Below are 56,356 nucleotides of genomic sequence, written 5' to 3' on the forward strand. Positions count from 1 at the left end.
GGTGAGCTCCCGGCCGTGCACGTCCGTGGCGGTCACCTCGGCGGTGTGCTCACCGACGGCGAGGTCGGCGGGCAGCTCCAGGCGCCACAGGTGCGAGGTCCGCTCCACGAGCCCGCCGCCGTGGGGCAGCGTCTCGAGGTTGGCCGCCGGGTCGGACCACTCGGCGCCGATCCGCACGCCCTCGCCCTGCAGCTGCTGGGTGCGCCCGGCCTCGACGGACCCGCCGCCGTCGATCCGGACCTGCACCGTCGACCCGGTGGAACCCATCCAGAAGTTGGTGGTGAGCCAGGTACCGGCAAGCTCGTCCCTGGACACGGAGAGCGGCTCGGCCAGCTCCGGCGCGGACCCGACCTTGCTCCTGTTCGCGGCGAACCAGTCGCGGTACCGGGGAGTGTTGAGCCCGAGCGCCAGCTGCTGGGAGCCGTCGTCGCCGCGGACGGTGTACCGCTCGGTGATCCTCGTGTTCTTGATGTCCAGCGTCAGCACCCCGGGAGGTGTCCCGTCCCGCTGGACGGCGGTGGGGTAGCCGGCATCGAGCTGCCGGCCCGCGTACCAGTGACCCGAGACCGCCCCGACGGTCAGATGGGTGAACGGGAGCCCGTCCTCGCCCACCAGGTCCTTCCACCCCGCCATCAGGTCACCCTCGCGCAGGTTCTCCGACATGTGGGTGTGCCCACCCAGGGAGATGACCTCACGGCCCTCGAGGATGTCGTAGATCTCCCGCAGCTGCTTGGTGCGGTGCGAGTCGCTGTACCAGAACTCCAGCAGCGGGCTGTGCCCGGCCAGCACGATGGCGCGGTCCTCGGGCACGGCTGCGATGTCGTTGCGCAGCCACTCCAGCTGACGCTCGCCGAGGCCGTAGGTGTACTGGCTCGTGGTGCCGGGGTACTCGATGGTGCTCAGCGCCACGACGTGGGCCTTGCCGGCGTCGAAGGAGAAGTACTCCGGGCCGAGCTGGGCGCGGAACGTGTCGAAGTTGTGGTCCCGTGCGGGGGAGTCGAAGTCGAGGTCATGGTTGCCGGGGAGGAACCGGGCCGGACCGTTGAGGGTCCGCGTCAGGTCCCTCGTCTCGTCGAACATCGACAGGTCGTCGCCCACCACGTCGCCGAGGAACAGGACGCCGCAGCCGGTGTAGTCGCTCCGCTCGGCCAGGTCCGCGAAGGCGCCCGCCCTGGCGTACTCGGCCTCCTTCGCGTTGTAGGTCTGCACGTCGGCGCCGATCGCGCAGTGCTGCTCGGGCGAGCGCGTCTCCGTGCTCGCGGTGAGCGGAAAGTTCAGCTCGTCCGGCACCGGGCCGGTGGGCTCCAGGCCGCCGTAGCGCAGCTCGGGGGAGCCGGTGGGCAGGTGGTGGTAGTGGAACTGGGCGACGTTGTCGTCGTCGACCGGCACCTGGTAGCCGCGGGGCTGCGTGACGAAGACCGTCATGTTGTCCTCGACCGGCAGCTCGTAACGGCCCTTGCTGTCGGTGGTGGTCACCACGCGGCCGTTGGACACCGAGACGCCGGCCAGCCCGCGCTCGTTCCGGTCCTGCGCCGAGTTACGGTTCCGGTCCACGAAGACGGTGCCCGTGACGGTCTCGCGGTCCACGCCGGATCCCTCGACGACGTCGACGCCGCCGCGGTAGGCCGTCTCGTTCCAGTCGGCGGCGGCCGACGTCGCTCCGTGAGCCGTGCCGTCTGCGGGTGCGGCGCTGCTGGCCATCGGTGCCAACAGAGCGCCGGAGAGAGTGACGACGAGTGCGCCGACGCCCCACCGCGCCGAACGTGGGGTACGGGTGCGTGATCCAGACACCGGATTCAAAAGGATCTCCTCGATGTAGCGTCGCCGACCTGTATGGCCGACAGGTCGCAACTCTGGCGATCACGCGTGAACCGGACCCGGCTTTCTGTTGATCGCTGGGTGAATTTGGCCGGTCCCGGTGGCGGCGGTTCGCGCTACCTGTCCGGCTGTCAGGCGAGTAGCGTCTCGATGAACGGCCCTGGGTGGAGCAACTGCCACAGGTAGAACATCGCGGCTCCCACAGCGCAGCCGGCGAGCCAGAACCAGTCGGACGGCGTCGTGCCTTGGCGGGTGTGGTCCTGGCAACGTTCCATCGGGCCCTTCCGACCGCGGATGCACCGGGTGCCGTTCCTGTTCTTCGCACCGCACGGAGAGGTTGCGGCGAAGCCCGCGACGACCGGAGTCACGACCAGAAGCAGGAACAGTGCGAGCGGGGACACGGTCAGGATCTTGACCACGTGGGACGGCGGCCGCCAATCACCCACGGGATTCCCTGCGAAGCTCGGGTCGACGGCCGACTCCTCACCGGTTCATCGAGCCTGGGGAACGCCCAGTGCTTGCCACGGCTCCGTCTGGGCTGCCAGCTCGGCGAGCCTGAGATGATCTTCCGTGTCGGCATCGATGAGAAACGGCGGCACGATCTCCGCCGTTCGCGTGGAGCCGATCTTGCTGCGAGCGGCCCGGATCACGTTCCCCTCTTCGCCTGGAACCGCGCCGAGGCCGTTTGCGCTGCGGGTTGGAGCGCCAGACTGCCCGCTCGGTCGACGGCGTCCTGCCACGTGACTTCTGCCGGGGCTCGGCAGCGAGTCGGGCAACAACTCGGTCAGATCGGCAAGGAGCGCTTGGTCGCCGGCAACGACATATCCGCCCCGCTGTCTCTCTGGTCACTCGATCACATACGGTTGGGCGTCCGACAGCATCACGGTCCCGCTGGATCGTGAACCAGTTCTGCCGCACCGCCGACCTTGTATGTGCCGCTATCGAAAATCTCAATCACGACAGTACATCCGGAATATCCAGATGCCTCAAGGCTCGGGAGATCTGCGGTTACCTCGGTGGTGTGAGCCGTTGCTACGAGGTCGTGAATATCTGCCGCTTCTCTCATGAGCTGCACCAGCTCTTCCCAGGTGAGTCGGAAGCCGTGAAGGGAGTCATCAACCTGATCCTCAAGGTCAGGGACAGATAGGCCCCGCAGTCCGTTACCTATGATCTCGAGGTCTCGGAGGTACCAGAAAAGTCTGCTGGCCCGATCCTGATCGATCACCTTGAACAGCTGCTCGACGTAGTTTCCCTGCAGGTCCAGATCGTTCCATTCCAAGGACATCATTCCTCCAAGGGCTCCGCCGGGCCGCGCTTTTTGTCTCCGCCGGTCGGGTTATCGGTATAGCGGTGCTGGTGAGGGTTGGTGTGTTGCGCCGCTCGACCGTGATCGGTCCAATGGATATCACGGATCACCTCGCCATCGTTGCCGAACTCACGCGCGGCGGGGTAGGTGCCCTTCCTGCCTTGTCCGAGCTGAGTATGCGGAAACTCCGAATCAGGGATGTTCCTACCGTGACTATCTCGTGGCAACGACCGCTTCGGGAACCACGAGCCGTCGCCGTGGTTGGCGTTGTGGACGAGGACGCATGTGTCGCCCGCATAGACGTAGTAGTTGTGATGGGTCTCGACGTGGAAGTTGTAGACCGTCTCCGCGTCCTCAGCCCGCTGCTCGGTCTCGATCGCCTCGACCCGGACCGTGGCGCCCTCGGGGGTGACCAGCAGGTCGCCAACCTTGAGGAAAGCGGCGTCCAACCAGCCCCGGCCGTGGACCATGAACGGGTGCTCCGCCGTGGTCGAGACCACGACACCTGCGATGGTGAGGTGGAAGAGCTCGGTCGTGGTGCGGACGAATGTCTGCTGCACGACTTGCAGCTCGTCCAGGCCGGTCTCGAGGTTACGCGCCCAGACCTTGTCCCCGACCCGGATCTCCTCGATCGGCCGCGGTCCGTCCGGGGTATGGATCAGGGTGCCGGCCACGAAGCACTTGCCGAACCCGAACTTGCACGACTTGCCCGACCGCAGAGCACCCTTGCTGATGCCCTTGGCCAGCCCGGTCGCGGCCTTCGCCGCAGCACCCAGACCAATGAGGGAGAGCGCGGCACCAGCGATCGCGAGACCTGCTTCGGCCCAGGAGCGTTCACCGGTCGCGGCGAGCGTGATGTTCGCGACCGCACTCACTATGGCCGCCACCGCGGCGATCACTATGAGGACTCCGGCCAACGCGGTGCCGACAACCGGGATGAAAGCGACGATGATCGCGAGGATGCCCGCGATGGTGGAGATCATGTCGGCGATGTCCGCGATCGCGGCGACGAGCTTGGAACCCCAGTTGTCCCACCACCCATCATTCAGATCATCGGAAGAAGTGATCTCCTCGATGCGGTCGATCGCATGCTCCGCGGCGCGGTTCCGGTCGGAGACGGCGGAGTCGATGGTCGACTTCGCCGAGCTGATGATCCCGGCGGCCTGGTCTGCCTCACCATCAGCCTGGCGGGCTTTCTGCTCGTACTCCGCCTTCTCCGTCTCATCCTTCGCGCTGTCGGCCAGGTCCTGCCACCGGTCCTTCGACCCTGATGCGGCCTGGACCTGGTCCTGCGCGTCCCGGGCCTGGTCCAACGCGGTGAGCGTCTCGGACTGCACCCGCTCCAGGGAGGAGGCGTACCCGACCAGTGCCTCTCCGGCGGCGAGGTAGCGGCCGTGGGCCTTGCGGATCTCGCCGATGGTGTCTTCCTTGCGCTCCATCAACGCATCCACCGCCTGCGAGACCGTCCCGTCCACATCCAACCGCGACATCGCTGAAGCGGCGTTGTCGATCGAGGACGCGACCTCCAGATACTCCTGCCCACCGGAGAGCACCAACACCGGATCCCCAGGAGTCGGATCCGAGTCCAACCCCACCGGCGACCAATCAGACGGCCTCATGCGTACCCCACCCCTGAGCAGCAACGACAACGACGCTGCGAGAGCACTCACCCGGTACGAATGCGACCACAAAAGTTCTTCGGCAGGACCGAAATACTGTGCAACAGACTCCACCAAGAAAGGGTCGTGACGGCGATGCGTACCCCCGCTATCGTGCCGGGATGACAGGTGCATCGCGCCCGATCCTGTTCCTCGACGTCGACGGAACGCTCCTGCCGTTCGGCGGTTCCGGCATGCCGGCGGTCCCGGGCTCGCCGGAGGTGTGGACGGCGTCGACGAACCCCTATCTGGGCTGGGTCGACAGGACGCTCGGCCCGCTGCTGGCGGGGCTGGACTGCCACCTGGTGTGGGCGACGGCATGGATGGACGACGCCAACGAGGTGATCGGGCCGCTGCTCGGTCTGCCGCGACTGCCGGTGGCCGACCTGCCTGTCTACGCCGGCGACATCGGCAATGACCACCTGCAGTGGAAGACGAAAACCCTCGTGCGCATCGCGGACGGGCGGCCGTTCGTGTGGATCGACGACGTGATCGGGCAGGCGGACCGGGCGTGGGTCGAGGCCGAGCACCCGGGGGCGGCGCTGCTGCACAAGGTGGACTCGGCGGTCGGGGTCACCGCCGCGGACCTGGCCGTGATCGCTGCGTGGGTACGGGACGTGGGGCGCTGAAGAGAGCCCACGCAGGCCGCTCACGTGGCACGATGCCGCGTATGGCCCGCATCGTGCACATCTTCACGTTCCGTGCTTTTCCGAGTGTTCCCGACGGTGTGCCGCTGACCGAGGCCTATGACTTCGGGCGGTTCACTCCGCACCTGGTGAACCGCCCCGGCGACACCTTGCGGGTCACGAACCTCGGCCGGCACGCCGACGTGCGGGTCACCACCGACCAGTCCACCTTGGCGCCGCTCGACGTCACGGCACGCCTGTGGTCGGACGAGGCGTCCCTCGCACAGCTGCACCTGTCGTACGAGTTCAACGACTCGTCCCCGCACGAGGTTGCGAACCATCTGGCGGTCTTCTGCCACGAACGTACGTCGCTGGCATTCGACGGCGTGCCGCTGGTCGACTGGCTCGTCGGCAAGGCCGGCCTGGACCGGGTACCCCGGCTGGATCAGGACGTGCTGCAGTTCGTCGAGCTCGACGACGCCACGGGTCTGGTCACCGACAAGGGAGATCCCAGCAACGACGCCGTCGCCATGATCTACCGCACCGCCGAACGGCTGCCTGACGCCGGCGTCCCGGCCCACATGCCGGCGGCGCTCAACTCCCTCGTGGGTGCGTTCGCCGCTCACGGTCGCGGTGTCGTCGTCCTCGGCGGGCAGAGTGCGGCGACGGCGGCGACAGTGCGGCTCACTGCTTGCGAGCTGCTGTTCGCCGTCGGGCGGGCACGGCATGCGCGAGCCAAGATCGAGAACCTGCTCCAGGGATCACGCACCCGAGACGAGGCCGCCGGAATCTGGGACGACGCGGAACGGCTGAGCGAGGTCGCCCGGGAGGTCCGGAGGCAGCGCACCGTCATGGCGCTCGACGTACAGGGTTATGCCGACGGGCTGTTCATGCCTGAGCTGGTGATCGACAGCTTCCGCACCAGTTTCGCCGAGGCGCTCCGGCTCAGGGAGCTCACCGACTCGACGGTCGGTCTCATGGACGCGCTCAGCGACGTGATCGGTTCCAGCCTCGCTGATATCCAGCTGCGTGCGGCCAAGCTCGCCGACACCCGGGAGCGCAGGTGGCAGCTCGGGGTCGGTATGGCGTCAGGGATCGCGATCCCGGTAGCGCTGCTGTTGTCGTACTTCGGCGTGTCCAGCGAGGCCACGATTCCCGCTGAGCGGTCGATCTACGACCTCACCGTCTACGGTCTGGTGTGGGCGCTGGCGGTCGCCTCCGCGGTGGCTATCGCCGCGATGACGCTCAGGCAGTACTTCCGCACGAGAAACGGGGACAGCACGACATGGCGATGATCAGTGCGCATCGGTGCGGGGCCGGGAGCGACCTGGAGCTGGAGAACACCAAGGCCGCGCTCGACAGGGCGCTCACCCTCGACGTCGACTACGTCGAGTTCGACGTTCAGCGGCTCGGCGATGGCACCTTCGTGCTGTTCCACGACGACTTCGTGGAGCTCGACGGCCGGTCCATCCCGATGGCCGAGCTCACGTTCGAGCAGTTCTCTGGCATGGCGGACCACTTCATGCGGTACGACGACGTGCTCGCCGCGCTCAAGGGCGTGAAGCACGCGCACATCGACCTCAAGTTCGTCTCGCCCGCGTCCGCCTACGCCGACCCCGAGAGCACGTACGAGGTGGCCGCGACCAAGCAGGCACTGGAGATTCTCGGGGAGGGCGAGTTCATCATCACGACCCTCGAGGACCAGTCGGTGCGAGCGGTGCGCGACTGGGCCGACGGCGTCGGGCTCGACCTGCTCGTCGGGCTGTCCCTCGGGCGGGACACGGCGGAGATGTCGGTGGTGGAGGCCGTGCGGACGCGGTTCTCGGAGTTCTTCCCCGGCGCGCGCATCGGAGGCTCGCGCGCGAACCTCGTCGTCTGCCACCAGAGGATCGCCCGGTATACGGTGGCGCGCTTTGCCCGACGGCGAAAGCTGCCGCTGCTGGTGTGGACCGTGGACGAGCCGGACGCGCTCGCGTACTGGCTGGCGCCGGGTGCTGCATGGCTGGTGACGACGAATTATCCGGAGCGGGCGATCGGGCTGGTCAGAACTAGGTAGTTTGCGACGCGCTTGGTCACGGCTCTCTGACGAACCCATAGTCGTCATGGCCGTGGCTGAAGTTGAGGAAGAACCAGTTCGAGCTGTCGGGAACGATCAGCTGAAGTCTTCCCACGATCTCGATCTCGTACTCAGCGCACAGCGGTGCCAGGCGTTCGCCCACGAGCGACCGCAGGGTGGCCAGTGCCGCGGTGAACCCGAAGTGGTTCACTCCATGGCGCTGCGCGTCACCGCTCTGCATCGCATCCACGAAGGCTGTGAACACCGCCCGGAGATCCTTCAACGCCAGCTCCAGGCCGTCGCTGATTCCACGTGTGTTCATCGCATCAGTCAGGATGTGACGGACCTGGACCGCCGACGCTATGCAGCGGTCGGGTGACTCGGCGCCGTACTGCGCGAAGAGTATGCGTCGATCCTCGAGCGCGTTCAGCACTCGGCGCACTACTTCGTGGTCGCCATCATGCTGCTCCCATTGCACCCCGACTACGGGCGTCGAGAATCCAGTCAAGCGCCAGGGCAGCCGCCATCGTGCCATGCGGTCATGTTAACGATGATCTGTCTCTCGCCCGCAGCACCACCACGCCCGGACCTTCCACCGTCACGGTCGTCGCACCTGGCCCGCCCTCCATCTCCGCCGGGCCGCCCCCGAGCACCACGCCGGAGTCGAGCACCAGCCGTGGTGCCTCATCCTCGTGCGAGACGGCCACGGATACCGGCCCCTCGTCCAGCGCCAACACGACGTCGATGCGGCCACCGCCGTCGACGGCGCCGCGTGTCAGCACTACAGCCCCGTCCTCGACCCGCACCGTCGTGGACCGCCGGTCCCCGGACGCGATCGCCGGCTCGGTGCGCCGGAGCCGGATCAGTGCCCGGTACAGGTCGAGCATCCGGCGTCCGCCGTCGGAGCGGGCCTCCGCCCAGTCCAGCCGAGAGCTCTCGAAGGTCGAGCGTGCCTGGGGGTCAGGTACCTCGACGTCGGCCCCGTACAGCTCGGCCCAGCCATGGCCGCCGAACTCCGCCGCCCGGCCGCGCGAGACCGCCTCGGCGAGCTCCGGCTCCTCGTGGTCCGAGAAGTACAGGAACGGCGTGGTCGCGCCCCACTCCTCGCCCATGAACAGCAGGGGAGTGAATGGCCCGAGCAGCACGACCGCGGCGCTGACCGCGAGCCCGCCGGGCGACAGCACGCGGGACGGCCGGTCGCCGAGCGCCCGGTTGCCCACCTGGTCGTGGTTCTGGGAGCAGACGACGAAGCGGCGTCCGTCCAGGTCGGGCGGCACCGGGGCGCCCCAGCGCTTGTCGCGGAAGGTGGACCAGCCGCCGTCGTGCACGAAGACCTCGGTGAGGGCCTTGGCGAGCGTCTCGGGCGCGCCGAAGTCGACGTAGTAGCCGTGCCGTTCTCCGGTGAGGAGGGCGTGCAGGGCATGGTGGACGTCGTCGGCCCACTGGGCGGTCATGCCGTATCCGGCACGGCCTTGGAAGTCCTCATCGGTGGGCGTGACGGTGCGGGAGTCGTTGGCGTCGGACTCGGCCACCAGCGAGAGCGGCCGCCCGACCTCTGCGGCGAGCGCCGCGACGGCGTCGGACAGCTCGGCGAGCAGGTGCCGGGGTGAGTCGTCGGCGAGCGCGTGGACGGCGTCGAGGCGCAGGGCGTCGATGTGGAAGTCGCGGAACCAGCGCAGCGCCTTCTCGATGACGAAGGCGCGTACCTCGGCCGCGCCGTCGCCGTCGAGGTTGACGGCCGCGCCCCAGGGCGTGTGGTGCCGGTCGGTGAAGTAGGGGCCGAACTCGGCGAGGTAGTTTCCCGACGGGCCGAGGTGGTTGTCGACGACGTCCAGGCAGAGCGCGAGCCCGTGCGTGTGCGCGGCGTCGACGAAGCGCTGCAGTGCGGCCGGGCCGCCGTACGGCTCGTGGACCGCCCAGAGGGCGACGCCGTCGTAACCCCAGCCGTGGTGCCCGCCGAACCCGGCCGGCGGCATGAGCTCGACGACGTCGACGCCGAGGTCGACGAGGTGGTCGAGGCGTCCGACGGCGGCGTCGAGCGTGCCCTCGGGCGTGAACGTGCCGACGTGGAGCTCGTAGGTGACGGCGCCGAGCATGTCGCGGCCGGGCCAGGCGGCGTCGGTCCACGGGTGCGCTCCGGCGTCGAACGTGCGCGACGGGCCGTGCACGCCGGCGGGCTGCCAGGGGCTGCGCGGGTCGGGGCGCGGCGGGCCGCCGTCGAGCGAGAACGCGTAGTCGGTGCTGGGCGGGAGGGGGCGTTCGGCGCGCCACCAGCCGCCGGCGTCGGCGGTCATGGGTGTGGTCAGGGGCTCTGTGGAGCCGGTCGCCGGGAGCACGAGGTCGACGCGGGACGCATGCGGCGCCCAGACGCGCAGGGGAGCGGTCATGCGGTCGCCCCGTCCGTCGGTCCGGTGGGTGTTGCGGTTTCAGCGGGACTGGCAGGCTCCGCCACGAGCAGGGCGACGGGCCAGGCGCCCAGCACGTCGCTGAGGCGGGCGGCGCCGGCGTGGGCGGGCGAGCCCGTGAGTACCGACCGCCACGCCTCGTCCGGGAGCGGTTCGGGTAGGACGACGGATGCGTCCGCCAGACCCGGCGCGTCACCGAGCCGTGTCGCGACGACGGCGACGCGCGGCCCTGCGGCGTCGCGCCGGACAAAGCCCACGGCGCGGCCCGTGGTCACGGGCAACGGCTCGTAGCCCGCGTCCTCGCCGACGAACGCACCGGGGTGCTCTCGCCGGACGCGCAGCGCCGCGGCGGTCACCGCCAGCTTCTCCTCGGCGAGACCGGACGGTGTCCGGCCGGCGTCGAGCGCGGCGAGTGTGGAGGCGAGCGCCTCCAGGTCGACGGGTCGCCGGTTGTCGGGGTCGACCAGCGAGGTCCCCGTGACCTCGGTGTCCTGGTAGACGTCGGCGACGCCGGGCACGGTGAGCTGGAGCAGCTTGGTCGCGAGCACCGAGCGCCGCACGGTGAGGGCTGCCTGCTCGACCCAGCCGCTGAACCCGGCGACGACCTCGGGGTGCTCGAGCAGGTCGGTCGCGTAGCGCACCAGGCCCTCCTCACGGGTCTTGTCGGGTGCGGTCCAGGTGGTCCACGCCTTCTGCTCGCGCGACGCCTTGACCAGGTAGGCGGCAAGCCGCTCGGGCTCGATCGGTCCGGCCTCGGTCCAGGTGCCGGCGAGCGTCTGCCACAGCAGGTTCTCGGTGCGGCCGTCGAGATCGGCGGGGCGCAGGCCGGCCGTGGCCTCGCGCAGGTGCCGCACGAGCGCTGACCACTCGTCGGGGTGCGCGGCGATGGCACCGATGCGCGAACGCACGTCCTCGCCGCGCTTGGTGTCGTGCGTCGAGCCCGCGGTCATGGTCGCGGGCCACGACTCGGCGGTGCGTCGCGCGTGCTCGTGGAGCTCGTCGGGCCCGACGCCGAAGCGGTCGGGCGACCCGCCCACCTCGCACAGGCTCACCAGGTGGGTCCAGCGGTAGTACGCGGTGTCCTCGACGCCCTTGGCCATGACGGCGCCGCACACCTGCTGGAACCGGACGACGAACTCGGCTCGCCGCTCCTCGCCCTGGCGGCCCGCGGAGCCGGCCTCCCGTCCGAGCACCAGGTCGACGACGAGGTCCAGGGTGTCGTGCCGGTCAGGGTCGAGGCGGGAGCGAGCGACGTCGGCCGCCTCGTGCACGACGCGTTCGGCCTCGGGCGGCGCAGCCTCCCCGGGCACGACGTAGGCGCGGTACCGGCCGAACGCGACGACGAGCTCGACGACGCAGTCCTGCAGGGAGCGGAAGGTGTGGTCGCGCAGCCGCACGTCGCCGCGGCAGATGTCGGCAAGCATCGTGGTCAGGAGGTGGATCTCCGCGTGCAGCGAGGTCTCGACGATCTGGCGTTTGGCCTGCTCGATCACCTCGTCGAGGGTGGTCTGCTCGCCCGTCACCTCGTGCAGGAGGCCGGCGAGCGGGGCCGCGCCGTCGTCGTCGACCTGCAGGGCGTGCAGCCGCCAGGCCGTGTCGTAGCCGGTGGTCCCCGCGACGGGCCAGTCGTCGGGCAGTGCCTCGTCCACCTCGAGGATCTTCTCGGCCGCCACCCACGCCCCGCCGGTCGCCTCATGGAGCCGGCGCAGGTAGCCGCGGGGGTCGGCCAGCCCGTCGGGGTGGTCGATGCGGAAGGCGTCGATCACTCCGGCATGGAAGAGGTCGAGCAGCAGCGCGTGCGTGGCGTCGAAGACCTCCGCGTCCTCCACGCGGATGCCCGCGAGCGTGCCGACGTCGAAGAAGCGGCGGTAGTTGAGCTCCTCGTCGGCCACACGCCAGTAGGCGAGCCGGTAGTGCTGGCGGCCGACCAGCTCGGCGAGCGGCAGGTCCTCCGTCTCGGGCCGGACGGGGAAGAGGTGGTCGTAGTAGCGCAGGACGGGCTGTTCGGTGCCGGCGTCCGCGCCGCCGTCGCCGGGTACGACGGCGTGGTCCAGGACGAGCTCGCCCGCGGCGAGCACCGTGCCGATCCGCGCGCCCAGCACCGGCATGAGCAGGCCCTCGCCCTCGGTGAGCTCGACGTCGAACCAGTTCGCGTACGGGGTCTCGGGCCCGTGCTTCAGCACGGACCACAGGGCGCGGTTGTGCCAGGCCGGGGTCGGGACGGCCATGTGGTTCGGGACGACGTCGACGACGACGCCCATCCCGCGCGCGTGCGCCGCGGCGGCGAGCCGTTCGAGCCCCTCTCGGCCGCCGATCGTGTCGCTGATGCGGGTGTGGTCGACGACGTCGTACCCGTGCGTGGAACCGGGCGCGGCCTGCAGGACGGGCGAGAGGTAGAGGTCGGTGATCCCCAGGGTGTCGAGATAGGGGAGGACCTTCTCGGCGTCCGCGCACGTCAGGTCGGGGCCGAGCTGGAGGCGGTAGGTGCTGATCGGGGTGCGGCGGGCTGGTCCGGGAAGATGGGAATGCATGTGCCTCCGTCGCTCGGTGGTGGCTCGGGTGCGCCGTGGATCACGCTACCGGCGGAGCCACGATGGCGACGGGTGTTCACCGCTGTGGGTCTGGTGTCTCACCGGGCCTCGAGGACGAAGAAGAGGAAGCACACGAAGGCGGTCCGCTCTCCGCTCGCGATCCGTGGCGGGAGGAGCTCGGCCGGTGTGTCCGGGGACGGCGGAGGTTCGACGATCGACGCGATGTGGAAGTTTGCGGCGGCGAAGGCGTCGGTCATGGCGTGCAGGGGGCGGTGCCAGAACGTCAGCGTCCCGGGCCGGCCCGCGAACTCGTACTCCTCCGAGTACTGGCGGAAAGCGAAGTAGTCCTCCTCCGGGAAGAAGAAGGGGCGCACGAGCGGGTGGTTGACCGAGAGGATGAGGCGGCCGCCGGGCTTGAGGACCCGGTGCAGCTCGGTGAGGGGCGCGTGCCAGTCCTCGAAGTAGTGCAGGACGAGGGAGGAGACGACGTCGTCGAAGGTGTCGTCCGCGTAGGGCAGCGGCTGCGTGAGGTCCGCGACGGTCAGCGGGACGTCGTCGCCGAGCCGGCGGCGAGCAAGCTCGATCATCGCGGGGCTGCCGTCGAACCCGGTCATGTCGGCGCCGCGGTCGCGCAGCTCGGCGGACAGTGGTCCGGAGCCGCAGCCCGCGTCGAGGACCTTGCGGCCGCGTACGTCGCCCGCGAGGCGGACCATGGCCGGTCGTTCGTACCAGGCGTTGAGCAGGCTCCCGGCGTTCTCGGCGTCATAGCTGGCTGCGAACTCGTCGTAGTGGTCGGCCTTCATCGGATCCCCTTTGGCGGACGGTTCATGTCCCGGCTGACGCTATCTGGCGGGGTCGTCGTGACGGGTTCGCGGTCAGGACTCTTTCCCGAAGGTGCCGGGTTTCTCCCCAGTCGTCGACGGTGCCGACGCCGGCAGGGTTGCCGACGCCGGCAGGGGGACGCTCGACTGATCGTTCGACGTCGGCCCGTCGCTCCGCTGCTCGGTTATTTGCCTGCGGGCGCCGCCGGCGGCCTGGTCGTACCCGCCGGCACGGCGTCGCAGACGGTGCCATCGGCGGGCAGCACGCCGTCGATCAGCGCGGCGTCGACCGCCTCGTCGATGCACGGCCCGCTCATGCGGTAGGAGGTGTGGCCGACCCCGGTCCGGGTGAGCAGGACGGCGTCCTCCAGCCGTTCGGTCATGGCCTCGGCCCAGTGGTACGGGGACACGTTGTCCACGCGGCCGCCCACCACCAGGATCGGCGGGGCGCCGGCGCCGGTCAGCTCGTCGGTGAACCGGTCCTTGTTCTCCGCCGGCCAGCGCGCGCAGTTGAGCGCGCTGTACGCGGCCCGGCTGCCCAGGCGCTCGCCGCGTGCGGTGATCTCGCGTGCGGCCGCGTGGTGCTCGCCCAGGTTCCTCAGTGCGGGCCAGTCGACGCAGCGGACGGCGGTGTGCGGCTCCTGGAGGGTGGCGAACGGACCACCGAACGGCGCGACCGTGACGTGCGTGAGCAGGAAGTGGAGGAAGGTCCCGTCGCCCTGCTGGGCGTCGAGCAGGCCCGTGGTGAGGGAGGGCCAGAGCGCGCGGGCACCGGCCGCGGCACGTACCGCCTCCAGTGCCATGGCTCCGTCGAGTACACCGCCGGGGGTGAGTCCTTCGGCCGGCGGGACCTGGAGCGGCTCGGCCTCCAGGTCGGCGATCAGGGTGTCGAACGCGGCCTCGGGGTCGCCGTCCCCGAAGGGACATGCCTCCACGCCCTCCGCGCGGCAGGTCTCGAACCAGAGATCGAGGGTCTCCTCGTTGGAGCGGGCGACCTCGTCGAGCAGCTGGAGCGGGTCGTTCTGCCACAGGTCGGTGTCGACCGGCGCGTCGATCACCATCTGGCGCACCCGTTCCGGGAACAGCGTGGCGTACATGGGACCGACCACCGTGCCGTAGGAGGCACCGTAGAAGGTGATCTGCTCCTCGCCGATCGCGGCACGGACCTGGTCCAGGTCGCGGGCGACGTTGTCGGTGGACAGGCTCGCCAGGAACGCGCGGTCCTGGTGCGTCACACACCCCTGGGTGAACGTCCGGGCGTCCTGGAGCAGACGCCCGAGCGGCTTGCCGCCGGGAATGCTCGGGTCGCGGTTCTCGGCTGCCTGCTCGGCCCGCTGTTCGTCGGTGAGGCACCGGACGGCGTCCGACTCACCGACACCGCGCGGGTCCATGCCGACGACGTCGAAGCGCGCCACGACGTCGGGCGAGAATGTGCTGGTCTCGCTGCCTGGGTCGATGTACTTGATCAGGTCGGACGCGGGCACGCCCGGACCACCGGCGTTGATGAACAGGCTCCCGATGCGCTGTTCGGGATCGGTCGCCCGATGACGCATCACCGCGAGCGAGATCTGTTCACCCTCGGGATTCGTGTACTCCAGCGGGACCTCGACGGTGGCGCAGTCCAGGCCCGGCCCGCACTCGCTCCAGTCGATCGGGTCCGGGGCTGGTGCGTCGGCGGTCGGGGTTGGCGAGGTGGGCGTGACGTCGTTCGCCGAGGCTGTCAGCGCCGCACCGGCCCCGTCGGCGCACCCGGTGACGGCCAAGGAGACGACGGCGAGCACTCCGGCGATCCGTAGAACGGCGTGCGGTGGGCGGGTTCGTCGAGTTGATGGAGGCATGCGATCGACCCTAGGAAGGCCTTCAGACCCGCGCATCGGCCGAAGGGTCCGAACCGGCCGACCGAAGGGTCCGAGCCTGCTGACCGAAGGGTCCGAAACCGGAGACCTGGGGACCCCTGGTCATCACTCCGGTCGGTCGGAGGGGCCGAGCCCCGCCTCCTGTACCAGCAGGGCCACCTGGACCCGGTTGTTCAGACCGAGCTTGGTGAGAACGGCCGACACATGGGTCTTCACCGTGGTCAGGCCCAGGAAGTGGCGCGCAGCGATCTCCGCGTTGGACCGACCGGCCCCGATCTCGACGGCGACCTCGCGCTCCCGCTCCCCGAGCACGCCGAGGCGCTCGCGAGCCGTGGCGCGGCGAGCGTCCTCGTCCGACTCCGCGACCTTGGCGATGAGCCGCCGGGTCACCTCGGGCGAGAGCACCGGACGCCCTTGTGCCGCGTGCCGGATCGCGACGACGAGCTCGTCAGGCGGGGTGTCCTTGAGGAGGAACCCAGCAGCCCCGGCCCGCAGCGCGCGCAGCACGTGGGCGTCGGCGTCGAAGGTGGTCAGCACCAAGACCTGCGGGGCTCTCGGGTCGCTGCGCAGGGTCTCGGTCGCCGTGAGCCCGTCCGTGCCCGGCATCCGGATGTCCATCAGCACGACGTCGGGGTGGTGGTGGCGGGCCAGCTCCACGGCCTCCGCGCCGTCGGCGGCCTCGGCCACCACGCGCAGGTCGGGGGCACCGCTCAGCATCATCCGGAGCCCGAAGCGGACCACCGGGTCGTCGTCGGCGATGAGCACGTCGATGGCCGGTTCCTCGATGGCTGGTTCGTCGCCCGGGGCGGGAGGAGTCACGTCGGCCAGGGTAGGCGGAGCCGGACCTGCCAGCCGCCCGAGTCCGTCGGTCCGTGGTCGAGACGCCCGGCCACGAGCCGGGCGCGTTCCTGCAGTCCGCGGAGGCCGGTCCCGGAGCCGGTTGGTTGCGTTGCTGTCCGGGCTGCCGTCTGGACTGCTGCTCCGGCTGCCGGAGGCGCGTTGGCCACCTCGACGGCGACATGGTCACCGGGCCGACCCGTGATCCGGACGGTGACCGGCGCGCCCGGGGCGTGCTTGCGTGCGTTGGTCAGGGACTCCTGGACCATGCGGGAGAGCGTGCGGCCCTGCAGGTCCGGGAGGACGCGTTCGCCGGTCGTCACCCCAGCGCCGTCGTGCAGCTCGACCGACGTCCCGGCCGCGCGCGCCTCGTCGACCAGCTCCAGCACGTCCTCGGCGTCTGGCAGCGGCAGCTCGCCCACGGGAGCCCGGAGCACCCCGACCACCTCGCGCAGATCCTGGAGCGCGCGGTGCGCGTTCTCCCGGACGACCTCCGCGGCCCGGCCGACGTCGTCGGGCGGCGCAGTGCGTGCATAGGCCAGCGCGCCGGCATGAACACTGAGCAGCGAGAGGCGATGACCCAGCACGTCGTGCATCTCCCGCGCGAGGGCCTGCCGCGCCTCGCGCTCGGAGCGCTCGGCCCGCAGCTGTGCCTCGACCTCCGCCGCTTCCGCGCGGTCGCGCAGCGACGCGACGAGCGCCCGACGGTGCCGCACCGACAGCCCCCACGCCACGGTGGCGGCGTGCCCCAGCCCGATGACGGTGAAGACGGTGACCGGCGGGGCGGTCTGGTCCGGCCACAGGAGCTGGTAGATGCTGAGCGCCGCGAGGCTGACTGCGCACACTCCGACCGTGGCGCGGGTGGAGCGGTGAATCGCGACGGTGAACAGGGCGACGATCGCCGCCCCGGTGACGGTCTCGGAGAAGGCGCTCGCGGCGGCCAGAGCGATACCGATCTGCACCGGGAACTTGCGGCGCCACCAGAGTGCGACGCAGCCGAGGAGGCCCGTGAGGCGGTCTGCGGTGAGGAGCCAGGCGGGTAGCTGCTCGGGTTCGTTGCTCTGGATCTGGAGCGAGATCAGAGCCAGGGCGACGGCTACGGCGATGAGGGAGGAGTCGACCAGGCGGGTTTGGAGGGTTTCCCGGGGTGGTCGCTCTGGGGTGGGCGTCGGGCTGGGCATCGGGTTGAGCCTAGGGCGGGGTGGGGTGGTACACCGACGGCTCCGCCTGGCCCGGCGTGGCAGCCAGGCGGCCCGGCTCAGCAGCACTGCATGACGAATCGGATGTTGGACAGGTCACCGCGGGAGAGGTCTTCTGCGCGGGCAAGCCAGTACAGGGTGCCGACGTCGCCCCACATGACGCTGTCGTAGGAATCCACCTGAAAGAGCAGTACCCACCGGTCCGTCATGTCCGCGACTTCTCCGGTCCTGAGATCGGACGATCCGCTCGATTCATTGCTGAGCGAACGGCGCCGCGCCTCCGCGTGTGCCGCTTCGACCTCGACGGGACCCTGTACCGCTGACGCCCACCCGCCGACCTGGTGCCGCGGGAGGGTGCCGCGCGATGCCTCGAACGCATCGAAGAACTCCGGCGCTCGGACGGGGTGGTCGAGCCAGGCTCGGTAGTCGGCGTCAGCGTCGATACCAAGGGCCGCAGGCAGGGCCCGGTCGAAGGCGTCGGGGGCAGTGACCACCTGCCGGGCCGACAGCGTCTGCTCAGCGTAGGTGTGGGCGCCTACCGGCGGGGGCGTTGTGGTGCCGCCGTCCGGCAGGTGCAGCACGCGGTAGCTGTCCAGGTCGGATCCGTCGGCGAAACCTTGGCCATCGCTGTCGTCCAGCACGAAGAACGCGAGCCGGCCGTCAGAGGGCAGGGGAACTCCCGGGTCGTAGCCGGCTGCGGCCAGGGCTGCAAGATCCAGCTCGCCGACGTACGACAGGGGAGTGATCGCGTCCCATCGCGGCCATGGCGTCCCGGCAGGTAGCCGTGGCTGTCCGCCCAGCCTGGCGACGGCGTCGTCGTCCGGTGTGGCCTCGACCAGTGCCGCGGCCGGGCGTACCAGACGCAGCCAGGCCTCTGCGGTTGCTGCGTCGAGGTGCTGGTTCGCGAGCTTCGTCACGTCACCGAAGATGTCGGGCACGGTGGGCACAGTACCGGGCAATTCCGCGGACGGGAGTCGAGAGTCGTCTGATCAGCATGGGCACCTACCAGGGCCGTTGCATACTCGCTACCATCGCAAAGGGGCACATCGCGAAGACGGGGGTCGGGTTGCGCGAGCAGTTCAGGATCTGGGGCAGGCTCGACAACTCGCATACAACGCAGGACCTGATCGAGCGCCTTGAGGCCTCGAGCCAGTGGCGACTCCGGCCAGGTACCCACGGCAGCGGTTCAGTCCGGTCAACGTTGATGAACACGGACTTCCTGGACGTCGAGCGGGCCGCAGGCCTTCGCCGACACCTCACGGATGTGGCTGTTGTTCGGGGGAGTGGCGCGTCACGGCCACGCATCACGATTCGCGATGGGTCCGCGCTCCATTTCGACCTAGTCGCGGGCATCGAGACGCCGCCGACCGATGTCACTCCGGAACACGTCGAAGAACTCATTCAGGACTTCCGCAGTCAGGTCATCGATCTGGGGCTCGAGCCGGTGGGCGCGGCCGTTCGATATGCGGAGCCGGCTGTCGTCGCGTCGGGGAGTGACTCCAAGCTGCGAGAGCTTGCGAGATGTGGCGAGACTCCGTGCCTCTACCTGTACGACGGGGTCGTGCCGGTCCTGATCAGTGGCGACAACGGATGTTCCGGCGTCGACAACCCGATCGACGAGTTCTACTTGCACTCGGTCGCGTGCATGGGCGCCCAAGATGTCCTGGCCAATGTCCGTGACACCGTCCCAGATGCGGTCTCCGCCCTGGCGGACCTCGGCTCGCTCGATCGCCGCGCGGACGACAAGCTGACCTTCGCTGAAGCGCTCGAAGGGACCCATCGGCTGGCTTCGTTGCGGCGCGACCTGGTGCGAAATGAAGCCCGCAAGCGGATTCTCGTCGACTTTCGACGCACGTCCCTGGGCGGCGCGGGAAGCAGTCCACGCCACGCCGGCCTGTACGCCTACCTAGACCGCCATTTCGACGACTACTACCTCGGACCGTTGGAAACTGCCCTGGGTGCCATGCGCGAGGGAGTTGACGAGATCGGGGAGCACTCGACCACGATTCTTGAGCTCGCGAGTCTGTCGTATGACATCAGGATCCAGGAGAAGCTGAAGACGATGCAGTGGATGTCGCTCGGGCTCGCCATTGCGTCATTGGCCGTCGCGGTCGTCGCGATCATGACAGCGTTGTGAGGGGACGGAACACATGAAAGTTGCTCTGTTGGTAGTTGGAAACGAGATCCTGGACGGTTCGACAACGGACAGCAACAGCGGTTGGGTCTGCCGACAGATCTCGGGCCGAGGGGCGAGCGTGGTCCGAACCGCAGTCGTGCCCGACGACCCGCGTGAGATCGCCCATGGGCTGGAGTTCCTGCTGCAATTGGAGCCTCGTCTCGTCATCACGCTAGGTGGTCTCGGTCCGACGCGTGATGACCTCACCGTTGGGGCCGTCGCGGACTATTTCGGGGCGCAGACGGAGGAGGATGCTGACGGCGTGCGGATTGTCAACGAGCGATATTCCGCTCTGGCCGCGGAAGGGCGAGTCAGGGACACATCGAGCGCGGGGGCGCTCCAGGCACGGGCCAAGATGGCGCTCCTGCCGAAGGGTGCAATTGCCCTCGACAATCAGGTGGGGGCGGCTCCAGGCGTGTGGTTCGACGCCAAGGAGGACCTGTCGATCCTCAACCTTCCGGGCGTGCCGTCGGAGCTGAAGTACATTTTCGGCAATGGGGCTGGGCCGCATCTCCAGCGCGTGCTGGGTACGGGGTATTTTCGTTCCGCGACGATCGTGACGTCCACGAACGATGAGTCCGAACTATCGGCCTCGCTGGCTGCATTTGATGAGAAGTATGGGGACTCGAACGTATATCTCAAGTCTCGGGCGAAACGCTTCGGCAAGGACGTTCGGATGCAGGCGACCATCTCAAGCCGGGGGAGCAACCTGGAAGACGTCACGGACCGACTCACAGACGCAATCGAAGGCTTTCGTTCTGAGCTGGCAGGAGCGTCGATCCAGGTGCAGTCGGTGACCTTCGATGAATGACGCCGCGGGCAGCCTCTTGGACACCCGTTCTCGAGCGAACCGTCGCGTCGAGGTCATACTGGGCGACCTGACCCAGGTCGATGCCGACGCGATCGTCTGCCCGGCGAACAGCTACGGAACGATGGGCGGCGGTGTTGCCGCGGCAATTGCTCGTGGGGGCGGGCGAGAGATCGAGACCGAAGCTGTTCGCAGGTCTCCCATTCCACTGGGGAATGCCATACTCACGACTGCCGGCACCCTGCCCGCAGAGTGGGTCCTCCACGCACCGACGATGCGTAACCCGGTCGCCGAGGCAACGGAGGCGAATGTTCGGCGTGCGATGGAAGCTGCGCTGATTCAGTGCGACGAGCACGGAGTGGTGACCGTGGCGTTTCCAGGGATGGGCACGGGGACCGGCGGTATGCCGTATGTTGATGCCGCCGCAGTCATGGTCGACGCAATCGATGCCCATGCCGATCGGCGTTTCCCTGCGTTGATCAGGCTCGTTGCCTCGAACGAGGAACTCGCGACGGCGTGGGTGGACGCTCTGTCAGGCTGACTGCTCGGGTACTGGTTGCACCAGTGAAGCCAGCACGGCGTCGGCACGCTCCTCGTCAATGGTGCTGGTGACCTCGTCGGTGGCGTCGCGCACAGCCTCGGCAGCGTGGCCCATCGCTACGTCACGGCCGGCTGTCATCCGCAAGTCTCAGATGGCGTATGACGTTCGCGACGGTCGCCGGGTTCTCCTACTCGCCCGTACCGCATTGGACGGACCGTGGAAGCTCGCCCCGTGGTTGCGGGCAGAGGCGTTGCTTCAGGCGGCCAAGGGGCAGGCCATGACGGGCAGCCGGTGCAGCTGGGTGCGGTGACGGATCAGGCGTTACGCGCTGGCCGCGGAACGAGAACGGATGCTGGATCCGCGGGTCGCGACAGCGTGGTTGGAGGCTAGCGAACCCGACCGAGCCGCTGACCTGTATGCGAGCGTCCTGTCCGGCGGAGAGCTGTCCCGCCGGGACGTCGGGTCTTCACGGCTCGCCGGTCCGCGGCACTCGCGCGGGCGGGTCAGCCGGAGCCGTCGGCAGCACAGGCGATCGAGGCGCTCGGCGCAGCCCGGGAGATCGGGTCGGCCAGGACCGGGGTCATCGTGCGTGAGACGCTCACCGCATTGCGGCGCTGGAGCAACAACCCGATCGTGGCGGACCTGGAGGCTGCCGTCAGTTCTCGGCCGTGATCCAGTCGGCGACCTGGTGGATGACGTGTGCCTGCCACACCTGGGACTGCGGGTGAGCGTAGGTCGGGTCGCCGTCGACGGCGAAGCCGTGCTGGTCGCCGTCGATCTGCTCCAGCCGTGAACGGTTGTTGAGCACGTCCATCGCGGCCAGAGAGGTGTCGATCGGGACTAGGGTGTCGGCGGTGCCGTGCACGATGAGCGTGGGTGCCTGGATCTCGTCCAGGATGGTGTGGGGCCGGAGCCAGAACACCTCGTTGTAGATCGCGCGTCCGTGCCGGAAGGTGGGGGAGTGCTGGATGAACCCCTGTTCTCTCAGCACCCTGGCCTTGTCGGATGACAGGCGACCGCCGGCCCAGTACGCGCAGGAGTCAATGGTGCGCTTCTTGTGGTCGAGCTGGGGGCACAGGAGCACGAGGCGTTCGACATCGTCGGGCCGCTTGGCCGCGTAATAGGCGCAGATTCGGCCGCCGAAGCTCTGCCCGACCAGGGATGTGCGAGTGACGCCGGTTCGGGCGCGGAGCTCCTCGAGCGCTACCTGGATGTCGTTCAGGACACCGGCCAGGGTGAGGTCTTCTGCTTGCCGCCTGACTCGCCGTGGCCTCGCAGATCGAATCGGAGAGTTGCCACGCCAGCCGCTGCGAGGCCGGCCGCCTCGCGGTCGAAGAACCCTGCCTCTTGCCGAGTGACGCCGCCGCCGTGGACTTGCACGACGCCGAGATCCGTGGGCGAGCTAGGGATGGTCAGGTCCCCGACCAGGTGCAGGCCGACGAGCGAGATAAACGTGATCGTGGACTCCGACGGCATGTGCTTTCCCAGGTCGACGGGCTGCATCGACATCGTGGCAGGTCTGGGCCGTGACCGTCAGTACGCACCCCGCCACGCAGATCGGCGATGTCAGGCGTCGCGGAGCGTGAACCTCCGGATGATGGTGCCCTTCGCGCCGCGAGGGCCGGCCTGAGCGACGTCGATGTGGGTGACTCGGCAGCCAGCGATCCGCTGGTCTGTTCGGGCCAACAGTTCGTCGACTGCGGTGCCGTGCTCTTCGACGACGGCGACCGTCAGATGGGGCTCGTCGGTCGTGCGCCCCAGCCCGCTCAAGTGGTCGGTGATCCTCGTGTGCAGAGCGCTCCGCCATTGGCGGATCGGTTCCGGTAGGTAGACGTCGGCCAAGACGTACCGGCCGGTGACGGATTCTCGTGCGACGGGGCCGAAGGTCATCAGGAATGGCTCCGCTGTGCGGGTACTCCGCTCTACAAGCGCGATCGCGTGGGCAAGCGCGTTCTGACCCACCTCGCCCAGTGCGACCGTCACATGTGGCCGGCTGTTCCCGTCCTGGCCGAACCTGACTTGGGAACCGAAGGAGCCCGCGATCGTGGTGTTCAGTTGGACGACGTCGTCCGCGGCCGTGCCTTCGACAGCGAAGGACACGCCCATCTTCTGTGACAGCTCAGACAAGGGGGTCGCCTCCTTCCGACTCGCGATCTCCATCATCGGGTGGCGTGAGGCTGAGCGCTCTGTTGGTTGCTCGGCAGGCTGCCGGCCGTTGACCGCAGCAGAGACGCCAGCACCGTCGCGGCGTCATCCTCGTCGATGGTGCCGGTAACCTCCCCGACGGCCTCGCGCACAGCCTCGGCAGCGTGACGTATCGCTACGCCGCGGCCGGCCCAGGCCAAAGCTTCGATGTCGTTGGCCCCGTCGCCGATCGCGACGGTGTGCTCGATAGCGACCCCGAGCTTGGTCCGAAGCCGCTCGAGCGTCGTGGCCTTCGAGACACCAGGGCCGGTCAGTCGAGCCAGTCCGGCCCCGCGGTCGTGACGGTCATTCCCGTCGCGCGCAGCGCTTCCAGGTGCATATCGCGCGTGCAAGCCTCGCTGTGGGAGACAGGGAGGATGCACTGGCTACGCTCGTGCGGGCCGAGGCATCGGCACCTTCCCAGGTACGCCACCGCCGCATCACGAAGGACGTTGTGAACTCTCTCGTCGAGACCGCCGCCAGACGCCCAGGGGTCGAGCTGACCCGGCTCGCATGCGCGGTGAGAGTGGCCGTGTGACCGCCGATCCGGCCTCCCGGTTCGCGACACCTCGGGTAGCGGCCGGGGCGCTGTTCGCGACCGCCGACGGCGTGCTCCTGGTGCACAAGGCCTACAGCAACGGCTGGGACCTTCCGGGCGGTTACGTCGACATCGGGAGTCCCCCGCGGCGGCATGCGAGCGAGAGGTTCGTGAGGAACTCGGCCTGGACCGGACCGTGCGGCGGCTGCTGGCCAGCGACTGGACGCCGAACGATCGCGAAGTGGACAAGATCCTCTACCTGTTCGACTGTGGTCCCCTGGGCGACGACGAGCCGCGGATTCGGCTGGATGGCACGGAGCTCGACGCCTACGAGTGGGTCAGCCTCGCCAAACTGGGGGACTACGTGATCCCACGGCTGGAGCGCCGGGTCCGGCAGGCACACGCGGCGGCACGGTGTACTTGGAGCACGGTGCTCGCCCATAGCCCCCAGCAACTTCTCGCAGCAGCAGGGAGCAGGACGTGACCAACCAAGGGGAAGCGTCAGAGCTCGGTGGCGACGGTTCGGTGTACGCCGGCATCGACTTCAGCGTCGCCGACATCGGCCTCGAACAGGTCCCGGAGATCACGGCGTTCGTCGACATTGAGGCGCCGCCGACCGGCCCTGCGGCCTACTTCGTGTTCGGAACCAATCAGACGCTGCCCGCAGACCTTGTTGCCGACCGCCACCAGCAGGGTCTGGCTCCGCTGATCATCGTGACCGGTGGGATCAACCGGCACAACGGGATCGTCGAAGGGCACGTGCTGCGCGACCTGCTCATCGAGCGCGGTGTCCCCGAGGACGTGATTCGCGTCGAGGCCGAGTCGGCAGACACCTGGCAGAACGTTCAGAACTCAGCCACGTTCCTCGATGAGGCCGTCCAGCTCGGCCTACCCGTCACGGCGGTGTCCAAGTGGTACCACCGTCGCGCGATCCAGATTCTCGCCTCCGTGTGTTCGAAAGCCGAGCCATTGCACGGGCTGAGCTACGAGCCGATCTACTCGGGTGTTCCCATCACGAGGGACATCTGGCCTGAGCATCTCGACGGGCGGCGGCGTGTGATCCGCGAGTGGCAGGAGACTCGGCGACGCATCACTGACGGCAGCTTCGTCTCGCTCCAGCGCGTTAACGGAGCGTTCGTGCCTCGTTGACGCTGGGAGCCCCATGGCCGGCAGCGGCGTCTTCGGAGCTCTTCGCGGTTCTGCACGCGACCATGCGCAGCCCGGGCACAATCAGCCGCATGAACGACGACGCCACGATCGAGTCCTTACGCGACCGGCTCCGAGGCTTCGCCGCCGCGCGGGACTGGGGCCAGTTCCACAAGCCCAAGAACCTCGCGATGGCGCTCGCGGGAGAGGTTGGCGAGCTACTTGCCGAGATGCAGTGGCTCACGGACGAACAGGTCTATGAGAAGTTGGCCGACCCCGACACCCGGAACGAGGTCGAGGAAGAGTTCGCCGACGTCTTCCTCTACCTGATCCAACTTGCCGATGTCTGCGGCGTGGATCTGATTCAGGCGGCACACGCGAAGATCACGAGGAACGACGATCGCTTCCCTCCGTCGCACTCGGTGTCCTGATTGCGCGAATCACTCGCGTGGATGGTCGATACGATCCCAGCATGGTGGGTGCCGGTCACGGTTGGCGCCCTTCGTTACTGCTGAGCTCAGTCGTCTCGTCACCGAAGGCTCTAGTGACGTCGGTAGCCGACGGCGGCCGCTCCAGATCCCACAAGTTCTTGAACGCATCCGCTATCAGCAGCCAGTTGGCCGACGTCGTCTGTCTGTGTGAGCATTCGGGACCTTGATGCGGAATGGCGCCCCTCAGATGATGCGAACGTAGCACTCCGAGACCCAGGGACATCCGACGAGTTCGCACTGGCAGCCCCAGGCCAGTAGCGTGCTACGACGCAGGTCGCGTGCTCGGCGCTCGGACACTGAAGGGGTCAGTTGGCTGCCAAGAGGAATCTCAAGACAGAGGCATGGGTGCTCTTCGATCGGATCGTGGGCGACGCCGCGCCCGAAGGCGTCCACACGAATCCATGGGTGCGGGGTGCTGATGGGCAAGCCACGTATGAGCCTGACTTTGACACGCTTGCGCGGCTGCTCGGTGTGCCGCTACACCTTGGCGCATCGACCCAGTCAGGTGTTCCTGCACTGGCGCTGGACGTCTGGCTGAGTTACGAGCTACGTCGTTCGGGCTTCCGCCGAGATGTGGTCTGGCCCAGGCCCATGGCGCCACGCATCCTGCCGGTAACGATCTCCAATTTGCTCGATTCCGTGCCGGGAAGAATTGCAAAGCCGCTCGAAGAGTGGATCTCGAAGAAGGGCTCCGTCAAGGGCGTAACAGCGGCGAGTGCGAGCATCCTGGGAAAGAACTATCGCAAGCAGGTCGACGTCGTCATGACGGACTGGCACACGGGCCCTGAACTGCTGATTTCTACCAAGCGCATGGATTCCTCATATGGGAATAACGCAGCGAACCGGGTCGAGGAGTCCTATGGTGATGCCAAGAACCTCCGGCTCCGTCACCCGATGGCGGCCTTGGGGTTCGTGTTCGGGCTGCGTTCGGATATTCTCCAGTCCGCGCCCGACGTTGCTGAGTGGCTTATGGATCTGCTTGCCAAACTCGGGCGTGAGGACGACGCTTACCACGCGACATGCTTGGTGTTGATCGAGTATGGCGCCGACGCCGCGGTTCCCGAAGACGACGGCACGGACACTGAGGACCGTCTCGCTGCTGCCGGCATTGATAGCGATGAAGAGGATGAGCCCTCGGAAGAGGAGCTTGAGCTCTCTGCGGTCGAGCAGGAAGAGATCGAGCACGTTCTTGCGAATTTGCCCGCAGTCGCCATTCGGCGCGACGCCACTCCGGAAAACCTCGCGCCAGAACGATTCCTTGCTGCGATGGTCTCGCGGGTTCTTGACGTCACTCCCGTCAATATGCACTCCGAGGCGCGCGCGCGCCGTAAGGATGCGATCGATCTTCCGGCATGAGCAGAAGTTGCGGGGGCGGCTCCACGAGAGAACTCTCGTGCAATTCGTATGCCATCTCCGCTGCGACGGTGGCGGCGTCGCGATCCCGCGAGCGAAAAGCTTCCTTAAGTCGACTGGCGATCTCTGGCTTGATTGATTCCGGAGCTGGCACTCGGATCTTTCGCAGGTACTGCGCTTGAAACCGCAGAGTTCCGCCCCTCATCCGCACGCCGTACGACTCGATAAACGCTTGTGCGATCCTCGACAGCAGGAGTCCACCGAGAACCTCAAGGTCCCAACCGGTCGACGTGACGTAGTAGAGATTGTGATGTGGGTAGTATCCGCCCGGCTCAAGGACCGGCGTGATCTGAGCCTTCATGTCCTGTAGCAGCAGTTTCGGCTTCTGGGCGACGCCGGGGTTGACTTTGTCGATCGTCCGGTGCCAGGCCTTGGGGTTCTTGCGCGCAACGTAGCGGCTTAAGACGGCAGGGTGTGCGAGAAGTGCCTTCTCCATCCGTGGGTAACGCGAGAGTTCAACAAGGTTTCCTTGCGCATCCCAAGGGTTGATCAGAGCCTTCGCAGGGTTCGATAGGCGGCCCGAGCGGACGTCGTCCGACATCACTAGGGGTAGCAGTCGATCTGGCTCAACGTCCGTATCGCCATCGGCATCTACAATATAGGCCGCGTCAGCTCCTGTTGCGAGGCCAATCGCGATCTTCGTGTCACCCCCTGTTTCTTCGAGTGTCGGAAAGCGCTCCGCTAGCTTCTCGAGCAGCCGGATCCTTTCGGGGCCACCTGCGGGCCAGAGCTCTGGCCCTTTGAACCAATTACTAAGCCGCGCACCGCTCCACCCGTCACCCGAATTCTGAGCGTCCTCTGACTGTACGAACTTGATCGCCTCGATGGCGTCCGAACGGTCAAAGGTCGAGTTGGTCTCGAGAACAGTCACGTGGCCTTGTTGCGAGTTCGAAAGGACAGTGATTGCTGGGTATGCACTAACCTCTGCTTCGAACGCGTCGACATCGTGCATCTGCCACAGCGTCTCCACCGCGAAGCGATCTCCAATAAGCGCGCGCAATGCGCTTCCATATTGGTTTCGCATCCAGCGGTCGGCGCAAATGAATCCCAGTCTTCCGCCTGGTCGAAGGATGGTTAGCGAGCGCTCGTAGAACCCCACGAAGATGTCGGCCCGGCCCTTCATCGTCTTCCAGCGATCCCGATATGTTGCTTCTTGGTCGTCGTCTAGGTCTTCAGTTCGGATATATGGCGGATTGCCGACAACGAAGTCCGCCTGAAGTCCCGACTCATCGAGTAGGTAGTCCGCGTGGTGGATCCAAGTCTTGGCGAGCTCATCGGCCACATCTCGACTCGCACCTGCTGACTCAAGCACCGATGCGATTCGTTCTCTGCTGGTCTTCACGTGGTCTGCTTGTAGGTCATATCCGCGCACTGCGCTGGTGAGTGTGGCCAGGGGCACACCGTGCAGTGCAGCACTTGCGACCAGACGCTCAATAATCGGAACAAGAAATGCGCCTGAGCCAACGCTCGGTTCGACCAAAGTCTTACTCGAGACGTCGGCGTCGGCGGTGTATCCGACCAGGTCTAGGATGGTTTCTACGACCCATCGCCTGGTGAAGACCTCGCCGTACTCGACCTCGTCAACCGGTGCCACTGCCATGTCGCTGATCCTGCCATGTGGCGCCCGTCGATCCGAACACGTGTGCGTGGCGCGCCGCTACGCGTCTCGTGTGGACGGCATTCCGCGCTCCACGCATTGGCAGGCGTCGAAGGTTGCTGAGGCAGCTCTGGACTGAGGTAGACCCTCCCAGCGCGCGGGGGCACTCTGCTCCACTGGCTGCGCAGTACCGTAAGGGCCAGGTAGTTGTGCAGGTGAGAGGCAGGAGCGCACGTGGTCAAGGCGACTGAGACGAACCTCGCTGGCGTGCTGGAGGGCAAGAAGCAGTACCAGGTGCCGCTATACCAGCGCACCTACTCGTGGGGCAAGAAGCAACTCGACCAGATGTGGGACGACGTCGTCGAGCTGAGCCAGACGCTTCGCGAGGAACCCGGTGCAACGCACTTCATCGGCTCGCTCGTCCTGGCCACGAGCCCGGACTTTTCCGTCGTCGGCGTATCCAAGCTGCTGGTCGTCGACGGCCAGCAGCGGCTGACCACGCTGACCCTCCTGCTCGCGGCACTGCGCGACCACCTCATCGAGACCGGGGACCCTGAGCGCGCCGAGGGCATCCACGCCCAGTACCTCGTGAACGTGTATGACAAGGGCAAGCCCGCCAAGGTGCTCCCGACGCAGGCCGACCGCCCGGCGTACTTGGCCGTTGTTCGTTCTGCTCCGGATGCCGGCGGTAGTGACACGGTCGGTGAGGCGTACAACCACTTCCGCTCGAAGATCGCCGCGGCCGACGATCCTGACGACCCGCACGACCTCGAAGAGATCGAGAACGCTGTTGTCCGTGGTCTCGCCATCGTCGTCGTGACCGCAGAGCCTGGCGACAATGCGCACCGTATCTTCGAGTCGCTCAACAACACCGGGTTGCAGCTCAACCAGTCCGACCTGCTCAAGAACTACCTGTTCATGCGCCTCGGCGGACGTGCTGACCTCGTCTACGACAGCACGTGGCTGCCGTTGGAGAAGAAGCTCAGCGCCGACAGCCTCGAGCTGCTGTTCTGGCTGGACCTGGTGCAGACCGATGAGCGCGCCAAGCAGTCCGACACCTACGTCGGGCAGCAGAAGCGTCTGGAGAAGCTCACGACGCCCGCGGAGATCGAGGCCGAGGTCGTTCGTATCGCGAAGCTCGGCGACGTGCTCGCAACGATCCTGGATCCGCAGCGCGAACCGGATGACGAGATCCGCCGGCGGCTCACACGGATCAAGGCATGGGGATCGACGACGGCGTATCCGTTGGTGATGCGCATCCTCGACCGGCGCGCCGCCGGGACTGCCACCGCCGAGCAAGCCGCCTCCGCGTTCACGTACCTGGAGTCCTACTTCGTGCGCCGCATCGCGATCGGACGCGCGACAGCCGGTCTTAACAGGACACTGCTGCAGGCGGTCGCAGCGATCACGGACGCCGAACAGGTCGACGTTGCCCTGCGCGACTTCCTGTCGCGCGGACGCAAGTACTTCGCCACCGACAAGCAGGTGCGGGACGCCGCCAGGACCGTCCCGTTCTACTGGCAGGGCCGCGCAGCGCAGAAGAAGCTCATCCTGCAGTGGCTGGAGGAGTCGTACGGCTCGAAGGAAGCAATCGACCCCAAGAACCTGACGATCGAGCACGTCCTGCCGCAGACTCTGACTGAGGCCGTGCGCGAGATATTCGCTGCGGGCCTGCCGGAAGGCGCGGACGTTACCTACGAGCACGAGCGGATCGTGCATACGCTCGGCAACCTGACCCTCAGCGGGTACAACTCCGAGCTGAGCAACAAGGGCTTCGACGAGAAGCGGCCGATGCTCGCGTCCAGCGGCCTGCGGATGAACCAGGAGATCGCCAAGCACGAGGCGTGGGGCGCCGAGCAGATCGCAGCCCGTGGTGCTGTCCTCGCCGACAAGATCATCGCGCTGTGGCCGGGACCGGACGAGAGCGTCGTCGTGCCAGCCAGCGAAGAACCATCGGCGATGCGGATCCTGGTCGCATCCATCGTCGCCGAGGTCCCGGCCGGCCGGTGGACGTCCTACGGCGAGGTCGCGCTGGTCGCCGGCTCGTATCCTCAGCCGATCGCGGCGATCATCACCAGCAACCCGATGCAGGGTGCGTGGCGGGTGCTGCAGACCGGCGGCAAGATCTCGCCCGGTTTCCGCTGGAGCGACCCTGCCAGGACCGAAGACCCTCGTGAGTACCTGGAGTCCGAGGGCCTCGAGTTCGACGGCGATGGCCACGCCCACCCCGATCAGTTCATCGACGCCCAGGAGCTCGCGACGCTGGTCGGCCTGGACGTCAACGAGGACAGTCCTGCCTGGCGGCCAAGCGGATCGAGACCTCTCCTTGCGCAGCGCAGGGAGTTCTTCCAGACCGTCCGGGACCTTGGTGAGGCTGGCTCGACGACGATCGCCTCCTGGCCGAGCGCCTCGACGAAATACGCGCTCGACATCAGCCTGGGACTCCCGGGAGTCTTGATCGCCCTGTCGCTCGCGTCCCGCGAGCCCGCCGCTGTCTTCTGCACCTTCTACATCCGGCACGACAAGGCCCTCTTCGCCCACCTGCTTGCCCACCGTGAGGAGATCGAGGCCGTCGTCGGCGACACACTCGAATGGCGCGACGTACCCGAGAACAAGTCGAGCCAGGTCATCCTTCGTAAAGAGGGAGATTGGCGCGACGACGCTCAGGCACCGCTGCTCGCTCAGTGGCTGGTCAGCACTGCCGACAAGTTCGCGGAAGTCTTCCCGCGGTATCTGTGAGCAGGCAGGGCCCCGGCGGTCATCCTGGGCCCATGTGTGAGCTCATCGACATCCGAGTCCGTCCTGCAGTCCAGGCTCTCAAAGAGGCATGCCCTCAGAGATCCACTCGAACGCCTTTGCCTTGTCGCCACTGCCCTTGCCCGCGATATCTTCGAGAACGCGGTCGTCGAGCGGGTATGTAGTTTCGGACGACCTGATCGCCCACAGGCTCGCGAAGAGTCTTGTGTCGCCCAGCACGTGGCGAAGGGCTCCGGTCACTTCCTCCCACTCCTGACGGGCGACCACTGCGGCCAGGCCCGCTGCTGTCTCCCGCGCGTCGAATCTGCTGTACAGGTCGAACCGTTCGGCCAGGCGTCCCAGGGCGATCTGGTCCAGAGTTGCGGCGATCGTCTCCGGTCCCGTGCCCAAGGCGTCCTTCCAGTCGACGTGCGCGCCGCTCGCGAGATCCGAGAATGCTCGGCCAGCCGCGGCGAGGGTGAGCAGCCGGCAGAGCACCTGGACCTCTTCGACAGGATCGTGGAAGGTGGTCAGACCTTCGGACTCCAGGACGCCCCAGGCGTGCTCGGTCCAGCGAAGCTCCGACCCGTCTGCCCAGTAGGCAGGCATGGTCATGATCAGTGGCCGGACATTGTCGAAGGCAACAACTGATCCGGCGGGCAGGGACATGTCGAACACTCGGGTCGTGGACATCACCCGAGCATATGGACGCCATTGCGGCTCGGGCGCGAATGGAAGCAGGTTTTCCACACGTCTAGGCCGCGGGGTAGTTGGTCAGGAACGTAGTTTCCGCAGGGCATGAGGCCGCTCTACGATCATGCTGCGCACGTCGGCGCGGAGACGGATTCGGACACTCCTGTCAGTGCTCCGGATCGGCCAGCACCACAACCCCAGGAGGCGCCTCCACCAACGGAACCGTCCGCCGAGCAGCATCGCTCACATGGATCCGCGGGTGCGCAGGCGGCTCCGCCACGTAATAGGTCCCGGGCCCGTAGAGCTGCCCGTAACGAACGACGACCCCACCCGCATCCAGCACCGCGCCCTCGTGCCACGCGACGGCGTCGCCCCGCCCGGGCGGCGTCCACGCGATCGACTGCGCCAGCACCCGCGCCCCGCCCGCCGCCGACGCGGCCGCCAGGAGATTGGCCGTCCCCTCGGTCCGCATCCGCGAGTTCGCGGCAGCCCGCGCCGGGATTTCCGCGGCATCGTCAGGGAGATCCGTGAGCTGGTGCATCACCAGGTCGGGCTGCGAGCCGACGACGGCGGTCGTGAGTGCCTCGACGTCATACACGTCCACGACGACCGGGGTGCCGCCGGCCTTCTCGATCACGCCCGCGCGCTCGGGCGAGCGCGTCGTCCCCGTGACGTCATGGCCCGCGGCGACGAGCAGTGGCAGCAGTCGGGACCCGATCACGCCGGTCGCCCCGGCAAGGAAGATGCGCACCGGCTCACCCTATGAATGGGCCACGTCCCGGGGCAAAGCCAATCGCTCAAGCCTGCGTCCCGGGCTGCGCTCCGGGAATGTCAACCGTACGACGTGTAATTCACCTGGCCAGCGGGCCTACGTAGCCTTGAAGCCTGTCCGTACCCGAGGAGGTCGTTGATGGCTGGTCTATGGGGTAAGAAGTCTCGCGCGAAGAGCTTGAAGCGAGGCACATGGGGAAGTGAAACCACAAAGGGCCGCAGCAAGAGCCTGTTCAAGAGGCTGTGGGGCGGCGGTAGCAGCACCAAGCGCCGCAAGGGCGGCGGCCTGTGGTGAACGAATGAAGCGAAGGGCCCGGACCGTCGGGATCGACTGTCCGGGCTCTTATCCGCACCCAGAGCATCACGACTCCAGATACCGCAGAATCGCCTGCACCCGCCGGTTGTACCCGTCCTCGGCCAGCAGCCCCAGCTTGTCGAAGATCGCGTTCGAGTGCTTCTCCACCGCCGACGTAGACACGAACAACGCCGCAGCGATCCCCGCGTTGGTCCGCCCCTCGGCCATCAACGAGAGGACCTCCCGCTCCCGCTCCGTCAGCCCACCCAGCGCATGCGACGTGTCCCGGAACAGCTGCCGCACCACGTCCGGGTCCAGCACCAGCCCGCCGGCGTGCACGCGGTCCAGCGCGTCGAGAAAGTCGTCCACGCCCATCACCCGGTCCTTGAGCAGGTAGCCGACGGCGCGCGCGTCGTCGCCCAGCAGCACCTGCGTGAACTCGCGCTCGACGTACTGGGACAGCACGAGGATCCCGACCTCCGGCCAGCGCTCCCGGATCTGCACCGCCGCCCGCACGCCCTCGTCGGTGTGGGTGGGCGGCATGCGCACGTCCAGCACGACGACGTCGGGCCGCTCGGCCTCGAGCCGCGAGAGCAGCCCTTCCGCGGAGCCGTACGCGGCGACGACGTCGTGGCCCTCGTCGGTCAGGAGGCTGCGGATGCCCTCGCGGAGCAGGGCGGAGTCCTCGGCGAGCATCACGCGCACGGGAGGTTCACCTCGATCCGGGTCGGCCCGCCGGCGGGGCTGTCCACGGCCAGCGTGCCGCCCGCGGCGGCCACACGCCCGGCCAGTCCGGCCAGCCCGTGGCCGGGCGAGAGCACAGCGCCGCCGAGGCCGTTGTCGGTGATGGTGACGTGGGCCTCCGGGGCCGGGAGGTCTCGACGAGCTCGACCAACAGAGACAAGCACCCGCGCCTCATCAGCCCCCGAGTGCTTCGCCACGTTCGTCAGCGCCTCCGCCACCACGTAGTAGATCGTCGTCTCCACCCCGGGCGGCAGCCGCTCGGGTGACTCCCACTCCAGCACCGTGGGCGGCTCGGCCCGCGACACGAGCTCCGCCAGGACCGGCGCCAGCCCGTGCGTGTCCAGCGTCGTCGGCCGCACCCGCCACGCGACGTCCCGCAGGTCCGTGACCAGCAGCTCCGCCTCCCGCGCAGCCTGCTCCAGCAACAACGAACCCGAGGACGACGCGCCGACGGCCCGCCGCGCGCGGTTCACCAGCAGCCCCAGTGCCACGGCCCGCTGCTGCACGCCGTCGTGCAGGTCCCGCTCGATCCGCCCGCGCTCCGCGTCCAGGGCCGCCAGGAGATCAGCCCGGCTCACGGTCAGCGACTCGACCTCCGCCTCCAGCCGCTCGCTCCGGCTCGGCGCCAGCCACCGCGCGGCGGCCGACCGATCCAGGAGAGCCACGCCGATCAGCCCCATCAGGTCGAGGTACAGCAGGATCGCGCCGACCGGGATCATCCCGAGCAGCTCAGGCGTCGACAGCCCGTCGCCCTGGAATGCCTTGTCGACGGTGAGCCGCATGTCGAACAGCCACGACGCCAGCGCCGCGACGACCGCGAACAGCCCGTACGCGAACAGCCCCAGCACGAACGTGCCGATCAGGCCGACGCCGACCCGCGCCGCGAGATACCGGGCGGCACGGGGAGAGGTGAGCGCGGCGCCGTCGTCGGACCAGCCGAGAAAACGCACGGTGCGACGGCGGTGCCAGGCGACCAGGGTGCCCACCGGGCCGGGCGGCGCCGGACGGCGGAGCAGCACGGCCACCGCGCAGACCAGGTCGAGCGGCCAGGTCACCGTGCCGAGGGCGGCGCCCCACAGCATGCGGGCAGGGGTGCTGCGCCAGACGGCGGGGGCGGGGTCCACCTCGCCAGGATAGGGACGACGCCGGCCCCGCGGACTGCGGTAAACCACACCTCGTGCTGAGGCGCACCCGCCTGACCAGGGGGAGGACCGCAGTCCGCCGACCCCCGCCCGGTCAAATAGCGTAGGGACATGACGACACACAGCTTCGCCTCGACGGTCGCCGACTGGGCCATCGGACTCATGGAGACGCTCGGCGCACCCGGTGCGGGCGTTGCGATCGCCCTGGAGAACCTGTTCCCTCCGCTGCCGAGCGAGGTGATCCTGCCGCTGGCCGGCTTCACGGCCTCGCAGGGTTCCCTCGTCCTGTGGCACGTCCTGATCTGGACGACGGCGGGCTCCGTGGTCGGCGCCGTCCTCCTGTACGGGCTGGGAGCGTGGCTGGGCCGCGACCGCCTCCGCGCGATCGTCGACCGCATGCCGCTCGTGTCGCTGGAGGACGTCGACAAGGCCGAGGCCTGGTTCATCCGGCACGGCGACTGGGCGGTGCTCATCGGCCGGCTCATCCCCATCGTGCGCAGCCTGATCTCCATCCCCGCGGGCGTGGAGCGCATGTCGCTGGGGCGCTTCCTCGCCTTCACGACGCTCGGCTCCGGCGTCTGGAACACCCTGCTCGTGGGCGCCGGCTACCTGCTGGGGGACCAGTGGCACGTCGTCGAGCAGAGTGTCGGCGTGTTCCAGAAGGTCGTCATCGTGGTGGCCGTGCTGCTGGTCGTCTGGTGGCTCGTGAAGGTGCTGCGCGGACGCCGGGACCAGGACACGCCCCGGCACGTGCGAGAGCGCTGACCGGCACGTGCGAGAGCGCTGACCGGCTGGGTCAGCCCGCCGACGTCTCCGTGTGCTGACGCGCCGACACCTCGAGGCCGTCGGCGATCATCTTCAGGGCCTCCTCGAAGTCCCCGCCGTCCGCCGGCCGGGCGCTCGCGTTGTCCGGGTTCAGCGAGGACGCGGCCTCCGGCAGGAGCCCGAACGAGTCCGCGGTCAGGCGCTGCTGCTCGTGGAACGTGTACCCGACGACGAAGTGCATGACGGCCTCCGCGGCGACCCGCGACAGCGAGTCCGGCACGCCGTCGCGCCGGGTGACCGCCATCAGCTGCGGCCGGACCGGTGAGTCGACGAGCCCGAGCGCCAGCGAGCTCGACACGAGCTCGGCGGCGTCGCGGTAGGCGAGAAGGCACTCACGCAGCCGTGCGCCCAGCCGGCGCACGGCCTCGGACACGGTCATGTCCTCGACCCGCACGTGCTCCATCGGGGCGAGGATCCGCGCGCTGACCGAGGCGAGCAGCGCCTGCTTGTTCGGGAAGTGCCAGTACAGAGCACTGGCCCGCACCTCGAGAGCCGCGGCGATGTGCCGCATGGTGAGGTCGGGCAGCCCGTACTCGTCCAGGAGGCGGAGGGCCATCTCGGACACGTCGTCGCGGCTGTGCCTTGGTGATCCGCTCATCAGCACAGTATGGTGCAGAACGCCGTTCAGGTGAACACCGTTCAGGATGAAGCGAGGGCTCAGTGCACAACGACCACGGATCACGGCGAAGCGTCCTCGACGCGAGCGATCTCGCCCGCGTCGCCGTCTTCGCCGCCCTCATCGCGGCCCTGGGCCTGCCGGGCAGCTTCAGTGTCTTCGGTGGTGTGCCGATCACGGCGCAGACCTTCGGCGTCATGCTCGCCGGAGCGATCCTCGGACCGCGGCTCGGGGCGCTCGCCGTCCTCGCGCTGCTCGCGCTCACCGCGGCCGGGCTTCCCCTGCTGGCCGGCGGGCGCGGCGGCCTCAGTGTCTTCGTCGGACCGTCCGCCGGCTACCTGGTCGGCTGGATCGCCGGGGCGTTCGTCGTCGGCCTGATCGTGCACTCGGCCGCCCGCAAGCCGACGGCGTGGCGGACGGCGCTCGCGATGCTCGTCGGAGGCATCCTCGTGGTCTACGCCTTCGGCCTCCCCGTCCAGAGCCTGGTCACCCGGCTGTCCCTCGCGCAGACGGCGCTGGCCAGCCTGGTCTTCGTACCCGGCGACCTGGTGAAGGCCGCGCTGGCGACGGTCACCGTCAGCACGCTCCTGCGCGCCTACCCCCGCGCGTTCCGGCGGAACTGGCGCTCGAAGGCGCGCGAGGAAGCCGCGGGCACGGTTCCGCCGGCCGCGTGACAGGCCACATGACACCGCGCATCGTCGTGCTGGACGGCGCCACGGACGCGCTGGTCGAGCGCCTGCGCGCGGTGCGGGCCGCGGGCGACGTCCCGCTCGTCACCGACGGACGCCTGCCGGAGGCGCACCGGGAAGCCGTGCACGCTCTGGTGCGGGACGTGCGGTTGCCGTCGGGCGCGGCCTGGGCGGCGCTCACCTCCGGGAGCAGCGGCGCACCACGCGTCGTCGTGCGCACCGCCGCGTCCTGGGCGGAGTCGTTTCCCGCCGTCTCCGCGCTCCTCCACGACGCCGCCGTGCCGCGGTCCGAACGGGTGGTCGCCCTGCCCGCGCCGCCGTCGTCCTCGCTCACCCTGTTCTCCCTGGCGCACGCGCTGGGCGGCGGCCCGCGCCCCGTCTTCCCGGGACAGGGCCCGGACGGCGACCTCGCGGAGGCCACCGCCTTCCACGGGACGCCGCAGACCCTGCGCGCGCTGCTCGACGGCGGAAGGCTCCCGCGACTGCGGACCGCGCTCGTCGGCGGCTCCCACCTGGACCAGGGTCTGCGTGCGGACGCCGAGTCCCTGGGTATCCGGGTGATCTCCTACTACGGCGCGGCGGAGCTCTCGTTCGTGGCCGTCGACGACGGCACCGGCCTGCGCCCCTTTCCCGGTGTGGACGTCGACGTGCGTGACGGCGAGCTGTGGGTGCGATCCCCGTTCGTGGCACTCGGCTATCTCGGTACCGGCGGACCGCTTCGCACCGACGGGGCCTGGGCGACAGTCGGCGATCTCGCCGAGCTCGATGGGGATGCCGGGACCGGGACGCTCCGGCTCCGCGGCCGCGCGGACGGCGCGATCATCACCGCTTCCGCGACCGTGATACCCGAGGAGGTCGAGGCCGAGCTCCGTCAGGTTCCCGCGATCGCGGACGCCGTCGTCTTCGGGGTCCCCGCAGGAGGTGTCGGAGCGCTCGTCGCCGCGATGGTCGAACCGGCTCCCGGTTCCCCCGCGATCACCGCGAACTCGCTGCGCAGCAGTACGGCATCCCGGCTGGGGCCGGCGCACCGACCCCGGATCTGGTTCACCGGTGAGCTGCCGCGCAACACGTCGGGTAAGCCGGCTCGTGCCGAGATCGTCCGCCGCGCGCTCGCCGGGGAGGTGAGCAGGGTTGTCGGATGAGGCAGTCATCGTCGCCGCCCGCCGGACGCCGATCGGTACCCGCGGGCGCGCCCTCGCGTCCGTGGACGTCGGGCAGCTCGCCGCACCGGTCCTGCGCGCCGTGCGCGCCGACGCGGAGGCCGTGGCCGGACGCCGGCTCGCGATCGCCGACGTCGTGCTCGGCAACTGCATGGGCCCGGGCGGCAACCCGGCGCGGGTCGCCGCCCTGGCCGCCGGGCTGGGTGTCGAGGTGCCCGGCGCGACCGTGGACCGGCAGTGCGGCAGCGGCCTTGCCGCGGTGCTCGACGCCGCGGCGGCGATCCGGGCCGGGGACGATCGCCCGCGGCTCGCCGGCGGCGTCGAGAGCGCGTCGACGGCTCCGGTCCGGTCCGTGGACGGCGTGCGCTACGACCGCGCCCCGTTCACCCCGCAGGGATGGCCCGACCCGGACATGGTCCGGGCCGCGGAGGACCTGGCCGCGGCCGACGGCATCAGCAAGGAACGGCAGGACGCGCACGCCGCGCGCAGTCATCGCCGGGCGCGCGACGCCCGCGACGCCGGACGGTTCGCCGCCGAGCTCGTCCCGGTGGCAGGACTGACCGCGGACGACTCCGTCGGGGTCGCCGAGCGGGTGCTGTCCCGGCTACCCGTCCTGTTCGACGGCGGCACCCTGACCGCCGGGACGTCCACGCGCATCAGCGACGGTGCCGCGGCGGTCGCCGTCGTGCCGCGCCGGCTCGTGGGCCACGCACCGGGCCTCACGATGCGGGGGCATGCGGTGGTCGGCTGCGACCCCGCGCTGCCCGGGGTCGGGGCCGCGCCGGCCGTACGAGCCGCCGTCGACGCCGCGGGGATCGACCTGCGCGACGTCGCGGCGTTCGAGATCGTGGAGGCGTTCGCGGCCCAGTCGCTGGCCGTGCTCGGCCGCCTCGGCATCGACGACGACGACCCGCGCGTGTGCGCCGACGGCGGGGCCCTGGCCCTGGGCCACCCGTGGGGCGCGAGCGGCGCGGTCAGCGTGGTGCGACTGTTCGCGCGGCTCGTCCGCGCGGGCGCCCCCGCCGGGACGCTCGGTGTCGCGGCGGCGTCCGTGGGCGGCGGGATGGGCGTCGCGGCCGTCTTCGAGGTGGTCCGATGAGCGGTGTCGCACCCGGTGTCGCGCCCGGTACCGCGCCCGGTATCGCGCTCCAGGGCGTCCACGTGCGCCTGGGCGACACGGACGTGCTGCGCGACGTCACGCTCTCGCTGGAGGCGCGGACGATCGCCGTCGTCGGGGAGAACGGTTCGGGCAAGTCGACGCTCGCACGCCTGCTCAGCGGCCTGGTCGCCGCGGGTGACGGCACCGTGCGCGTCCTCGGTCTGGACCCGGTACGTCAGGCCGCGGAGCTGCGCCGCCGAGTCGCGGTCATCTTCAGCAACCCGGACGCGCAGATCGTCATGCCTACGGTTGCGGAGGACGTCGCGTTCTCGCTGCGCACCGAGAAGCTGCCGCGCGCCGAGAAGGCCGAACGGGTGGCCGCCGCGCTCGACCGGTTCGGCCTGGCCGAGCTCGCCGACCGGTCGTCGCACGACCTGTCCGGCGGCCAGAAGCAGCTGCTCGCCCTGTGCGGCGCCTTCGTCCGGCGGCCGGACCTGGTGGTCGCCGACGAGCCGACCGCGTACCTGGACGCGCGCAACGCCCGCCGGGTCGCCGACCACCTGCTCGCGGACGCCTCGCACCGGCTGGTGCTGGTCACGCACGACCTGCGGCTCGCGCAGCGCTGCGAGACGGCGGTGCTCGTCCAGGACGGTACGGTGACGCAGGTCGGGGACCCCGCGCAGGTGATCGCCACGTACGAGGCGGGAATCCGATGGTGACTCGATGGTGACGCGATGGTGACTCGATGGTGACTCGATGGTGACTCTGTACCGGCCCGGGAACGGCCCGTGGCACCGGCTGCCGGCGGGACCGAAGACGGCCCTCCTCCTGCTGGTCGTGCTCGGCGTGTGCCTGCTCCCGGCGACCTGGTGGGCCGCCGCGGTCATGGCCGCCGTCTGCCTCGCGTGCTACGCGCTCCCGGGGGCGGGGCTGCGTGAGCTCGGCCGCCAGCTCGTGACGGTCCGCTGGATCGTCGGCCTGACCCTTGCCGGCCAGCTGGTCTTCCTCGGCCCGGAGAGCGCCGCGGCGAACACCGCGCGCGTCGCCGTCGCCTGCGCGCTCGCCGCGCTGCTCGCGCTGACGACCCCGGCGACCGAGCTGCTGGAGACGATCGAGCGGGCGATGCAGCCGCTCGCGTTGCTGCGCATCGACCCGCAGCGTGCGGCCCTGACGCTGTCCGTGACACTGAGCACGCTGCCGGTGCTCGCCGGTCTGGCCCGTGACGTGCGCGAGGCGCAGCGTGCCCGTGGCGGAGGACGAAGTCTTCGACACTTCGCGATGCCGTTCCTGGTCATGGCGCTCAAGCACGCCGACCAGCTCGGTGAGGCCCTCGTCGCGCGCGGAGTGCGATGAGGCCGGTGGTGCTCGGCCCCACGGTCGACGAGCAGACCAGGTGCGTCCACTACCGGACGCCGCTGGACGTCATCGCGATCCGGTTCGCGTGCTGCGGCCGGTACTACCCGTGCCATCTGTGCCACGAGCAGACCGCTGACCATCCGTCGCGGCCCTGGCCGGCCGGAGCGGACGACGAGCGGGCGGTGCTGTGCGGAGTGTGCTGGACGGAGCTGACCATCGGGGAGTACCGGGGTGCCGGGCGATGCCCGTCCTGCGCGGCCGCGTTCAACCCGCGGTGTGCCCTCCACTCCTCGATCTACTTCGGGGAGCGCGCGCTCGGGCAGGCCGGCGCACAGGTCGGGTAGGCGGGCAGGCCGGGTAACACGGTGACGTCCCGGCCGCCGACCTGACAGAGTCGTCCCCGTGACCGACGACCGCACCGCACAGACCCTCCGCTCGATCGCCCCCTACCTGGCCGACTGGGCCGCGTTCCAGGCCGACTACCACGGCATGCCCGGCCTGCAGCTGGCCGTGGGCCGCCGCGGCGAGATCTTCGTCGACCTCGCCTGGGGCAAGGCGAACCTCGAGACGGGGGAGGACCTCACCAGCGACCACCTGTTCCGCGTCGCGTCCCACTCCAAGACGTTCACCACCGTCATGGTGATGCAGCTCGTCGAGCGCGGAGAGCTGCGCCTCGACGACACCGTCGGCGCGCTCGTCCCGGAGCTCGACGGCTCGGGCGCCGCCGCGATCACCGTCCGGGAGCTGCTCGGCCACCAGGCGGGCATCATCCGCGACTCGTCCGACGGCGACTTCTGGCAGCACCAGCGGCCCTTCCTCGACCGCGAGCAGGTGCTGGAGTGCGTGCGCACCGAGGGCATCGTGTTCGAGCCGAACGAGCACTTCAAGTACACGAACATCGGCTACAGCCTGCTCGGCATCATCATCGAGCAGGTCACCGGCAAGACGTACGACGAGGTGGCGCGTGCCGCCGTGATCGAACCCCTGAGCCTGACCCGCACCGGGACCGAGCTCGATCCCGAGCGCGCCGCCGAGTACGCGGCCGGCCACACCGGCCGGATCGTGCACGGCGACACCCGCCGTGTCATCCCGCACGTCGACACGCGCGCCATGGCCGCCGCCACCGGCTGGTACTCCACCGCGCTCGAGATGGTGCGCTACGGCACCACACACGTGTTCGGTGACACGACGCTGCTCACCGACAGGAGCAAGCGCCTCGTGCAGCGCCAGGAGTCCACCGTCACGGTCCGCGGCAAGGAGCTCGGCAGGTACGGCGTCGGCATCGAGCTCGGCAAGGTCGGCGACCGCGAGCTCGTCGGACACTCGGGCGGCTACCCCGGCCACATCACCCGCACCTGGATCGACCCCGTCGACGGGCTCGTCGTCTCCGCCCTGACCAACGCCGTCGACGGCATCGCCACCCAGATCGCGGGCGGCGTCATCCAGATCATCAACCTGGCGCTCGCGGCCGCGGAGGAGGTCGCGGCGTCCGGCCTGGCGGGCACGGGTGGGGACCCGTTGCCGCCCGTCCCGACGGACGCGCCCTTCGGGCGCTTCGCCAACCTCTGGGGCGTGGTCGACGTCGTGGACCTCGGCGGGATCGTGCACACGATCAACCCGCGCTCCCCGCAGCCGGTCGAGGTCGCGCAGCGGTTCCTGCTGTCGGACGGACGCCTCGCGCAGGAGTCCGTCGCCGGTTTCGGCACGGTCGGCGAGCCGGTCCAGGTCGAGCGGGACGCCGACGGTGCGATCGTCGCCGTCCGGCTCGGTGCGATGACGGCGTGGCCGGTCGAGGAGTTCCGGGCGCGCGTGCTCAGCCGGTAGGCGCATCCCGGCGCGTTCGTCGGCCGGAACGCGGGGAGAACCGGCTCCCGGCGTAGGCGAGCAGTTATCCGGCCGCCGCGCCGGGGCCGGGCAAGACGTCGACGTCGGTGGCGTGCATCGGCTGCCCGCACACGGAGCAGTGCAGCTCGACGTGACTGAACTCGCCGCAGGCGTGGTGCCGGTGGAGTGCGGGCGGGCCTGCCTCGCCGGCAGTCCACCGGTCGCCCCAGCCCACCATCACCAGCAGCAGGTCGCAGAGTTCCTCGCCCTTCGTGGTGAGCGTGTACTCGTGACGCGGTGGTCGGCTCGAGTACTGCTGCCGTGCCAGCACGCCCTTCTCGACCAGCCACTTCAGCCGTTCGGCCAGCACCTTGCGGGAGATGCCCAGGTCTTGCTGGAGCGCGTCGAACCGGGTGATGCCGACGTAGACGTCCCGCAGGATCAGTGGCGACCAGGGCTCCCCGATGACGTCCAACGTCCGGGCGATCGAGCAGGCCATGTCGCCAAAACGGGTTCGCTGCATGGCGCCAGCCTACGCAATTGAGTTGCCTCAAGGAACTCACTCGACCTAGCCTGAACTGGTTAGTTCCTTCAAGAGACCATGCGTGAGGGAGATAGCCGTGAACCAACCCCGAACTGTCTCGCCGTCGGAGTGGAGGACCGCGCTGGACGCATTGCGGGCGCGGGAGAAGGCGCACACCAGGGCGGGGGACGCGCTGGCCGCTCAGCGGCGCCGGATGCCGATGGTCAGGATCGACAAGGAGTACAGCTTCGAAGGGCCGGACGGCCAGGTGAGCCTGGTCGACCTCTTCGAAGGACGGAACCAGCTCATCACCTACTGCTTCATGTGGCACGACCCCGACGACGTCTGCTCGGGATGCTCGATGTTCACCGACAACATCGGGCACCTGGCACACCTGCATGCGCGGGACACCTCGCTGGCGCTGGTCTCCCGCGGCCCGCTCGGCGAGATCCTCCCGTTCAAGGAACGGATGGGCTGGAACATCCCGTGGGTCTCGTCGCTCGGCAGCGACTTCAACGACGACATGGATGCAGGCGACGGATTCGCGCTGAACGTCTTCCTGCGCGACGGCGGCACCGTGTACCGCACCTATGCCACCACCGGCAGGGGCGTCGAACAGCTCGGCAGCAGCTGGAGCTTCCTCGACCTGACTCCCTTCGGCAGACAGGAGGACTGGGAGGACTCGCCGGAGGGCCGGCCCCGGACCGCGCCGTACGAGTGGTGGCGCCTGCACGACGAGTACGAGGCCGCACCAGCACGAGGAGGCGCGCAGTGACCGGCGGGAGCCCCACCGCCGAGCTGCTGTTCGACGAGCGGGACGCGACACCGATGAGCACGGACGAGGCGACGGTGAAACCGTGGCACGAGGCACGCGCATGCCTGGAGTCGGCGCCCAAGGCGTGGCTCTCGACGGTGCGGCCGGACGGACGTGCCCACGCCATGCCGCTGATGCCGGTCTGGGTGGACGACGCGCCGGTCTTCGCCACGCGCCCGACGTCCCGCAAGGCGAAGAACCTGGCCCGCAACCACCACTGCGTCATCACGGTCTCCGACGACACCCTCGATCTCGTGGTCGAAGGTGAGGTCACGCAAGTGCGGGCGGAGTCCGAGCTGCGCCGTGTGGCGGCAGCTTTCATGGCCAAGTACGGCTGGGAGTTCACGGTCCGCGACGGCAACGTGTACGATAGCGGTCTTCCTGGCTCGCCCGAGTACGGCTTCTACAGGGTGACCCCGATCCGCGCCTTCGGCTACGGCTCCGACGGGCTCACGGCCACCCGCTGGCGGTTCTGACGACCGGCCCGGCCGTCGGCCGGGCGACGAAGTCACGGCAGATGGTCACGGTTCGGCTCGACCACAGCCAAGGTCTTCGGGTGAGTGCGCCGCCGTCGCGGTAGCGTAACCAGGTGACTTTCAACGAGGGCGGTCAGTTCGAGGGTGGCCGGGTCCGCAAGGGCGGCGGACGCCGCGGCGCCGTCGCCGTGGGTGGCGGAGGCGGCGTCGCGATCGTCATCGCGCTGGTCTACATGCTGGTGACGGGCAACAGCCCGACGGACATCCTCGGCGGCACGACGTCGGGCGGCCAGGGAACCGGCGAGACGGGTTACATCGGGGAGTGCACGGCCGAGGAGGCCAACAGCGGCCCGGAGTGCCGCCTGAACGCCGCCGTGCAGTCGCTCGACGCCTACTGGGAGACCACCCTCCCGGAGCAGGGCGGGGTCGAGTACCAGCTGCCGGAGGTCGTGAGCTTCACTGACGCCGTCGACACGGGCTGCGGCTCGGCGACGTCGGCCACGGGGCCGTTCTACTGCCCGGCCGACATGACCGTCTACGAGGACCTCGCGTTCTACGACCAGCTGTCCAGCCAGTTCGGCGCCAAGGGCGGGCCGCTCGCCGAGATGTACGTGACGGCGCACGAGTTCGGACACCACATCGAGAACCAGCTCGGGCTGTTCGAGCGGGCGGACCGCTCGGGCACCGGCCCCGAGTCCGACTCGGTGCGCATCGAGCTGATGGCCGACTGCCTCGCGGGCATGTGGGCGGGCACAGCCGCCACGACCGAGGACCCGGACACGGGCGTCCCGTTCCTCGAACCGATCACGCGGCCCGAGCTGGAGCAGGCGCTCTCGGCAGCGGCGGCCGTCGGTGACGACAACATCCAGCGGAGGTCGGGCGGCGACGTGAACCCCGAGGCGTTCTCGCACGGATCGAGCGAGCAGCGCGTCAAGTGGTTCGGCATCGGCTACAACGGCGGCACCATCCAGGACTGCAACGCGCTGGACGCGTCGTCGCTGTAGACATACGGTTGGCGCATGCACCTCAGCGCACGCACGACGACGCCGGACCCCTCCGGCGCGCGCTGACACTGCACTCAGCAACCCAGGCCCCGGAGCTCGCTCCGGGGCCTTTGTCTTGCCCGGCACCGGGGCGGCTCCTCCATCGAAGGAGCAACCATGAACGACGCTGTCACCCTTGATCACCGCGAGCTCGGCCGCGACATGCGGATCTTCGAGTCGAGCCCGCTCGTCGGTCCCGGCCTGCCGCTGTGGCTGCCTGCCGGCGCGGCGGTGCGCTACGAGCTGGAGCAGTACGCCCGCGAGGTGGCGCTGCGCACCGGCTGCGAACCCGTGTACTCGCCGGTGCTCGGCAAGCGGTCGCTGTTCGAGCGGTCGGGCCACTGGGCCAAGTTCGCGGACGACATGTTCCCACCCATGGTCATCGACGGCGCCGGGCCCGACGCCGACCCGCTCGTGCTCCGCCCCGCCAACTGCCCGCACCACGCGCAGATCTACGCGTCCGAGCCGCGCTCGTACCGGGACCTGCCCGTGCGGTACTCCGAGCTGGCGCCGATGTTCCGTGCGGAACGGTCCGGCGTGCTGTCCGGGCTGAGCCGCGTGCGGCAGATCAACCTCGACGACGCGCACGTGTTCTGCCGTCCCGACCAGGTGGCCGACGAGGTGCGTGTCGCGTTGTCCGCCGTCCTGGAGGTGCTCGACACCCTGGGCATCGAGGTGTTGTACCTGCGGCTGTCGGGCCGGGACGACTCGGGCAGGTGGCTCGGCGCGCCCGAGCAGTGGGCCGCGGCGGAGGAGGCGCTCCGGGCGGTGCTGGCCGAGCTGGCGGCGCCCGCCGGGCTGGACTGGCACGCCGAACCGGGCGAGGCCGCCTTCTACGGGCCCAAGATCGACGTCCAGGTGCTCGACGCGCGCGGGCACGAGGAGACCCTCGCGACCGTGCAGCTCGACTTCAACCAGCCCGAGCGGTTCGACCTGACCTACGTCGCGGCCTCCGGCGCGCGGGAGCGCGTGGTGATGATCCACCGCGGCACCGTCGGAGCGATGGAGCGCATGGTCGCGTTCCTCCTGGAGCGGCATGCCGGACGGCTGCCGTTCTGGCTCGCGCCCGTGCAGGTCTGTCTGCTGCCGGTGGCCGACCGGCCGGCAGCTGCAGGGCAGGGTGAGGGGCAGGGTGACGGGCAGGGCGTCGGTAGCTTGGTGGTCGACAGGGTCGACGAGCTGGCCGCCGACCTGCGCGCCCGGGGTCTGCGCGTGCGTGTCGAGCGGGAGGGGTCGCTCGGCAACCGGATCCGCCTGGCCCGGAAGAGCCGGGACGCGCTGCTGGGCGTGCTCGGGCCACGCGAGATCGAGGCGGGGGTGCTCGCGGTGACCGATCCCGGGTCGGGCGTGAAGACCTCCGTACCGCTCTCCGCGCTGGGGGACAGGCTTGCGGAGGCGGCTCGGCGGCGTTCGGCGCGCGTCGTGTGGTGAGCGGTTGGTCTCGACAGGTTCGACCTGCGGTGGGTCGGGCTCAGGCGGCCCAGGTGCGGTGGTCCCGAGCCGCCAGGTGGACGATCTCCAGCTCGCGCTCCGTGAGCATCGGCTGACGGCTCTCGAGCCACGGCACCAGCTCGTCGGCTGTGAGCACCTCGACGCCGTCGCGCGGCCCTTCCACGCGGGGCTGGTCGGTCCGGACGAACACGATCAGCGGCTGCACGGTGACCGGTACGCGTGTCGCGCGGTCCAGGATCTGCTGGGTGCGGGCAGCGGCGTACAGGGCGGTGTCGGCGGTGATGTCGTGGCCCGGACGGTACACGCTCTGGATGGTGTAGACGCCGGAGGGGCCGATCACGAGCTGGTCGAGCTCGACGGCGTCCGTGCGCTGCATCCAGCCCGGCGAAGGCCGCTGCAGGGAGCCCGTCGTCGGGCGCTGCAGCGAGCCCGTCGGAGGGCGCAGCCCTGAGTCGGTCAAGGGCTCCATACGGATCGAGTGGAGGACGCGCCAGACGGGCCGGTGGGCCACGAGCTCCCAGAGCTCCTGGGCGACGGCCCTCGCGCCGGCGATCCGACGGCTCAGGGCGCGGTGCCGCTCGTCGGGCTGTCCGCTGAGCCGGCCCCGCAGGATCGCGGAGGCATGCTCCCGGGAGTAGGCGCGACGTTCGTCGATGAGGTGCTTGGCCGGCCGGTTGTTGCTCAGGTCATCCCCGCGGGCCAGGCGGCCGGTGCGGAGATTGGGTAGTGCGTCGGCGATGGTGACGGGAACGCTGGGGGAGTCGGTGCCCATGATCGGACGGTACGTCCGACAGCCTGGAGCCGCGCGTTCTGGCGGTAAAACGTGGCTCGGATCACCCGCTACCCCGCCCGTCGCGCACCCGGCCGGGCCCGATGGTGCGCGGTCGGCAGTCCGTCACATGATCGGTAGCTCGGAATGCCGACTACCTGACGAACTACCGACCACCACGGTCAGGCCGCGGGGAACGCGCGGCGGGCCACCAGCACCACCACCAGCGCCGTCATGACGAGCGCCGCCCCGGTGTAGGGCACGGCGGTGAACCCGACGCCGTCGAGCACGAGCGCCCCGAGCGCCGCCCCGCCGCCGATCCCGATGTTGGCGGTCGAGTTGACCAGGGCGCCGACGACGTCGGGCGAGGCGCCCCGGGTGCGGATGGCCGCCGTCTGGAAGACGGCGGCGACCGCGCCGAAGCCGATGCTCCACACGGCCGCGGCGGCGAGCGTGCCGACCGTGCCGGGGAAGGCGAACCCGAGCGCCAGGATGCCGCCCGCGACGACCACGAGGGTCACGACGGTGGTCTGCCGGAGCCGGACGTCGAGCCGGGCGGCGGCGTACGCGGCGCCGATGAGGCCGAGCGCGCCGATCAGCAGGAGGGCGGGGCCGAGGGCCGCCGTCGCGAGGCCGGTCGCCAGCAGCAGCACGGAGACGTAGGTGTAGACGGTGTAGTGGCCGAGGTAGGCGAGCGCGTTCGCTGATGTGACCTGGGCCAGCGCGGTGCGGCGGGCGCCCCGGGCGGCGTCGGCCGGGGGAGCGCCACCGCCGGCGACGGACGGCAGCAGCAGCGCCGTGAGCACACCGGCGAGCGTGCACGCCCCGGCCAGGACCACGAACGCGGCGCGCCAGCCGAGGGCGGTGCCGAGCGACGTCGTCAGCGGCACGCCCAGCACGAACCCGGCCGACGCGCCCAGCGTGACCAGGGCCAGGGCACGCCCCGCGAGGTGCGGGCGCACGAGGCGGGACGCGTACCCGATGCTCACCGAGAAGAAGACGGCGTGGGACGCGCCGCCCAGCGCCCGGGCCACGGCGACCAGCGCGAACGTGGGCGCGACCGCGACGATCACGTTGCTCAGGACGTAGACGCCGAGGGCGGTGAGCAGGAGGGTCTTGCGCGGCAGCCTGCGTGTCGCCGTCGTCAGGGGCACGGCGAGCACCGCGACCATGAACGCGTAGGCGGTGACCAGCAGGCCCGCGACGCCCTCGGAGACCTCGAGGTCGTCGCTGATCAGGGGGAGCAGGCCCACCGGGACCAGCTCGGTGGTGATGGCGACGAACGTCGCGAGCGCCAGGGCGAAGAGCCCGCCCCCGGCCTCCCGAACCCCCTGTGGCTGCCAGTTCACGGCTGTCCGTCGGGATGCAAACATGCTCCCCATCCTGACACCCTCCCAGCCCCGTTGAGTGCTGGGTATTTGTGCTGTCGAAACGTTCCGACGGCACAAATACCCAGCACTCAACGGACTGTGGGTCAGTCCAGAGCGCGGAGACGGACCGAGTCGAAGAGTGCCGTCGTCGCCGGGGACGCCCCGCCGCCGGCGTAGATGCCGACCGCCGGGTCGGTGCCGGCCGGGAGCGTCCACGTGGCGCCGAACCGCCAGCTCCTGCCGTCGCGTGAGCTGGCCGCCCGGTACTCGTGCTCGCCGGTCGCCGGGTCGGTCGTGTGGAACAGGCGCAGGTGCATGGTGTCCGCGACCGGTCCGGAGACGTGACCGCCGAACCAGGTACGGCCGTCGGCGGTGAGCTCCTTGCCGAACTCGACCTGGCGCGTCTGCCAGATCGACACCGGCGCCAGCCGCAGGAAGTCGTCGTCGCCCGCGTGCACCAGCAGGCCCGCCTGCTGGTAGTTGCGCACGGTGTTCTCGCCCAGGGGCAGGGTGACGGTGGCCTCCAGCACGTAGTCGCCGTCCGGGGCGTCGCGCAGCAGCGCGGGGGCGTCGTTCGCCGAGCCGACCAGGTCGTGGCCGGTCAGCGGCCAGGAGAGCGCGCCGTCCTCGATGTCGGCCGCAGCCGGCTCGTGCAGCCAGCGCCAGCCCGGGTCCAGCGCGCCGTCGAACTCCTCGGCGAACGTGACGGCGCCGGCCCGGGGCTCGGCCACCCGCCGGGTCACCGGGTCGTGCGCGGCGACCACCGTCAGGTTGTCGAGCTGCGTCTCACCGCCGTCGGCCGCCAGGCTCACCGCGGCCCGCCGGGGGAGCGGGCCACGCGGCTCGAACCGCACCTCGGCGTCCACGTCGCCCAGACCGCTCGACGACAGCCGCGCGGCGACCGCACCGTCCCGCGCCTCGACGCTCAGGACGTGCCAGTCGCGCAGGTCCACGTTCGCGGGCACCGCGGCCCGCAGCTGCCGCTTCCCCTGCCCGACGACGAGCTCATGCGCCCCCGCGTCCAACCGCACGGACACCGCGGCCGGACCTCGCCCGCCGAGCGTCGTCGTGAACGACCCGTCGGCGTCCGGCAGCCGCACGTCGGCCTCGACCCGGACGTCCCGCGGAGCCGGGGCCGTCCGGGCCACGGCGGCGTCCCGCCGACTCGGCACCAGGCGCGCGATCGCCCCGGCGTCGCCCGAGCCGTCGGAACCCCGGGCGAGCGTCCCCGCCACCCGCCGGAGCCCGGACCCGGACGCCGGGTCGTCGCTCACGATGCCGAGCCCGCTCGCGGACACCGGCCCCGGCTGCGGACCCTCGCTCGGCCCCGCACCCGCGTTGACCACCGGCCACCCGTCGATCCAGTCCATCCGGTCGATCAGCGTGGGCCGACGGTTCACGCCGCCCGGCTCCTCGAGCCACGCGTCGTCCTTGTCGATCGCGTGGTAGAGCATCCAGTCCTGCCCCGACACGTCGGTCAGCACCGCGTGGTGCCCGACGCCGATCCACCGGTTCCCGTTCTGCGCCACCACCTGCGTGCCGCCCACCCGCGACTCGTCCAGGCGCACGCCCTCGTGATCGGTGAACGGGCCCAGCGGCGAACGCGACCGGCCCGTGTACACGCTGTACCCCGTCACCGGGCCCGCACAGCAGTTGGCCGACGACCCCATGAGGTAGTACCAGCCGTCCCGCTTCACCACGAACGCGCCCTCGTACCGGTCCGCGACGGTCACCCGCGTGGGCTCACCCACCGCGCGCGTGCCGGTCTCGTCCAGCTCGGTGACCCAGATGCCACCGTTGAAGCCGCCGAAGTAGAGGTAGCGCGACCCGTCGTCGTCCGCGAACAGGGCCGGGTCGATCGTGTTGAGGTAGCCGTCGCCCGCCGCGGGACGCGGGTCCAGCACCGGCCCGCCCGAGTCCGTCCACGGCCCGGTCGGTGTCGGCGCCGTCGCCACGCCGATCGTGTAGTCCCACGGGTCAGGGTTCGCCGCCGTGTCCGTCACGGTGTAGTACATGACGTACTGGCCGTCCACGTACCGGATGTCCGGCGCCCAGAAGTACGAGGCGCTCGCGGCCCAGGACGGCCGGTTCTCCTCGTCGAAGATCGTGCCCACGTAGTCCCACGACTCCAGGTCCCGGGACTTCGCGACGTGCATGTTGCCGAACGGCCCGCCCGAGACGAGCGGGTCGCTCGTCGCGTAGAGGTACCACCAGCCGTCCTTGCCGCGGATCACCGCCGGGTCGGCGTAGGTGTCGGCGAACGGTTCGGTGATCGGGTTGGTAAACGTGGTGGCGGGCGGCTGCGCGCTGTTCGACGGCGGTGGCGTGGCCGCCGCCGGAGCGGTGGCGCCGCCGTCGGGCAGGGTCGTGGCGCCCAGGGCCAGCGCGAGCGAGGCGAGCACGGCGACGAACCGTATCTCCATGGGTCTCATCCCTTCGGGAGGTCGCACCGCGTCGTCGGTGACGCGGCCGTGGCTTCCTTGCGACGGATTTTGATACAACGTAGTACCAGGCGTGAAGGTACCGTCGGCCGGCCGGTTCCGTCCAGGGCTGACGCGGGACGGACGTGAGGCAACGCACCGTAATCCCTGGACGATGGGCACTAGACTGGTTCGGCCCCCGTCGCTGTGGGCTGAACGATCAACCACCACCCCTAACTGTGAGGACCATCTGCGTGATCACTGCCCATGGCGTCGAGCTGCGCGTCGGCGCGCGCGTGCTGCTGAGCGAGGCGAACTTCCGGGTCGCCTCGGGCGACCGGATCGGCCTGGTCGGTCGTAACGGTGCCGGCAAGACCACGCTGACGAAGACCCTCGCGGGGGAGACCCAGCCGACGGGCGGGCAGATCGTGCGCGGTACCGACATCGGCTACCTGCCGCAGGACCCGCGTACCGGCGACCTCGAGGTCCTCGCGATGGACCGTGTGCTGTCCGCGCGCGGGCTGGACCACGTCATCGCGCAGATGCGGCGGGCCGAGGGTGACATGGCGTCGGCCGACGCGGCGACGCAGGCCGCCGCGATGGAGCGCTACCCCAAGCTCGAGGCGCGCTTCCTGGCCGCCGGCGGTTACGCCGCCGAGTCGGAGGCGCAGATCATCACCGCGAACCTGGGCCTGGACGAGCGTGTCCTGGCGCAGCCGCTCGGCACGCTCTCCGGTGGACAGCGACGCCGGATCGAGCTGGCGCGCATCCTGTTCAGCGGCGTCGAGACGCTGCTGCTGGACGAGCCCACGAACCACCTCGACGCGGACTCCATCATGTGGCTGCGCGACTACCTGCGGGCGTACAACGGCGGGTTCATCGTGATCAGCCACGACGTCGACCTGCTGCGCGCCACCGTGAACAAGGTGTTCCACCTGGACGCCAACCGGGGCGAGCTCGACCAGTACAACCTGGGCTGGGACGCGTACCTGGAGCAGCGCGAGACGGACGAGCGGCGTCGTCGGCGAGAGCGGGCGAACGCCGAGAAGAAGGCGGGCACGCTGCTCGCCCAGGCCGAGAAGATGCGCGCCAAGGCGACCAAGGCCACCGCCGCGCAGAACATGATCAAGCGCGCCGAGAAGATGATGTCGGGGCTGGAGGCCGAGCGTGCCTCGGACCGCGTGGCCAAGCTGCGCTTCCCGACGCCGGCACCCTGCGGACGCACGCCGCTGACGGCGAACGGGCTGTCGAAGGCGTACGGCTCCCAGGAGGTGTTCGCCGGGGTGGACCTGGCGATCGACCGCGGGTCACGGGTCGTCATCCTCGGCTTCAACGGTGCGGGCAAGACGACGCTGCTGCGGATCCTCGCCGGTGTGGAGGCGCCCGACACGGGCGAGGTCGTGCCCGGGCACGGGCTCAAGCTCGGCTACTACGCCCAGGAGCACGACACGCTCGACATGAACGTGACGGTCGTGGAGAACCTGCGGCACGCCGCGCCGGACCTCACGGACACCCAGGTCCGCTCGGTGCTCGGCTCGTTCCTGTTCAGCGGCGACGACGCCGAGAAGCCCACCAGCGTGCTGTCCGGCGGCGAGAAGACGCGGCTCGCGCTGGCGACGATCGTCGTGTCCGGCGCGAACGTGCTGCTCCTCGACGAGCCCACCAACAACCTCGACCCGGCGTCGCGTGCCGAGATCCTCGGTGCGCTCAAGACGTACGAGGGCGCGGTCGTGATGGTGACGCACGACGACGGCGCCGTGGATGCGCTGGAGCCCGAGCGCGTGCTGCTGCTGCCCGACGGCGACGAGGATCTCTGGAGCGACGAGTACGCGGAACTGGTGTCGCTGGCCTGACGCCATTCTCGACCGGCATGAGGTTCGAGCGGGGTCGGCGGTGACTGCAGGTCTGCGGGATGGGTTGCCGTCCGTAGACACCGTCTACTCAGGGCAACACGACGACCAACGGACGGTTCGACCAGTGGCGGTGGCCGACGGGTCAGTGCAGCTGGGCCTCGATGAGGGCGTCTTCCTCGTCCTCGGCGGTCTGCCGGCGGTCACGGGCCGGTCGGCGCCCCCGTACGCCGTCGGCGTCGGTCTGGTCGTCGGAGGCGAGGAGCAGGTCGCCCGCCGACACGGTCTCGCCGCGCAGCGCCCCGCGCTCCCGGCGCCACAGCAAGATGTAGCCCGCGATCGCGCCGATCGCGAAGATGCACCACTGGAACGCGTACGACAGGTGGGAACCCGGGTCGGTGTCCGGCTTGGGGAGGGCGGCGAGTGCGGTCTCGGGTGCCGGGTCCTCGGTCCGCAGCGCCCCGTACGCGCCGACGGTGCGGCCCTCGGCCCACTCGGCGCCGTCCGGCCCGGCAGCGAGCACCTGCTCGGTCGAGATCGCCTGCACCTGCCCGGGGAGCGCGCCCCGGGCCGACGGCGGCTCGTCCGCCCGCAGCGACGCCACGATCCGCACGTTGCCCGACGGCGGCGCGGGTACCGCGTCCGGGCCGGCCGCATCGCGACCGAGCGGGACGGTGCCACGGTTGATGACGATCACGATGTCCTGCCCGTCGACCCGGGCCTCGAACGGCACCAGCACGTGATAGCCGTTGCGCCCGGCGACGGGCCGGTTGCGCAGCAGCACCGTCGCGTCCGTGACGTACTCGCCCTCGAGCTCGACGCGCTGCCAGATCTCGTCGTCCGGCACGACGGCGCCCGGACCGGCCAGGATCTCGCCCACCGGCACGACCGGCGCCGACCAGTTGGCGTTGACGAGGTCGATCTCTGCGTTGCGGGACTCGGCCCGCTCCCACTGCCAGCGACCCGCCACCAGGCACAGGGCCGCGAGGACCACGGCTGCGACCGCCAGGATCACCCACTGGCGCGTCGTGCGCGGGCCACGGGACTCGTCGGCCCCGGTGCTCGCGACGCCGTCGCTCATGACGCCAGGACGGCCGGCCGTGGCGCCGTCGCTCACGACACCCGGTCCAGCTCGTCCACCGCCACGGTCTGCTTCCAGAACGACCGCGACGCGAGGAACTGCTCGAGGTGCTCACGGTGCTGGTCGCACGCGAGCCATACCTTGCGGCGCTCGGGTGTGTGCAGCTTCGGGTTGTTCCACAGGAGGCCCCACGCCGCCTGCTCGCGGCAGCCCTTGGCGCTGCAGATCAGCTCGCCGTCGGGCACGGGGTCGGGTGCGGGGCCGGAGAGGCCGAGGAGGTCCATCGGAAGTTCCCTCAGTCGTCCACGTGGTCGATGACGCGCCCCGCACCCGGTGCCCGGGCAGCCGGGATGTCGGGGGAGGCGTCGACGTCGGGCAGCTCGGTGAGCGCCGGCGCCGCCGCGGGCGTCACGGGCGAGGTGTCGTGCGTGACCTGGTCCCGCCCGGAGTTCGCGATGAGCACCGCCGAGTACGGCAGCACCACGGCGGCGGCGACGAGCGCCCAGCGGACCCAGCCGTCGACCAGCACCGCGCCGATGATGCACACCACGCGGATGGACATCTGGATCAGGTAGCTGCGTGTGCGGCGTGCCTGGTCCACTGCCAGCGGCACGTGGGCCGAGGTGATGGACGGAACCGGCTCGCTCATCCCGTCAGTCTACGTCCGTGACGTCCCCGCCGTAACGCGCTCCGCCGTCCGCGCGGGCGGCGTGCGTCACAGGTTGTTGTAGGAAACCGACAAGGACCGCTGGATCCCTGTGGCCCGCCGCGCGCGGCGTCCGCTCGACGCGCGGGGTAGCGTCGCAGCGGACCCGGATCGAGCCCGGTACCGGCCGCTGCCCCCAGCCTCGCGCGGCCTCCATGCGAACAGCACCATCACAGCATCGAGGAGTTCAGGTGACCACCATGCCCACTGAGAGCATTTCTGCAGGCCCGACCGGCAGGGTAGTCGTCGTGACGGGCGCCGCCCGTGGCATCGGCCGCGCGATCGCCGAGCGTTTCGTCGCGGACGGCGACCGCGTCGCCACCATCTACCGCGGGGGCGACCTGCCCAAGGGTGTCGAGGCCTATGTGGCGGACATCACCGACACCGCGGCCGTCGACGCCGCGTTCACCGCGATCGAGGCCGACATGGGCCCCGTCGAGGTGCTCGTCGCCAGCGCCGGCGTGACCAAGGACCAGCTCCTCATGCGCATGAGCGACGAGGAGTTCGAGTCGGTCGTCGACGTGAACCTCACGGGGACGTTCCGCTGCGTGCGCCGCGCGTCCAAGGGCATGATCCGGGCTCGGAAGGGGCGCATCGTGCTGATCGGCTCGATCGTCGGCCTGTTCGGCGGTGCCGGCCAGGTCAACTACGCCTCGTCGAAGGCCGCCCTGGTGGGCATGGCCCGCTCGATCAGCCGTGAGCTCGGCACCCGTGGGATCACCGCGAACGTCGTCGCGCCCGGCTACGTCGAGACCGACATGACGGCCGCGCTGTCCGAGGACGTGCGCAAGTTCTACCTCAAGAACATCCCGGCCGGCCGATTCGCCTCGCCGGACGAGGTCGCGGCAGTGGTCTCGTTCGTCGCGTCCGACGCCGCGGGCTACGTCACGGGTGCGGTCATCCCCGTCGACGGTGGTCTCGGGATGGGGCACTGAGCCGTACTCTGGCGCCGCTACCTGCGGTTTTGCCCGAATATATCCAACATTCTGGACATGAAGCACGGCGCGGAGTTTCGTACCACGCCGCAATCCGCATTACGCTCGCACCCAGCGCAGGGGTTGCTTCGGCACGCCTGCGCCCGATCGGAAGGACAACATGGGTCTCCTCGAAGGTAAGAAGCTGCTCGTCACGGGCGTGCTGACGGACTCGTCGATCGCATTCCACGCAGCCCGGCTCGCTCAGGACGAGGGCGCCGAGGTGGTTCTCTCGTCCTTCGGGCGGCAGATGAAGCTCACGCAGGCCTTCGCCAAGCGGCTGCCGGTCGAGGCACCGGTGGTCGAGCTGGACGCGACCAGCCAGGAGAACCTCGACGGTCTGGCCGACGCGATCCGCGCGGAGGGCTTCGACCGGCTCGACGGCGTGGTGCACTCGATCGGGTTCGCCCCGCAGTCCGTCATGGGCGGCAACTTCCTCACGGGCACCTGGGAGGACGTCGCCACCGCGCTGCACGTCTCCACGTTCTCGTACAAGTCGATCGCCGTGGCGGCGAGGGAGCTGATGACGGATGGCGGCGCCGTCGTCGGACTGACGTTCGACGCGCAGTTCGCCTGGCCCGTCTACGACTGGATGGGCGTGGCCAAGGCCGGTCTGGAGTCCGCGAACCGTTACCTGGCGCGCGACCTCGGCCCCGAAGGAATCCGCTGCAACCTCGTCTCGGCAGGGCCGATCCGGACCACCGCCGCCAAGTCCATACCGGGCTTCGCGACGATGGAGGACGCCTGGCCGACCCGAGCCCCGCTCGGCTGGGACCAGACGACCGCGGAGCCGGCGGCACGTGCCGTGTGCGCGCTCCTGTCGGACTGGTTCCCGGCGACCACCGGCGAGATCGTGCACGTCGACGGCGGCGTGCACGCCATGGGTCAATAGACGACATGGGTCAATAGATGGGCAGGAGG

57 protein-coding genes (1 of these 57 running past the window's edge) are annotated in these 56,356 nt (G+C 69.6%); 26 read left to right on the forward strand and 31 right to left on the reverse strand.

All coding sequences use genetic code 11. The annotated features are described in order from the left end of the window. The 5 genes from LUU90_RS14295 to LUU90_RS14315 all read right to left on the reverse strand — a co-directional run. Positions 1-1,701 carry the 5' portion of a calcineurin-like phosphoesterase family protein gene (locus LUU90_RS14295; protein WP_275004105.1) on the reverse strand. Its footprint begins 30 nt before the window's first position, so 1,701 of the gene's 1,731 nt are visible here — the first part of the coding sequence; its start codon is at positions 1,699-1,701; the stop codon falls past the left edge of the window. Between the two features lie 248 nt (positions 1,702-1,949). Continuing rightward, the gene (locus LUU90_RS14300; protein WP_275004106.1) at positions 1,950-2,237 is read right to left on the reverse strand and encodes a hypothetical protein; all 288 of its coding nucleotides are present in this window, start codon (positions 2,235-2,237) and stop codon (positions 1,950-1,952) included. Positions 2,238-2,309: 72 nt separating this feature from the next. Further along, complete coding sequence (locus LUU90_RS14305) at positions 2,310-2,468, reverse strand: hypothetical protein (RefSeq protein ID WP_275004107.1); 159 nt, start codon at positions 2,466-2,468, stop codon at positions 2,310-2,312. A 230-nt stretch (positions 2,469-2,698) separates the two neighbouring features. Then, on the reverse strand, positions 2,699-3,097 hold the full coding sequence (locus LUU90_RS14310) for a hypothetical protein (RefSeq protein WP_275004108.1): 399 nt from the start codon (positions 3,095-3,097) through the stop codon (positions 2,699-2,701). A 5-nt stretch (positions 3,098-3,102) separates the two neighbouring features. Then, entirely contained in the window at positions 3,103-4,677 is a 1,575-nt protein-coding gene (locus tag LUU90_RS14315; RefSeq protein ID WP_275004446.1) for a polymorphic toxin-type HINT domain-containing protein, read from the reverse strand. A gap of 227 nt (positions 4,678-4,904) precedes the next feature. On the opposite strand from LUU90_RS14315, the gene LUU90_RS14320 reads away from it, so the two are divergent. From LUU90_RS14320 to LUU90_RS14330, 3 genes are read left to right on the forward strand one after another with little or no spacing between them, the layout of a single operon-like run. Then, positions 4,905-5,411, forward strand: coding sequence for an HAD domain-containing protein (locus LUU90_RS14320; RefSeq protein ID WP_275004109.1), 507 nt, complete (start codon positions 4,905-4,907; stop codon positions 5,409-5,411). 41 nt (positions 5,412-5,452) lie between these two features. Further along, positions 5,453-6,703: a hypothetical protein gene (locus LUU90_RS14325; RefSeq protein ID WP_275004110.1), complete on the forward strand. Its 1,251-nt coding sequence runs from the start codon at positions 5,453-5,455 to the stop codon at positions 6,701-6,703. After that, complete coding sequence (locus LUU90_RS14330) at positions 6,700-7,464, forward strand: glycerophosphodiester phosphodiesterase (RefSeq protein WP_275004111.1); 765 nt, start codon at positions 6,700-6,702, stop codon at positions 7,462-7,464. Before LUU90_RS14325 ends, LUU90_RS14330 begins: the two co-directional genes overlap by 4 nt. Before the next feature lie 16 nt (positions 7,465-7,480). On the opposite strand, the gene LUU90_RS14335 is transcribed toward LUU90_RS14330, so the two are convergent. The 8 genes from LUU90_RS14335 to LUU90_RS14370 all read right to left on the reverse strand — a co-directional run bounded on the left by LUU90_RS14335 (position 7,481) and on the right by LUU90_RS14370 (position 18,051). Further along, complete coding sequence (locus LUU90_RS14335) at positions 7,481-7,999, reverse strand: DUF6650 family protein (RefSeq protein WP_275004112.1); 519 nt, start codon at positions 7,997-7,999, stop codon at positions 7,481-7,483. Between the two features lie 4 nt (positions 8,000-8,003). Then, positions 8,004-9,851, reverse strand: coding sequence for a malto-oligosyltrehalose trehalohydrolase (treZ, locus tag LUU90_RS14340; protein ID WP_275004113.1), 1,848 nt, complete (start codon positions 9,849-9,851; stop codon positions 8,004-8,006). Continuing rightward, a complete protein-coding gene (gene treY / locus LUU90_RS14345; protein ID WP_275004114.1) occupies positions 9,848-12,400 on the reverse strand; it encodes a malto-oligosyltrehalose synthase in 2,553 nt (850 codons plus the stop codon). Before treY ends, treZ begins: the two co-directional genes overlap by 4 nt. 98 nt (positions 12,401-12,498) lie before the next feature. After that, on the reverse strand, positions 12,499-13,203 hold the full coding sequence (locus LUU90_RS14350) for a class I SAM-dependent methyltransferase (protein ID WP_275004115.1): 705 nt from the start codon (positions 13,201-13,203) through the stop codon (positions 12,499-12,501). Positions 13,204-13,406: 203 nt separating this feature from the next. Further along, positions 13,407-15,059, reverse strand: coding sequence for an alpha/beta hydrolase (locus LUU90_RS14355; RefSeq protein ID WP_275004116.1), 1,653 nt, complete (start codon positions 15,057-15,059; stop codon positions 13,407-13,409). A gap of 123 nt (positions 15,060-15,182) precedes the next feature. After that, positions 15,183-15,896, reverse strand: a complete 714-nt coding sequence (locus LUU90_RS14360; protein WP_275004117.1) for a response regulator — start codon at positions 15,894-15,896, stop codon at positions 15,183-15,185. Then, positions 15,893-17,095, reverse strand: a complete 1,203-nt coding sequence (locus LUU90_RS14365) for a sensor histidine kinase (protein ID WP_275004118.1) — start codon at positions 17,093-17,095, stop codon at positions 15,893-15,895. Before LUU90_RS14365 ends, LUU90_RS14360 begins: the two co-directional genes overlap by 4 nt. A gap of 77 nt (positions 17,096-17,172) precedes the next feature. Continuing rightward, entirely contained in the window at positions 17,173-18,051 is an 879-nt protein-coding gene (locus LUU90_RS14370; protein ID WP_275004119.1) for a YwqG family protein, read from the reverse strand. A gap of 56 nt (positions 18,052-18,107) precedes the next feature. Here LUU90_RS14370 and LUU90_RS14375 point away from each other — a divergent pair, with 56 nt between their 5' ends. From LUU90_RS14375 to LUU90_RS14385, 3 genes are read left to right on the forward strand one after another with little or no spacing between them, the layout of a single operon-like run. Beyond that, positions 18,108-19,250, forward strand: coding sequence for a hypothetical protein (locus LUU90_RS14375; RefSeq protein WP_275004120.1), 1,143 nt, complete (start codon positions 18,108-18,110; stop codon positions 19,248-19,250). A 13-nt stretch (positions 19,251-19,263) separates the two neighbouring features. Then, complete coding sequence (locus LUU90_RS14380) at positions 19,264-20,100, forward strand: competence/damage-inducible protein A (protein WP_275004121.1); 837 nt, start codon at positions 19,264-19,266, stop codon at positions 20,098-20,100. Further along, the gene (locus LUU90_RS14385) at positions 20,093-20,638 is read left to right on the forward strand and encodes a macro domain-containing protein (protein ID WP_275004122.1); all 546 of its coding nucleotides are present in this window, start codon (positions 20,093-20,095) and stop codon (positions 20,636-20,638) included. The genes LUU90_RS14380 and LUU90_RS14385 overlap by 8 nt, the downstream gene beginning before the upstream one ends. Here the strand turns inward: LUU90_RS14385 and LUU90_RS14390 are convergent. From LUU90_RS14390 to LUU90_RS14410, 5 genes are all read right to left on the reverse strand, one after another. Then, positions 20,630-20,776, reverse strand: a complete 147-nt coding sequence (locus tag LUU90_RS14390; protein WP_275004123.1) for a hypothetical protein — start codon at positions 20,774-20,776, stop codon at positions 20,630-20,632. The genes LUU90_RS14385 and LUU90_RS14390 overlap by 9 nt on opposite strands. 517 nt (positions 20,777-21,293) lie before the next feature. After that, complete coding sequence (locus tag LUU90_RS14395; RefSeq protein WP_342470406.1) at positions 21,294-21,923, reverse strand: alpha/beta hydrolase; 630 nt, start codon at positions 21,921-21,923, stop codon at positions 21,294-21,296. Next, positions 21,857-22,147, reverse strand: a complete 291-nt coding sequence (locus tag LUU90_RS14400; RefSeq protein ID WP_275004124.1) for a hypothetical protein — start codon at positions 22,145-22,147, stop codon at positions 21,857-21,859. The genes LUU90_RS14395 and LUU90_RS14400 overlap by 67 nt, the downstream gene beginning before the upstream one ends. Positions 22,148-22,204: 57 nt before the next feature. Further along, positions 22,205-22,765 carry a 2'-5' RNA ligase family protein gene (locus tag LUU90_RS14405; protein WP_275004125.1) on the reverse strand — a complete coding sequence of 187 codons (561 nt, stop codon included), beginning with the start codon at positions 22,763-22,765 and terminating at the stop codon, positions 22,205-22,207. A gap of 32 nt (positions 22,766-22,797) precedes the next feature. Next, positions 22,798-23,205 carry an HAD family hydrolase gene (locus tag LUU90_RS14410; RefSeq protein WP_275004126.1) on the reverse strand — a complete coding sequence of 136 codons (408 nt, stop codon included), beginning with the start codon at positions 23,203-23,205 and terminating at the stop codon, positions 22,798-22,800. 258 nt (positions 23,206-23,463) lie between these two features. Between LUU90_RS14410 and LUU90_RS14415 the strand changes: the two genes are divergently transcribed. The 4 genes from LUU90_RS14415 (at position 23,464) to LUU90_RS14430 (ending at position 26,353) form a co-directional block, all read left to right on the forward strand. Beyond that, positions 23,464-23,844 carry an NUDIX domain-containing protein gene (locus tag LUU90_RS14415; protein WP_275004449.1) on the forward strand — a complete coding sequence of 127 codons (381 nt, stop codon included), beginning with the start codon at positions 23,464-23,466 and terminating at the stop codon, positions 23,842-23,844. Continuing rightward, positions 23,841-24,509, forward strand: a complete 669-nt coding sequence (locus LUU90_RS14420; protein ID WP_275004127.1) for a YdcF family protein — start codon at positions 23,841-23,843, stop codon at positions 24,507-24,509. The genes LUU90_RS14415 and LUU90_RS14420 overlap by 4 nt, the downstream gene beginning before the upstream one ends. Before the next feature lie 89 nt (positions 24,510-24,598). After that, entirely contained in the window at positions 24,599-24,937 is a 339-nt protein-coding gene (locus LUU90_RS14425) for a nucleotide pyrophosphohydrolase (RefSeq protein ID WP_275004128.1), read from the forward strand. 423 nt (positions 24,938-25,360) lie between these two features. Next, positions 25,361-26,353, forward strand: a complete 993-nt coding sequence (locus tag LUU90_RS14430) for a hypothetical protein (protein WP_275004129.1) — start codon at positions 25,361-25,363, stop codon at positions 26,351-26,353. Here the strand turns inward: LUU90_RS14430 and LUU90_RS14435 are convergent. Continuing rightward, on the reverse strand, positions 26,295-28,010 hold the full coding sequence (locus LUU90_RS14435; protein WP_275004130.1) for an Eco57I restriction-modification methylase domain-containing protein: 1,716 nt from the start codon (positions 28,008-28,010) through the stop codon (positions 26,295-26,297). The two genes, LUU90_RS14430 and LUU90_RS14435, sit on opposite strands and share 59 nt — an antisense overlap. 231 nt (positions 28,011-28,241) lie before the next feature. Here LUU90_RS14435 and LUU90_RS14440 point away from each other — a divergent pair, with 231 nt between their 5' ends. Further along, complete coding sequence (locus LUU90_RS14440; protein ID WP_275004131.1) at positions 28,242-30,746, forward strand: DUF4268 domain-containing protein; 2,505 nt, start codon at positions 28,242-28,244, stop codon at positions 30,744-30,746. 78 nt (positions 30,747-30,824) lie between these two features. Here LUU90_RS14440 and LUU90_RS14445 read toward each other — a convergent pair whose 3' ends face one another. The 4 genes from LUU90_RS14445 to LUU90_RS14460 all read right to left on the reverse strand — a co-directional run bounded on the left by LUU90_RS14445 (position 30,825) and on the right by LUU90_RS14460 (position 34,370). Next, on the reverse strand, positions 30,825-31,439 hold the full coding sequence (locus tag LUU90_RS14445) for a hypothetical protein (protein WP_275004132.1): 615 nt from the start codon (positions 31,437-31,439) through the stop codon (positions 30,825-30,827). Positions 31,440-31,602: 163 nt separating this feature from the next. After that, positions 31,603-32,187, reverse strand: a complete 585-nt coding sequence (locus LUU90_RS14450) for an NAD(P)H-binding protein (RefSeq protein ID WP_275004133.1) — start codon at positions 32,185-32,187, stop codon at positions 31,603-31,605. 381 nt (positions 32,188-32,568) lie between these two features. Then, complete coding sequence (locus LUU90_RS14455; RefSeq protein WP_275004134.1) at positions 32,569-33,207, reverse strand: response regulator transcription factor; 639 nt, start codon at positions 33,205-33,207, stop codon at positions 32,569-32,571. Continuing rightward, positions 33,198-34,370, reverse strand: a complete 1,173-nt coding sequence (locus LUU90_RS14460) for a sensor histidine kinase (RefSeq protein ID WP_275004135.1) — start codon at positions 34,368-34,370, stop codon at positions 33,198-33,200. Before LUU90_RS14460 ends, LUU90_RS14455 begins: the two co-directional genes overlap by 10 nt. 129 nt (positions 34,371-34,499) lie before the next feature. Here LUU90_RS14460 and LUU90_RS14465 point away from each other — a divergent pair, with 129 nt between their 5' ends. Continuing rightward, a complete protein-coding gene (locus LUU90_RS14465) occupies positions 34,500-35,153 on the forward strand; it encodes a DedA family protein (protein ID WP_275004136.1) in 654 nt (217 codons plus the stop codon). Positions 35,154-35,184: 31 nt separating this feature from the next. Here the strand turns inward: LUU90_RS14465 and LUU90_RS14470 are convergent, their stop codons facing one another. Next, a complete protein-coding gene (locus LUU90_RS14470; RefSeq protein ID WP_275004137.1) occupies positions 35,185-35,811 on the reverse strand; it encodes a TetR family transcriptional regulator in 627 nt (208 codons plus the stop codon). A gap of 62 nt (positions 35,812-35,873) precedes the next feature. Here LUU90_RS14470 and LUU90_RS14475 point away from each other — a divergent pair, with 62 nt between their 5' ends. From LUU90_RS14475 to LUU90_RS14505, 7 genes are read left to right on the forward strand one after another with little or no spacing between them, the layout of a single operon-like run. Continuing rightward, positions 35,874-36,503 carry a biotin transporter BioY gene (locus LUU90_RS14475; RefSeq protein ID WP_275004138.1) on the forward strand — a complete coding sequence of 210 codons (630 nt, stop codon included), beginning with the start codon at positions 35,874-35,876 and terminating at the stop codon, positions 36,501-36,503. Positions 36,504-36,511: 8 nt separating this feature from the next. After that, positions 36,512-37,660, forward strand: coding sequence for an ANL family adenylate-forming protein (locus tag LUU90_RS14480; protein ID WP_275004139.1), 1,149 nt, complete (start codon positions 36,512-36,514; stop codon positions 37,658-37,660). Beyond that, complete coding sequence (locus tag LUU90_RS14485) at positions 37,650-38,777, forward strand: thiolase family protein (RefSeq protein WP_275004140.1); 1,128 nt, start codon at positions 37,650-37,652, stop codon at positions 38,775-38,777. Before LUU90_RS14480 ends, LUU90_RS14485 begins: the two co-directional genes overlap by 11 nt. Next, positions 38,774-39,496, forward strand: a complete 723-nt coding sequence (locus LUU90_RS14490; RefSeq protein WP_275004141.1) for an energy-coupling factor ABC transporter ATP-binding protein — start codon at positions 38,774-38,776, stop codon at positions 39,494-39,496. The genes LUU90_RS14485 and LUU90_RS14490 overlap by 4 nt, the downstream gene beginning before the upstream one ends. A 37-nt stretch (positions 39,497-39,533) precedes the next feature. Further along, a complete protein-coding gene (locus LUU90_RS14495; protein ID WP_275004142.1) occupies positions 39,534-40,130 on the forward strand; it encodes an energy-coupling factor transporter transmembrane component T in 597 nt (198 codons plus the stop codon). Next, the gene (locus tag LUU90_RS14500) at positions 40,127-40,477 is read left to right on the forward strand and encodes a CHY zinc finger protein (RefSeq protein WP_275004143.1); all 351 of its coding nucleotides are present in this window, start codon (positions 40,127-40,129) and stop codon (positions 40,475-40,477) included. The genes LUU90_RS14495 and LUU90_RS14500 overlap by 4 nt, the downstream gene beginning before the upstream one ends. Before the next feature lie 58 nt (positions 40,478-40,535). Continuing rightward, a complete protein-coding gene (locus LUU90_RS14505) occupies positions 40,536-41,957 on the forward strand; it encodes a serine hydrolase domain-containing protein (RefSeq protein WP_275004144.1) in 1,422 nt (473 codons plus the stop codon). A 64-nt stretch (positions 41,958-42,021) separates the two neighbouring features. Here LUU90_RS14505 and LUU90_RS14510 read toward each other — a convergent pair whose 3' ends face one another. Continuing rightward, positions 42,022-42,480 (reverse strand): winged helix-turn-helix transcriptional regulator, encoded by a 459-nt coding sequence (locus tag LUU90_RS14510; protein WP_275004145.1) that lies wholly within the window; start codon positions 42,478-42,480, stop codon positions 42,022-42,024. Between the two features lie 97 nt (positions 42,481-42,577). Here LUU90_RS14510 and LUU90_RS14515 point away from each other — a divergent pair, with 97 nt between their 5' ends. The 4 genes from LUU90_RS14515 (at position 42,578) to LUU90_RS14530 (ending at position 46,244) form a co-directional block, all read left to right on the forward strand. Then, positions 42,578-43,255, forward strand: a complete 678-nt coding sequence (locus LUU90_RS14515) for a DUF899 domain-containing protein (protein WP_275004146.1) — start codon at positions 42,578-42,580, stop codon at positions 43,253-43,255. Continuing rightward, on the forward strand, positions 43,252-43,770 hold the full coding sequence (locus LUU90_RS14520) for a pyridoxamine 5'-phosphate oxidase family protein (protein WP_275004147.1): 519 nt from the start codon (positions 43,252-43,254) through the stop codon (positions 43,768-43,770). Before LUU90_RS14515 ends, LUU90_RS14520 begins: the two co-directional genes overlap by 4 nt. Positions 43,771-43,883: 113 nt before the next feature. Further along, positions 43,884-44,774 carry a KPN_02809 family neutral zinc metallopeptidase gene (ypfJ, locus tag LUU90_RS14525; RefSeq protein ID WP_275004148.1) on the forward strand — a complete coding sequence of 297 codons (891 nt, stop codon included), beginning with the start codon at positions 43,884-43,886 and terminating at the stop codon, positions 44,772-44,774. A gap of 156 nt (positions 44,775-44,930) precedes the next feature. After that, positions 44,931-46,244: a threonine--tRNA ligase gene (locus LUU90_RS14530; protein WP_275004149.1), complete on the forward strand. Its 1,314-nt coding sequence runs from the start codon at positions 44,931-44,933 to the stop codon at positions 46,242-46,244. Between the two features lie 40 nt (positions 46,245-46,284). Here the strand turns inward: LUU90_RS14530 and LUU90_RS14535 are convergent, their stop codons facing one another. From LUU90_RS14535 to LUU90_RS14545, 3 genes are all read right to left on the reverse strand, one after another. Next, a complete protein-coding gene (locus tag LUU90_RS14535) occupies positions 46,285-47,037 on the reverse strand; it encodes a hypothetical protein (RefSeq protein ID WP_275004150.1) in 753 nt (250 codons plus the stop codon). A 179-nt stretch (positions 47,038-47,216) separates the two neighbouring features. After that, the gene (locus LUU90_RS14540; protein ID WP_275004151.1) at positions 47,217-48,407 is read right to left on the reverse strand and encodes an MFS transporter; all 1,191 of its coding nucleotides are present in this window, start codon (positions 48,405-48,407) and stop codon (positions 47,217-47,219) included. 101 nt (positions 48,408-48,508) lie between these two features. Further along, entirely contained in the window at positions 48,509-50,827 is a 2,319-nt protein-coding gene (locus LUU90_RS14545; RefSeq protein WP_275004152.1) for a family 43 glycosylhydrolase, read from the reverse strand. 251 nt (positions 50,828-51,078) lie between these two features. On the opposite strand from LUU90_RS14545, the gene abc-f reads away from it, so the two are divergent. After that, complete coding sequence (gene abc-f, locus LUU90_RS14550; RefSeq protein WP_275004153.1) at positions 51,079-52,677, forward strand: ribosomal protection-like ABC-F family protein; 1,599 nt, start codon at positions 51,079-51,081, stop codon at positions 52,675-52,677. A gap of 142 nt (positions 52,678-52,819) precedes the next feature. Here the strand turns inward: abc-f and LUU90_RS14555 are convergent, their stop codons facing one another. The 3 genes from LUU90_RS14555 to LUU90_RS14565 are packed head-to-tail and all read right to left on the reverse strand — an operon-like array spanning position 52,820 to position 54,404. Beyond that, positions 52,820-53,791, reverse strand: a complete 972-nt coding sequence (locus LUU90_RS14555; protein ID WP_275004154.1) for an SURF1 family protein — start codon at positions 53,789-53,791, stop codon at positions 52,820-52,822. Then, complete coding sequence (locus LUU90_RS14560) at positions 53,788-54,039, reverse strand: hypothetical protein (RefSeq protein WP_275004155.1); 252 nt, start codon at positions 54,037-54,039, stop codon at positions 53,788-53,790. The genes LUU90_RS14555 and LUU90_RS14560 overlap by 4 nt, the downstream gene beginning before the upstream one ends. 11 nt (positions 54,040-54,050) lie before the next feature. Further along, entirely contained in the window at positions 54,051-54,404 is a 354-nt protein-coding gene (locus tag LUU90_RS14565; protein WP_275004156.1) for a DUF3099 domain-containing protein, read from the reverse strand. Positions 54,405-54,661: 257 nt separating this feature from the next. On the opposite strand from LUU90_RS14565, the gene fabG reads away from it, so the two are divergent. Both fabG and fabI read left to right on the forward strand, forming a co-directional pair. Further along, entirely contained in the window at positions 54,662-55,396 is a 735-nt protein-coding gene (gene fabG, locus LUU90_RS14570; RefSeq protein ID WP_275004157.1) for a 3-oxoacyl-ACP reductase FabG, read from the forward strand. A gap of 160 nt (positions 55,397-55,556) precedes the next feature. Then, entirely contained in the window at positions 55,557-56,327 is a 771-nt protein-coding gene (gene fabI, locus LUU90_RS14575; protein WP_275004158.1) for an enoyl-ACP reductase FabI, read from the forward strand. Positions 56,328-56,356 lie beyond the last annotated feature (29 nt).

It is taken from the genome of Promicromonospora iranensis, assembly GCF_028994775.1.
Taxonomy (GTDB): Bacteria; Actinomycetota; Actinomycetes; order Actinomycetales; family Cellulomonadaceae; genus Promicromonospora; species Promicromonospora iranensis_A.

Bases quoted from the DNA above. Each gene is read 5' to 3' on its own strand.
- LUU90_RS14385 (WP_275004122.1), top strand. From the start codon at position 20,093: ATGAATGACGCCGCGGGCAGCCTCTTGGACACCCGTTCTCGAGCGAAC.
- LUU90_RS14565 (WP_275004156.1), bottom strand. From the start codon at position 54,404: ATGAGCGAGCCGGTTCCGTCCATCACCTCGGCCCACGTGCCGCTGGCA.
- LUU90_RS14365 (WP_275004118.1), bottom strand. From the start codon at position 17,095: ATGCCCAGCCCGACGCCCACCCCAGAGCGACCACCCCGGGAAACCCTC.
- LUU90_RS14495 (WP_275004142.1), top strand. From the start codon at position 39,534: ATGGTGACTCTGTACCGGCCCGGGAACGGCCCGTGGCACCGGCTGCCG.
- LUU90_RS14375 (WP_275004120.1), top strand. From the start codon at position 18,108: ATGGGCACCTACCAGGGCCGTTGCATACTCGCTACCATCGCAAAGGGG.
- LUU90_RS14325 (WP_275004110.1), top strand. From the start codon at position 5,453: ATGGCCCGCATCGTGCACATCTTCACGTTCCGTGCTTTTCCGAGTGTT.
- LUU90_RS14470 (WP_275004137.1), bottom strand. From the start codon at position 35,811: ATGAGCGGATCACCAAGGCACAGCCGCGACGACGTGTCCGAGATGGCC.
- fabG (WP_275004157.1), top strand. From the start codon at position 54,662: ATGCCCACTGAGAGCATTTCTGCAGGCCCGACCGGCAGGGTAGTCGTC.
- LUU90_RS14330 (WP_275004111.1), top strand. From the start codon at position 6,700: ATGATCAGTGCGCATCGGTGCGGGGCCGGGAGCGACCTGGAGCTGGAG.
- LUU90_RS14535 (WP_275004150.1), bottom strand. From the start codon at position 47,037: ATGGGCACCGACTCCCCCAGCGTTCCCGTCACCATCGCCGACGCACTA.
- LUU90_RS14465 (WP_275004136.1), top strand. From the start codon at position 34,500: ATGACGACACACAGCTTCGCCTCGACGGTCGCCGACTGGGCCATCGGA.
- LUU90_RS14490 (WP_275004141.1), top strand. From the start codon at position 38,774: ATGAGCGGTGTCGCACCCGGTGTCGCGCCCGGTACCGCGCCCGGTATC.
- LUU90_RS14435 (WP_275004130.1), bottom strand. From the start codon at position 28,010: ATGGCAGTGGCACCGGTTGACGAGGTCGAGTACGGCGAGGTCTTCACC.
- LUU90_RS14390 (WP_275004123.1), bottom strand. From the start codon at position 20,776: ATGACAGCCGGCCGTGACGTAGCGATGGGCCACGCTGCCGAGGCTGTG.
- LUU90_RS14320 (WP_275004109.1), top strand. From the start codon at position 4,905: ATGACAGGTGCATCGCGCCCGATCCTGTTCCTCGACGTCGACGGAACG.
- LUU90_RS14545 (WP_275004152.1), bottom strand. From the start codon at position 50,827: ATGGAGATACGGTTCGTCGCCGTGCTCGCCTCGCTCGCGCTGGCCCTG.
- treZ (WP_275004113.1), bottom strand. From the start codon at position 9,851: ATGACCGCTCCCCTGCGCGTCTGGGCGCCGCATGCGTCCCGCGTCGAC.
- LUU90_RS14540 (WP_275004151.1), bottom strand. From the start codon at position 48,407: ATGTTTGCATCCCGACGGACAGCCGTGAACTGGCAGCCACAGGGGGTT.
- LUU90_RS14500 (WP_275004143.1), top strand. From the start codon at position 40,127: ATGAGGCCGGTGGTGCTCGGCCCCACGGTCGACGAGCAGACCAGGTGC.
- LUU90_RS14380 (WP_275004121.1), top strand. From the start codon at position 19,264: ATGAAAGTTGCTCTGTTGGTAGTTGGAAACGAGATCCTGGACGGTTCG.
- LUU90_RS14480 (WP_275004139.1), top strand. From the start codon at position 36,512: ATGACACCGCGCATCGTCGTGCTGGACGGCGCCACGGACGCGCTGGTC.
- LUU90_RS14350 (WP_275004115.1), bottom strand. From the start codon at position 13,203: ATGAAGGCCGACCACTACGACGAGTTCGCAGCCAGCTATGACGCCGAG.
- LUU90_RS14510 (WP_275004145.1), bottom strand. From the start codon at position 42,480: ATGCAGCGAACCCGTTTTGGCGACATGGCCTGCTCGATCGCCCGGACG.
- LUU90_RS14530 (WP_275004149.1), top strand. From the start codon at position 44,931: ATGAACGACGCTGTCACCCTTGATCACCGCGAGCTCGGCCGCGACATG.
- LUU90_RS14355 (WP_275004116.1), bottom strand. From the start codon at position 15,059: ATGCCTCCATCAACTCGACGAACCCGCCCACCGCACGCCGTTCTACGG.
- LUU90_RS14400 (WP_275004124.1), bottom strand. From the start codon at position 22,147: ATGTCGATGCAGCCCGTCGACCTGGGAAAGCACATGCCGTCGGAGTCC.
- LUU90_RS14335 (WP_275004112.1), bottom strand. From the start codon at position 7,999: ATGGCACGATGGCGGCTGCCCTGGCGCTTGACTGGATTCTCGACGCCC.
- LUU90_RS14425 (WP_275004128.1), top strand. From the start codon at position 24,599: ATGAACGACGACGCCACGATCGAGTCCTTACGCGACCGGCTCCGAGGC.
- fabI (WP_275004158.1), top strand. From the start codon at position 55,557: ATGGGTCTCCTCGAAGGTAAGAAGCTGCTCGTCACGGGCGTGCTGACG.
- LUU90_RS14560 (WP_275004155.1), bottom strand. From the start codon at position 54,039: ATGGACCTCCTCGGCCTCTCCGGCCCCGCACCCGACCCCGTGCCCGAC.
- treY (WP_275004114.1), bottom strand. From the start codon at position 12,400: ATGCATTCCCATCTTCCCGGACCAGCCCGCCGCACCCCGATCAGCACC.